This is a genomic window from Acinetobacter sp. YH01009 (assembly GCF_013420765.1).
In the GTDB taxonomy this organism is placed as follows: Bacteria; Pseudomonadota; Gammaproteobacteria; order Pseudomonadales; family Moraxellaceae; genus Acinetobacter; species Acinetobacter amyesii.
The window spans coordinates 114,325-171,995 of the sequence record NZ_VOYE01000005.1 but is presented as its reverse complement, the minus strand read 5'-3'; the positions used below and the strand labels follow the sequence as shown (position 1 = coordinate 171,995).

The following is a 57,671-nucleotide window of genomic DNA, read 5'->3' as shown; positions in this document are numbered from 1 at the left end:
ATAAGTAGTTAGAGAAAATTTCACGTAACGATGTATTCGCTATACCTTTACTAGCAAGTTCACCTTTTAAAAAGGATATAAAGTCTTCATTTTCTATATGTTGCATTGACTTTCCTCCACCACCTGAACATTTATTGTAGCTAGTTTAAAAAAATAAAATATTTAAGTTTTATAATTTGGTATATACCATTCAACTTAAATAAATTTACTAGTTTTGGTTAGTACAGTTAAATCTTGATAAAATTTATTCTTTAAAAATACATAATGGAATACGTAACTTAAAAAAGAAAAGTACTCTAATTGATTTGTTATTTCCGACTCAACAATACTTGCTTCAAAATGTAAACTACCGGAAGCTCTCTTATTTGCATGAAACTTTAACCCTTTAAACTCTGTTCCATAAAAATTAGAGATTTCTAAAAATACAAGCCTTAAAAAATATGGAAATATTTGTGAGACTATACGTTCCGGCTGTTCAATTGCCGATAGTCTTCTTCCATTATGATAAAAATACTTAACACCATCATCCATACTTTTTTCTATTAAAAGACGTATATATGAATGAGATCTTGATACTAAACTGTTAAGTGTAGCCGGTTTTTCATTTGTGTATTCTTCGTACATTTTAAGGTTCTCAAATTGTTAGATCTAAGTTTTCAGAATCATTTTCTTTCGTTTTCAGAGATGCAATCTGTAGCTCTTGGTTAACTAATAAATCTTTATCAAAAACTTCTTTAACACAAGTTTGAACTAATTTATCCGTCAATTTATTACAGATCTCAAATTCTAACCCTTTTGGTTTAACTTGAGGATAACCATCGATTAAAAACGAATTTGAAATATCCTTTTCTACAAGTATCTTTGAGTATAAGTATGTCTCAAAATAGCGCGCAAACATCTCTGTACTAGTACCATAATATGGAGTTGCTCTTCCTTCACTTCTATCCATATTTAAACAGTCTTCTTTATATCTTGAAATTACATCACTAAAGAGAATGCTGTCCAAACCTTCCGGGCTGCTGCTATTCGTTTTATTAAAGAAAGCTTCCATTTGCGTATGAGGGTCCTGTACACCTTCTGGCATATATTTTTCAACCAATGTATAAAACTTATTCTTAGAAAGCTCAGACAAATATTCAGCTAATGAAGAAGACATTTGTGTTAAGTTAACATCTGCTGCAGTAAAGATTTTATTAACTTTTTCTTCAATACCTACGATAGGTAAGTGATACTCTATCGCTCTTTGATCATTCCAACGCTCTTGATGCCGTTCAAATGACTTGAAACTCAATGAGTTTATATCTGTATTAATTTTAGAAACAATTAAGTCAACTTTATCTCTAACCGTTCTAAAAAAAGAAAGATTGTCATCATTTTTATATTCGTTTTGATACTTTTTTAAATACTCTTCAACTTTATCAAATTGACGATGTATCAAATTGGTATAGTGTCCTTCATGCCAATCAAAAAAGTTATCAAGTGTTTTACGATCTGTCGGTTGATAAGCTGATTTGTGCGTAGTCACTTCATCAATACACTTATCTAATATATTGTAATATTGCTTAATTATATCCTCTGCTTTGTCTTTAGTTTTAACACCAAAGTTTTGCATTTTCTCTACTGGTTGATAAGACATAGCTCGATATAATTTTTCAAATGCCTGACCTGATTCAGTCATAGGGTTATAACCTTTATCTAACATCTGAGATAGAAAATGTCTCGCATTTGGTATTTCGAAATTTGGAATATCTTCATAATATTCCTGAAGAATGGATCGGCTTAAATGTGATTGTTGTTTATATACTTCCGCTTTTTCCATTGTTCCTAAATATGCATCCAAAGCATGGGCATATTCATGAGCTAAACTACCAGCTCCATTATCGCGTGTTAGGTTTACTACGTTCTTAGTCAGTTCATAGTGAGCTGCAGAGCCTTTTATTCCTCTAGATGCCAATGCGACCCCTACATTAAGTAAACCCTCATTTGATTTAAAGCCCATTAATACTTTCAAATCATTGAAGGAGTCATACACAGCATTTACAAGCTGTTGAGCAACTGGAGATACTTTATTTCCAACTTCTACTCCACTAATATCAAAAGTATTTTTTAGATTAAATGAATCTACATCTTCACCACTTCTAAGGTTAGGGCCAGTCCGGGAAAAATTTAACAAGCCATATATATCAGATTTGATTTGTTCAGTAATGTAACCCGATTCATGCTGAATAATATTGCTTGTAAAAGATGGTACCTTGGGTTGTCTGTTAACAGCCTTATTGCTTTCAATATTATCGGTAATATTTTCTTTTTCTACTTTGACTGGATCGTTGACATAAATAGGATCTGCTTCAGCTTTAACAATGCCAGTTTCAATAGCATTTTTAAGTACATATGGTTCCAATACTGGAGAATAGAGACCTGTACGCTGCATATTACTAATAGCATCACTTACATCCTTTGAAACTTTTAATTTACTATAAAAATCAAAAATCTTTCCAGTTGAAAGTGTATTGCTAAATTCTTTATCAATAGTTTTTTCTAATATTTTTTCCAATTGAACACTAATACCACCTGTATGTTCTGGACCAATATAGTAATTGTCTAAATTACACAAAATCTCAAAGTAGTTTTTATAATTGTGTTTTGTACCTTTACTATACAAACCGATATAGTCTCTACGTTGACGGTCTGTAAACTCTAAACTGCTGGCAGATAGATGTTGAGTATTCTTAATCGAAGTAAGTAATTCAGCTTGAGTATCAACCATCAAATTCTTAATATTTGAGACAACTTTGACATATGCCTTTAATTCAATTGCTCGTAGGCTGTCCATTAGTAGGGCATTCTTTGAGAATAATGGCTTTGGAGGGCAATAATCATACATTGCCTTTACAAATATTTTGTCATCTAAATCAAGTTTTGTATTTGAATACCAAAGTTGAAATTCTTTATTAGCGATAATTTTAGCTTTTCGATAATCAGTCGCTGTTTGGTCAGCTGATGTACTCGAAATATATTCTAAAGATATATATTCACCATAACGGTCTTTATGAGCACCACCAAACTTCTTACCAACATCACCCAAATAGGACGGTACATTATTATCTGAAGGTTTACTTCCATCATTTTTGTTCGTCAAATCAGGTTCGTAAGCAACTTTAGGAACAAGGTTCTCAATAAAAGTGAAATCCGAGAAAGCTATCTTTTGTATCTGTAATACATCTTCAACAGAATTTAAGGCTTTTAGAGGAAAAACACACAATGTTTTAAAGCCATCATCCAATGAATCTGAATCTTTAAAAAGTTTAAAGGTGGAATAATCTGAATCAGTGGCTGGCTTATGTCCTAAAATTAATTTACTGTTCGACTCACTTATAAATTGTTTTATATCAGATACTTTGCTGTATAACGTGCTAAGAGTATTGGTAATCAGTGTATGGTACTGAAGACTTGCTAATTGCTTGTTTAGGTAGTCATCTTTGTGTCGAATCTTATGGGACGGGAGATTAGAAAGAGCAATGTTTTCAAAATGAGACCCAAGATTCGCTTTAGCTTTTAGATTCGTAATAATTTCATACTTATAATCTTTAGGTTCCGTAAATCCTTGAACGTTAACATAACCAAATTCTGGGTGAGCTACAGAAAGTAGTTCTCCAGCTAAAAATTCTTCATAATTTCTATCTACCAAATATAGTTGGGGAGTAGTATCAGAAATGCCTTTTCGATTAAGAAGTGAGTAATGGTGTTTAGATGGCGTAGATCCAGGGAACCGTTCAAGATAAGCTTGTTGAAGAGTTTCTTGTAAAGCCACAACATGATCTATCAATAGTGCATCTATTTCTTCTAAAGTACTTAGAGCAGTATATTTAACCTCAAAATCTTGGTTAATTTTCTGTTGTTCATTAAAAAATCTAGGCTGCCTTGTAGCTTTTTCTGGATTTCCAATCCTCCCCAATACAATATTATATTTCATTTTTGCAAGCAGAGTATCAGGATTACCTTCAAACCCTTTTGCGAAAAGATCAACTAAATCATTTTTTTGTATTTTTGGATTTAGTAAATCAAATGGATGTATTTCTGTGAAATTATCAATTTCAAAAATCGTAGTTAGGTTTTTAGGGATAATGGCTGTTTGTCCATCAACATGGGCCATTACATAAGAATAAGTTGGATCTATATCAGAAAGAATCTTAGAGACTTCCTTAGTCTTTTTATCAAAAGCTAAATCTTCAAAATTGTCATATATTTCTGAATGTCGATTACTTCTGAAATCAGGTTTAATCCCATGAATTGATGGGCTATCATACATATAATCAAAGAGATTAGAGGGTATAGAGGTGAATATTTGATTAGCTAAAGTCTTATCTTTGGACTTAGCTTTAAAGTAATTTAGATCTGAATCATAATACTTTTCAAATGTAAACTTAGATGGAGGCATAAAGTATGAAGGGCTGTTTTTGCTTCCAAACTTATAAAACACATTAATAGATGTTTTTACGGATTCTCTATCTGAAAACCCTGAAGCTTTATAAATATTTGCGTCTAACGATATGCCGTAACTAATATATGGCATTGATTTATCATTATTATCATAAAGACGTAAATATTGAATATCACCTTTATTTAATGAATACATGTAAATATTATTATTCGGTATAACAATAGGTCCATTTTCGTCTTCATATATTTTTAAAGCATTTTCAAGCTGCTTATCAAAATATTCCAACTCAGTAGAAAACTGGATATTTTCTTCGTGCGGTGATATAGCAAAATACTTAACATTTTTTTGAAATGCAATATTAGGGCGCAATAGATCTTTAATAGATTTAAAGTCCTCAGAAACATCAATATCAAATTTACCAAATAATGAGCGCTTATTAATATCAACTAAATTTAGAAAGTTATAAATTTGAATGTTATTGTAATGAATATTTGCAAGTTCATTTCCATTAATATTAAGCTTATCATTTTCAAACTTAATACTATTAATATGTTTAAAATCTTCTAGATTTAATTCAACTCCAAAATGCTTTAAAGATTCCTCTTTAAGTGTTTTTTCATTCTCTGAAATCAATAATGAGGCAAAGAACTTAGCTTTTTCTAAATCACCATCATCAAGATAGAGGGTTTTTTCTATAGCATGGTTTGCAATGTTTGCATATAACTGTACAGTTGCCTTATAAGGATCTGAACTTAACTTGTAGTGAATATCTGGATCAAAAGAATTTTCATTAATGATGTCCATTGATAAATCATTATCACGTCCATTAACTTTATATTGAACAAAAATTTCATTAGCAGCTAAGTTTTTGTTTACTGCAAAGAGGGTAGTATTCTTCTTATAAAATTGTCTTTCTATAGCAGAATGGATATCGCTTATGTCTTTCTGATCGTTTCTATAATCACTTAACATATCATCCATTACAGATTGTGCGTTTTTACCTTCAGGATCTGCCGTAATGAACGTCCAATCTTGATTTGGATAAGATAAATTTAATGCATCTGAGAAGCTTTGTATTTCAACGAATCTATTAAAATGACGATCAATAGAAAATCCATCTGTATATGATGAAGTTTTTGCAAAAACGTCATCTGGAATATTATTGCTTTCACCTTTTCGCTTATAAGTAGAACTACTTTCATGTTGTGGAATTATTAGACTTTGAAATAAGGCATCATAAACACCATATTTTAATAAATTATAGTTTGATGTTTTTTTTAGTGCTTGATTAAGAAAGTCTTCATCAAAGTTTGATCTTGATAAAAGCGTTGTAAACTCTTCTCTATATATTTTCGCCTTTCTGTCATTATTTAATAATGCAGTGTTAAATAGATCAGTTATTTTTAAATCTGATGGTTCACTAACTACATTATCAATATTTGAGACTGTATCAGAAATATTTAGTTCAACATATGGGTTAATTCTGCTAATTAACATATCAATAGCAGTATTATTATTAACAAATTCCGTAAATACTTTAGATGTGGCTGAAATTAACTGATCATCAAATTGAACTGATAACAGTTTATATAGTTCAGCTTTATGTTGTTTAATTTCAATTTCAGATTCAAACTTTACAAACTGATTTTCTTTATCTTTTTTATAATAGAATGAGTCTTTATTAAATAAAAATGTATTTGTTCCACTGGTAACACCATGAACTAATGCCTCACTCTCCCATAGAATGCGTTTTGCATTGTTATACTCTTCAGATAGTTGAAAATTAAAAGAATCAATTTCTTCTGAAATATTAGAAATAGTATTTGGATCAAAAGTATTGTTATTTGTAGCTAATTTAATTTGATTCTGTAGAGCTTCATATTTTTCATTAAGAAAATTACTGTACTGTAATTCTATTTCTTGAACTCTTTCTTTTGCTTTAGGAATTACATATACATCTAAGATTTGTCTAATTTCCAACATTGAAGGAGCAAAATTTCGAACCTTATCATTCCCTCTGTCATCTAAGATGTTATCTGGTAGTTTAAGGAAATCTTTGAGCTTTTCTCTGCTATCTAAAACTATTTCTTTACTACCAATGGCAATATTTAAAATATCAGATTCTGTTATATTTTCCTTGTCAACTGCATTAAAATCAACATCAAGATCCGCCAGTATGTCAGTTACATTAGATTCATTTAATTCACTTTCTAATTCTTTTTGTTTTATCAAACTGGATTGAACATCATAAAGCTGATTAAATTTAATAATAGCACTAGATGTAATTTGCAAATATGATTCATTTAAATCAGAATCAAATACTTTATTATTAGGTAGCTGCTTAACTATCTGACTAGCAAAATCATGTCTTAGAAGTAAACTTTCATAAAATGTACGATCAGATAGGCGCGAGGATTCTCCATTTAATGAGAACTGCCATGTGCCAGATTCATCTTTATACAGAGTTGGAAAACCTTGTTCCATGATATTTTCATTGAAAGTTGGATATGAAATTTTTGATTGAAAAAATACTTGATCAATAAGTACTAGATCATCAGCAAGATTCTGAACATATGAATCTATGTCTTTAATTGACATTCTAAAAATATCATTACCGCGAATATTCCCAATAATCTGACTAAATGTTGTTTCAAATTCATGTGCAAAATGCACCATATTCAAATTATCAGGTAGATTTAGGGTTTCTATTGGATCATATGCAAATATTTCTGGAAGTTGTCTTAAATCCTCAATAATCAATATTGAGCCATTATTTTCAAAATTTAGAGGTACTGAGAATGGAGATAGTTTAGTTTTTGTTAAACTTTCTGGCATTTCGCCATTACTTAAAGCTGATTCTTCATCTAAATAAACTTTAGAAAATATTCCTTTATACCCATAATCTTGAAAACGGTTGAAAGGGAGCGAAGTAGCTTGAAATTGTGCCAAGAATGACTTGTTGGAATGTACAATACTATCTTGAAGTACATTTGTGATTTCTAAGTCTGATTTTATATTACTAATATATACGTCTGGATATTGTGCAAATCTTTCAGTGGCTAAAGAAAAATAGTCTTTCCATTTTGGAAAGTTTTTCGAAAATGGTAACTGAGTTAAATAAATGTCATTTTTTGAAGTTAGGACATTGTTATCATTAGAAAATAATGGGAATAGCTTCTTTACATCGTTAAGATCAATGCCAGATTTTTCACTATTTTTATAATAGTATGCATATTTATTTTCTTCGTTTTGAACTTCAAAGAAATGTGCATCTATAAGAATTTGTTCAAATGATTTAGATGGATTTGCTTTTTCTAATTCACTTTTGAACTGCTCATGGTTATTTACCAAAAGCATAGCTGTTTTAGATCTATATTGGTTAGCTGGGGATACAACTAAACGAGCACCAAAACCACTTAGATCTGGCCATTTCACATCTTTCACTTATAGTCTCCTACTTGGTCAAATTACATGATCCAAGACTTTAACGACCCTTAATGAGTACTTATTAGGTAATTTTAAACTACTTTAGTAGTCTTTGCTTAATGCTTTAAGATAATTTACTTGATTAGTATATACAAATGAGAATAGCTTTACATAACAATTCATTAAAAGTGTTAATTGAGCATTAACAAGTTACTATCATATCATTAGCCTTACGTAGTTAGTTTGGCTTTTATTTTTATTGTTCGGATGGTTGACTATGGAAGTTACTTCAAAATTTTATAAAACGGCAGAAAAGCAATTTATCATTACAGTTGCTTCATGTTTTTTGACTTCAGCAGAGAAACCTCAATACTTTTGTTTAAAGCCTATGCAATATTTTATTATTCAGAATGGCGTTGTATATTTTTATGATGATCAATACAAGGAGTACTTAGAATATGATTCTGTTGAAAACATTGACTTTGATTATGTAGATATAGCACAACTTAGAGATATGATTAATAATGAAAATCCCGAAAGTATTTGTTCCGAAGATAGAAAAATTATCAATAATTGGTAATGATAAAAATCTCATCATAGATGCAACTCTACGATGAGATTTTTTTTCATTTTGCTTACGCAATTAATTCATTATCATTGTTAGTCTGTTTACTTAGTTCTGGATCTGCTTGAGATTCAATATTAGTCATAAGCTTTGTCCAATATTCATCATATTCAGCTTGTGACATATCGTTAAGCACCTCATTCCATTTTAATAAGTTATCATGCTGTTCGGTACCAGGTTGGAAAAAATGCATGGCATTTTTTACATATTGTTGATGGTCAGCAAAACGTAACTCAGCAATATTTTCTTGAATGTAATCCAAGCCCTTAACTGTAAAGTTACGAATCTCTCTTATAATTTCATCTTTCTCTACCCCATGTGGTTGAGTTATCGCTGAAGAACTATTTTCTGGGCAAGGATATACCAACCAATCGTTTCTTAAATTCATTTCAGCTAATGTTACTTGTAAATATTGCTCACCACTTCGTGCGAACATTTCATGTGCCGTTGTCCAATAAGGTTTTTTCTTATTAGCTAATCCTTCCAGAACCAAAGCATTCTTAAAGAAATTAGTTTTAAGTGTCTGATCAAGCGACCGAACATTTTCTGAAGTCTGTAAATTTAATGCTATGAATTTTTGATGATCTTCTGGAATAGGTTCATTGCTATATTCATTAATAAAATCCAATGCACATAGCGCAAATTGACTTCTAATTAATTGTCTATGTTCACGATAAACAATAGTTCGAAAAACGTTACTATTTGCAGCGCCAAGTACTTGTGCAGCAAAAGTCCGTTCATGATCTATATCTGATCTAGATTGAGAAATATACTTATTTAGTTCAGTGCGCGGAATAGGGTATTCATTTTCACTTAAAAATTTAGCAAGTCCAACACCTACATTATTATATCTTCGATGTTTTAAAGCATCCTTTTGAAATTCTTCTGGATCTTTATGTACATGTGCAAATTTAACTAATGTCCTCAATTCAGTATGTAGCTTTCCACGTTCAGCAATAAAGGTATTAATATTCTCTTTTAAATTTGGAAGTCTGGCAGTAAATAGATCAATAATCTCAGGTTGATCCTTAAGTGTATTATTTAAAACGTTATGGATAGAGTCCTGATAATATTTCACTTGCTGTTCAAGTGTGGTCCTTATCTCAGCAAGCGTGTTATCTTTATTTACAGGTAAGTAGTACATTGCTTCATTAACTTTTACAGCAGCTTTCAATAAATCTTGATCAATATCTTTATACTTTTCTGATTCAACTTTGTTCAACTGGGCAAATCTAGTTAAGAATGGCTGTACATTTTCCATCAATAAGTTAGGTTTATCGCGTGTCATAGCACTGAAAATCAAATGATCATACGCATGAAAGAACTCATGTCCAAAAGAGCCATAACCAGAATTTTTAGTTAAATTAATAACCCGGTTCGATGGTTCATAATGAGCCATTGCTGCAGACTTACCTCTAGAACCAAATGCAACTCCTAACATGCCATTAAAACCTACAAATTTAGGATCAATATCTAAAGCTTTTGCCAGTGCAAAACATCCGTCATATGCATAATTTAAAGCGTTTTGCCTATCCGTTTGATTTAAATATTCTCCAAATTCGACAGCTTTAAAGCCGAAAGTTGCTTGAAGTGTATGAGCACTTATATCTTTACCGTTTCTTGATCCAATATTTTGAGTTACAACTACATCAGAAAGTTTGAATGCCTTTCTTAATGTTCTGGGTTTTGCATAATTTTTAAATATAGTATCCAGATTATTAGATGTTTCATTAATAATTTGGTATGAAGTCATATCTGAAACTGAAACATCATTAGATGAATCCTTCTCTAATGATTTAACCTTTTCTTGTTTTGCTGTTAAAAGGTCCATAACTTTTTCAGATAATGCAGGATCGTACTTACTGAAAAGACAGTCATTATTAATGGTTTGATAACCTCTAAATTCAACTTCTTTATTGATTTTAGACTGAAATGGCTTTGCATCAATTGCACTTCTCATTTTTTTATAAAGCGCAAATGTACCTTTAACTGGTGGTAGTTCACTTCTCAATTGTCTCAGAGCCGTGGACATAGTATTTTTTGTTTCTTCAGAATCTGTATTTTTTATTTCCCTTTGAAGTATAAAGTCAGCCATTGCATACTCAGCATAGCTTTCAATTAAATTGAATAGTGTTTTATCAAGTGATTTATACGCATTTAAGAGATCTTGATCTTCTTGTATCCGAATATACAATTCAGCAGCTTTTGGGATGAAATCTCTTATATTTTTGGCCTCTAAAAGTGAGTCACGAATACTTATAACAGCATCATAGTATCCAGCCCCAACTTTTTTAAATTGATCTTCAGTAGCATTTTCTAAAGGATAACGAGGTTGTTCATTTGTTGTTTTACGAACTGCATCTGTTAATAGGTAAATGTATATATCACGGCCAGATTCTTTAGCTTGTAAAAGTGATTCTTTTTTCCAGATTTTTTCTCTAGTTATAAGGTTTTGTACTTGTAACAAAGACATATCTTGGATTTGACTCAATGAGAGTCTAGGTCCATACAGATCCTTTTTTGCACCAGGCATTTTCATACCTGTATCTTCAATTAGATCAGTTTCAATTTGGGTTGTTGAGCGAGGTGTTGATGACTTGTCTTGAACAACCACCTCATTTTCGAATAAATTTTGCTGTTCTATATTTGCATTTTGCTGTTCATCATTTGAGATCTCAATTTTTGCTTCGTCATTGGATTTCGAGGATTCTTTCGTTTTATCTTTGTCAGCTATATGCTCTGGTAGATATATCAAATCTCGATTATTGAATAATGAAGCTTTCTTAAAATTTTTAGCAAAATCAATTAATGAATAGTTTTTAGTAGATGGATGTAGGGGAGTCTGGATAATTTTATATCCATTTACTAAGTATTTATCATGATCTGTATTATTTACTAAGACCATTTTTAAAGGTGAGTGTGTATCCGCAATCCTAATTGCTAAATCAAAACGGTCTTTAGATTCTAATAACTTTTCACCAAACGAAACATCAATTTTATTTACAAGTGAAGATAAATTGGCAGAAATAATTTCATTAAGACCATCAAGTTCAATTTTGTCAAAATTTTCTGATAATGGAGCTGATAGTGGTTGAAGAATATTTGTATCAAGATCCAAATCACTTAAAGTCTTTTCAACAATTAGAGTTTTAATAGCATTTAAATGAAATTCTTTAAATAAATGCCCACGCTCATTGTACGAAGCTAACTGTTCGATATTATCAAACACTCTAAGTTTTGCATTTTGTAGAACGGGTAGCGATTTATCAAGAACTGAAATTGCTAATTCATGGTCATCATTTGCAAGAATAATTTTTTTGTTAGATAAACCATCCAAATTATCTTCTTGTGAATGAATATAGTCAGTAAACGCATTCATTAAATCTACATACGTTGATATTTCTCTCTTATCAATAAATGACAGTAAGTTATTTTTTGCATTCGGATTAAAAAATCTTCCTTCTTCATCTTGCAATGAAACCTTTTTATAATCAGCGAGTTCCTTATTAAATAGAACATTGTTTTTATTATCTATATCTTGGATTGTATTGAATATTTGATATTTTTTATCTAAAGCATCAATAATAAACTGAATTTGATCTGTAGTTGATAGGCCAGAATCTTCGTTAAACGATAGCGTTTTATAAATCTTTTTATCTTCAGCTGCCAACTCATTTAAACTCGACTTGATAATTAAATGATCGTTGACTGGTATCCTTTCACCACTGACATATAGGTTTACAGATCCATGTTTATGATCCGTAGCTGGTGATAAGGTGATATATAAATCTAATTCTGGGAATTCAAACTCTTTAATTTTATCAGGATGGTGAACAATATTTAGTAATTTTGCAGGGGAATATGATTGTGATTTACTTACTAAATCTTGCCAAAATTTAGCACCTCTCGAATCAAATGACTGTAAAAGAGATGCATTTAAGATTTCTTGATTAAACGAACTAATAGGTTTAATTGAATCAGGGGTAGTCTGTAATTGTGTAATACATGACTCAGTTTTGAAGAGTGACCCGAAATCATTCTTCAGCTCAAAAGCTACTTGCTCCAGAGGAAGAAACCTGGATGTATTTTCATAAACATTTTTTACAGCTAAATCTACTTTTAGTCCTTTTTCATATTTTGGTACTGCTTCTTTAACCAAAATTCTACTTAATATTGCCGTTTTAAGTTGTTCTAAATTTAACTTATCCTGACTTATTGGGTTTGAGCTTAGAATATGATCATAACTTGACAACCCATTAGTCATAATAGTTTTTTGTTTTTGGATTGCATTGACTTTCTGACCAAGATCCATCGGTAATAGTCTGATAAAGTTTTGATCTGATGATACCGTACTACTATATACAGCTAATGATCGGAAGTTTCTTTCTTCTTCTTGATGTAGGGAACTACCTTCTGCTAGATATATTTTTACCGCTTCATCAGTTAATGCAAGTACATTTTCTATGTTTGAATTTCTTGTAGCGGTAACCTCATTGTAAGTAGGTGTTAAATAACCAAGAGCAGTGAGAATATGCTTATGTTCACTATTTATAATTGATTTTACTTCTTCAGTTTGAGATTCAACTCCAACTGCATTATGGTAAAAATCTTGTAAATAACGTTTATATGCCATACTCACAGCAGCTTTTTTATTAACTGCATATAACTGTTCTTGAACATTGTCATTTATGTTGCTACTTGAGATTACTTTAGGAATATAATTTTGTGTTTTATTAATTACATATACTTCATCATTATTTAAAACATCTTTCAATCCTAACACTTCATTAGTTGCAACAAATGCAATAGCATTTGCCAATGAATTACTTGAATTGGTTCTCATACGTAATTCATCATTTATAGCAGTATTAAGGTGTGTTCTTAATTTTTGCACTTGAGCAGCAATTGGAGAGTTTTCTTCCTTACCTAAATTCCTAGTTAAATCCATAAGAACATGAGCAACATCAATACGTTTATTGAATCCTTTGTAGCCTCCATCTTGCTCTAATAAATTTTTAAATCTGTTCAGATTATCTACTGATAAATACTGTTGAGCTATAAGGTCATTATCACTATTACTTAACGAAATAAACTGGCTATTTATACGATGTAACTGTAACAAAATACGAGGTAAAGACTCTTGAAATGTATAATAGTTTTTACCTACATTTTCTGCATTTGATAGGATTAGTTCTTCAATAGAATTTTCTAACACTGAAATTGAATTTGAAAAAAGTACTTCATCAAATTCAGGTTGAACTGGTTGATCCTCAGGATAGAACCCTAAAATTGAATATTCTAAATCTTTAGAAGCCTGGATATCTGCCTCTTCATCATAATAATGCAACACGTCAAATTCATTGACTGCTTCATTCCATAGATAGTTCGGTTCTTCAGAAATATCCGGTGCGAATTGATAAATTTCAATATTATTTGAAGTTGTAGTTGCCTGAAATTCGTTATATTCATCTAATAATTTTTGAAGTTCATCTGATAAATCTTGATCAGAAATAACACTATGCAAGAAGCTGTTAAGTTCACCACCTTGGAGTTCTTTATCTATAATTGCATCAAAAAAGGTATCATATACATTATTAAGTCTTGTAGAAGCAATAGATAGTTGGCTTAATGAAAGTTCCAGTTCATAGGCATCATCTTCATATTTTTGCAAGTCCAAAACATATGCATTGTCATTTTCTACTTTAATAGCTACCGCCTTTTCAAGGCGTTCATTAATTTGATGTGATGTTTTAGATTCTTTTAAAGACTGGCGTTCTTCCTTTAGTTTAGCTAGCTTATGTTGATAATCGTTTTTAATACGTCTCATTAAAACTAATTTTATTATTGAATCTTTTAATATAGATTCAGGTACTTTTGTCTTAATTTTAGAATTATTTATAAAGTGATCAATTTTAGGTTTTAGACCAATTACTGGTACTTTAGGCTCAGGTGGAAGACTATGTTTTAGCTCATCAAAGTTAATATTTGAGAGACTATTTCCAATGTCACTTAAACTTTCACTTATTAGTTCTCTGTCAAAGCTATTATCGTTTACTGAGTATGGATCAAACATACGTAGATAGTTGATATTCGTCTGAACACTTTTAACAAGTGCATCTATTTTTTCTTGAATATCATGCTCAACTACTTCTAATGTTTGGTTGTTATACTCCCATACTTTCCATTCATTATTTACGTTTTGCAGCGCATTTGTTTCAATACCAAATGGTGCAATGACTGAAGAAACACTATTTTCTTCAATTGAATACATGCAATCATTAATTCTAGAAATGAAGGCTTGAAACTTCACCAAACCTTGTTGTTGAACTGAATAATCTGTAGACCTCAAATCTACAACTACTCCATCAATTTCTGAATTAATAGTTTTATTTAATTCACGAATATCAAAATATTGTTGAGGTAAGCTATTGTATGCGCTCCAACCTTCATGATTAGAGATATTGTAATTGGTTAATTCAGGTATTTGCGTTATATCGCGAAGCGCTAAAACTTCACCATTTGAGTTAACTGATACAACCAATTGATTCTTTAACGTTACTGGCTCTATATCTTCTTCTTTAAAACCAGACCCAATCGCTGACTCTTTATCTACAAAATACCTAACCAACGCCGTGTTAGCTTTATATCCATATTGATCTAAATCGTTTAAGGGCAGGGGGTCTATCGCATGAAGCATTAATGGAATTTTATTCCAGCCTAGATCAGCTTTAGTAAAACCATCCAAAGCTTCTAATATAGACAGATTAGGTGAGTAATTTCTATCAAGTTTTGTTTTATATAATTGGATATTTTTTTGATTATTTAATTCGAAAATTGATTGCCATTGATTCTTTTCAGCTGATGACATTGGATTATTCAAATATATATCTGACAAATCCATTGCAACCAAATCATTGTTTTTATCATATGGGAAAAAAGCTTTAATATCTGTCAATGATAAATTTTCATTCGATGGCTTATACATGAATGAAAGCTCATCTGAATATTCATTATTCACAAAAATGAATTTATTAGACTCTTTAAGTGATCTTAAAAAAGTGTTTAAAGGTTTATTGAGTGAGGTTTCTAGTAGTTTAGGGTCCGTAATCTTAATTAAGGCAACTTGGCTTCTAATATCCGTTTTAGGGGTTACTACAAGTTGTGCACCAAATCTACTTAAATCTAACCATTTTTTTTGAACAGACATAAGCACTCCATATTTAAATGTTTTTGAATCTTCTAATAGGTTTTCAAAGCACCAAACCGGTTACTTTTACTGGTATATACTAATAATTATAAGCGCTTTTACATAAAAAACTATGTTCATATTTCTTAAAATAGAAAAATTTGAAATAAAAAGGGAGGAACCTGTTGTTCCTCCCTTTAACCATAATGTTTTTATACGACATTTTTTCAATATCAGACTGATATTGAAAAAACGTGTAAATTTATTGCTGTGCCAATGACTGTGAAAGAGCAATCCTACGGATATTACCAGCCGATTTTGATCTATCATTGACAGTCATAGAGCCATCAGTCAGCTTAGCTTCACTTGATACCAAAGCAGCTAAAATAGCTTCTTTTCGCTCATTAGATTTATACTGTTGATATTGAAGATGTAAACGCTCAGTCATTTGTACTAAACCATCAACCATCAAACCACGCTCATCTTTAATAGCTTGAGATTTCGCAAAATCTTTGTATTCAGATCCTGAACCCAAATAACGAGATACACTTTTCTCAAGATGTTGCATTGGTGCAAGTTTTGTTGATGAATCATGACTATTGCTTCCACCTCCCTCAACTGGAGTATATTGAGCTTGAATAGCCTTTAACGAAGTAATAGCTGGAGATGTTAAAGCATCCTTAGCTAATTTAGACATAACATAATCTTGACCAGCAGATGTTTTTGCAACTTTAGCGTCAATTGGTGCATCTGGTAATCCTACCATGTTGTTGATTAATGCATTTTGTGCACGAGCAACTGCAGTATTGGGTGAACTAGTTGTAAATAAAGTAGCTGCTTGAAGACTTAATCCGGCATTTGGTCCAGAATTACATAAACCAGATGCCTCTTGTGAAGACGTACAAAATTCATCATGGGCTTGTAGCATAGCCTTTTGTGCATGATGCGGATTCATATATACGCCAGGTGCTGCAATCACTTCACTGCCAACTTTTGCAAGAATTGAAGAATCTGCTGCTTTGCTGTCTTCTTGCGCCTGTTCACGGTCACTCAATACTTCACAAGCTTTAAAAGCCTGACCATGTGCTCCAAACTGTATTTGAGCTTTTTTCATTTGCTCACTTTGTTTAATAGCTTGATAAGCCGTTACAAGAGTTTGTGCATTTTTATGGGCATTATCAACAATACCTTGAGCAGAAACAGCTTCTTGCTTTGTAAGGATCTTAATTGCAGTCGTTACATCTTCTTGTTGCTTTTTAATACCATATGTAAGATTGGCATCTAACGCTTTCAAAGCTGTAGTTTCAACCAAATCTGCTTGTTGTAATAACATTTTTAATGTGTTTACAGCTACAGGGTTACCTACTGAAGCACAATAGTATGCAGATGCTGATCCACTTATAACCGCAAGTGTCAGACCAAGGACGCTAATAGTTGACCGACTTGTCTTCTTATTCTGACGTCTTATAACATTTCGTGTATTCGAAGTACGCATAATCAGTCCGTCCTTAGTTAAATTGAGGCATTGTTTGAGCTAATTTAACTTTCATTGATTGACCATATTTAGCCTTAACCTCATCTTTAATCGGTTGTGATTTAGCTAAAAGAAGTGCAGAAAGTAAACCCTCTTCACGAAGGCTTTGTTTATAAGACTGAAGATCCAAATAAACAGATACGCCATTAATAATATTCGACTCTTTTAATAAACCGCGAGGATCTTGCATAGCCATGGCCATTTGCCATTTTTTAGCTTCAGATCCACCATAATAACGACCTACTGTTTCATCAATTAAATCATTAGCTGAAACCATTTTCCCATTGATGTCTTTAAAGCTTTTAGTATTTTGTGCATCAATTACTGCCAAACTATAAGCTGGCATTGCAAGTAAAGCGGATTTTTGATTAATCGCTTGAAGATAATCTGCACCAGCTGGTGTACGTGCTGCTCCGGCAGATAACGCTTTATCTGGAGTCCCTAGAATATTTTCACGAACATAATGACGTGCAAGAGCCTCTTTAGATCCTGGAGTAACAGATGTAAACAATAAAGAGGCATTTGTATCGCCACCAGGTAGTTTTGATAACGTACATTGACCAGATTGTGCTTCCGCTACGGTACAAAACTCAGTTTTATGTACGTTCAATCGTTGATTAATAATTTCTTGTTGACTGCCTACTAATTTACCACCAACTTGAGTTGTTCTTGTTGCCATATCTGCAGCTTGACTTAGAATTTGTCCATTTGCACTAGACATATTCGTATTTTCTGCAAGTACTTCACAAGATTTAAAACCTTGGCCAGTTGTACCACTATAAGCAAAGTGAGCTTTCTTCATTGCATCAGATTGAATTAAAGCTTGTAGACCAGTTGCAATTGATTGGGAGTTTTTAGTGTTTGCATCAGTTATTTGGTTAGAAGCTTGCGCTTTTTGCTTAATAGCAACTTTCAACGCTGATACCATACTTTCAGTTGAATCATCAAGATTACGTCTTAAAGATTGTGACGTACTATTAATATCTTTTGCCTGATCAGCAGCATGTTTAGGAATTTGTGATGACATTTCAGCCATGATAGTTCCAAGCCCAACAGTAGCCCACTCAGCAAATACTGGAGAACTACCAATTAAAGCAACAGCAAAAACAACTGGAACATAATTTGTTTTTTTAGCAGGGCGTCTTAAAGTATTAGATCGTTTATTCATAGTATTTACTCAAAAAATTTGGCCGTAGCATTTGAGTTAGGTGTAATACGTTGCATTACACTATTCGCTACTGAATAGTTAGCTAATGAAGAAAGTGTACTACCCGTCATGTACTTATCTTGGAAATTAGTACATGCACTGGATGCACATCCCATAAGGCCGACAGGAACAACATTATTAGACGCAATTGAAGAATAATTTAAAGCAACCGTTGCTTGTTGTTCAGATAAACGCGATCTCGAAAATACAAATGAAGAATCAATATCACCATATTGCAAACCATTTGGAATTAAATTACAAATCCCCATTTTTGCTTCTTCAACACCACAAGAAATCGCAAAGTGCATTGCATATGGAGTAAACTCTTCATCAGTAGACGTAGAGAACATTTTCCCCGATACATCTTCCATATATTTTTTAATGTTGTAATCTTTCAAATTTCGATTGAGATCTGTCTGTTCACGTTCTTCAAGTGCAGAACAAAAAGCTGAATCGGGTAATGCAGCATTAGTCCCTGACTCTAAAATAGCTTTTTTCATCTGAATATTCTTATCTACACTTTGAATACCAGCGACAATCATTTGTGAATCACGCGTTTGATTATCAACAATTTGATTAGCGGTAACAGCTGTTTGCTGGGTGGTTACACGCATTGCCGACTGAAACATAACCTTTTGAGCTTGAATAGCAATTTCAGATAGTAAACTTCCGAGACTAAAGGCATTGGTAAAGAGTGGTACTGCTAAAAGAGATACCGTAAAAGTTCCAACTGCAATAATTTTTACAGGTGAAAATGAATTCACATGTATGGATCTTTTCCGTAGATTGCGTCTTTTATTCATACCACTATCCCTAATTAAGAAAAGAAGTCTTTAATGGTCTGAGTTACAGAACTTGATCCACTATCTGAAGTTGCTGCACTCGGACTATTTTGTACCTGTGATGATCCAGAACTTGTGCCACGACTTGAGGCATTAGGGTTAATACCTGGAGTACCGTATAAGTTATAATCTGATCCACCTTCAAATGCACCACTAGGTAATACTAAGCCTTCATCAATTTTTCCTAGTTCTTTATTCAAGACAGTACCAAGAGCCCCAGAAATGTCAGTATATTGGCCAGCTTTATTAATTTCACCAATAACGTCATTTAATGGTCCTACTAACTCAGTAGAAGCGGATTTCATTGCATCACAAGCCTTTTTAGTCGCGTAATCAACAACCATTTGCTGTGCAGCGTTAATAATCATATCTAAAGACGGAATTGTTACTGATAAATCGATAATTTTACCAATATCAGCAAAACATCCACCTTGGCTAGAAGGGCTAAACATTTTGTTAATATCGATTGGACGTCCCCAAACTGTCATTTGAAGATTTAAATTGTCTTGAACGACTTTACCAATACCATCAGTTGCACAAGATTCAATATTTGATTGAATATTCTGAGCTGCAGCTGTTTCGGCATTTTTTACTGCAACAAAATTATTTTCCGCTGCAGTTGAATCATATGAGGTACCTTGGCCATTTGATGCAAAGTAGCCACTATTGGAATTAGATAGGGAAGTACTTCCATTCAAACTATTTTGGACATTAGTATTGGTACCCATGTCCAAATTATTTAAGTTTTGATTTTGTGGAGTTACCGAAGCGATAGAACTTTGTTGTACTGCAAAAGCACCAGTACAACCTATGATAGTGGCCATTAAAACGCTAACAGCATTTTTAGATTTTGAAGTAGGCTTAACATGCTGGAGATTTTGGTTAGTTCTTAAAACCTTCACTCGTGCTTGCTGTAACCTTTTTGCTTTCTTTTGATTTTGGCGCATACCTAGAGCCCTTTTAAAGTTATAACTAATGTTTTTTAGAAGCAAGTTCGCAAAGCACTACAACATCTTTAACTACAGCTTCACTTCTTAAATATACGGTCACTATAAGGTGTTTTAGCTCGTAAATCCTTTTAGCGAAATTGTATATAGAATCATAATACCATTCTTCGCCATATTGTAGTATATACTTCTTATTCGTTAAACATAGTTTTAGAAAATCTTTTAAAATAGGCCTCTTTAAAAGTATAGCTGTTGAAACATATATAAATTGCGTACTTACAAGGCACATTAAAGTATTAATTAATTCAACTTCTTCTTTTAAGCACTTCTGCAAATCCAATGGTTTTAGAGTTTTAGAAAAACCCTCATCAGTGACAATATCTTTTAAAATACCAGAATCAGAATACTTGCTTTTTAAATAAGTAGTTAGATCATGTACATTTTTGAGATATGCATTAGTTTGATCTTTAGAAATAGCTTTAAAATGACTTTCAACCCTTTTAGGATCATTTAATGTGAGATCCAGCATTGTTGACTCATTATTCTTTTGATTTAAAAGAACAAAGGCTGTGAAAATTGTAGCTGTCTTATTATCTGCATTAAACTTATTACTACAGGAATTTAGAAATAGAAGACTATGTTGTTCAGTTAGATACAACCCATATTCTTTAGGATTGCCGGACTCAAAAAAATGTAATGCTTTTTTATCGAAATGAAATGTATTTTCAAGAGTTTGGCAAAAATAATTAACAGAATGTAGAAACACTTCAGGAACAAATGTTGAAGAGTTCTGTACCAAAGTAATGTCTAGATTTTCAACTACAGCTTCCACAGTTAGTCCTCTTTAATTGGAAGGGCGTAATACCCCATTTGACTTAACACTCTTAAAGGTATATCAAAGTTTAAACTTTGAGTTAAACCACTTTTAGGATTAAAGGTTTTAGCTGATAAAATATATAAAGTATTATTATTAATAAATAATTGAATCTTATTAGTAATTTTTTGATCTATTAAAACAACTCCACAAGAAATATCTAGTTTAAGATCATACTTTTGACCTTCAACATCCACATCCACAGATTCCCAATCTAAAATCATAAATTGTTGTGAATTTTCGAACTCGATTGACCCTTGTTCTAGGTCAGGAATAATTAAACCATCATTTAAAAGCTTTAAATAGAAAGCGTGTAAAGGTTCAGCATCTTGGAAACCATGCGGATTAAATGGAGTTCGTGCTGGCTCACTCATAACAACCTGGTTCATCTGTATCTCCTTTAAAAGGTATATGTATTCTATCTTAAAATACCCAAATAATATTTATTTAAATGCTAAAAACCATTACTTAAACTATGCGTTTGTGTGTGATCTTTATTTTTCTCACTTATATCTTTGTTTAAAGCTTCCTTATAATGCTTATCAAAAGAATTCTGCCCAGATTCCTGAGATACTTTAAGCTCAGATTTAACAACTTTTAAATAGTCTTGATATCTTGGTGATTGAACTACGTAAATCTCAGTTGCTGCAGTCGTGAATAAATTCTTATCGTTAGTAGCTAAAGGGAATAAAGCGGTAAAAGTAGCATCATTTTTGAAATTATCTACCGTTATTTGTTGCGCTTGTAGTTTACTTTGATAGTCAAGAAGAGTTTTTTTAACACCCATATTAGAATTGACAATAAAGTTCAATTGCGTTTCATTTGATGCTTCCAAAGTAAATGGTTTATCAATGCCTGATAATTTATTGCAATAATCCATGTTGTATCTATATGCTTCAAATGAATCAGCAAATTGGTTGAATGATTTTTTTAAATTTAAGTTATTCTCTAAGTCATGTTGAAATTCAATAAAACATTGAATTACATATTCATCGTCTTGTTTTTCCACATAAAGTTCACCAATATTTGAGCATTGATGTCTTTCACATAATTCTGTCAACTTGGAGATGCTCTTTATTTCATTTTTTTTATCTAGGATGTTTCTTAGATGCAGTTGTGTGGCCTCGTATTCTTGCATCATTAAATTGTGATGTTCTACAAACAACTCATAATCAGATTTAAAATATTGACTGGTACCTTCAATTATACGATCTGCTTTGTCATGTTTTGAATTCGTCTCAACTCGATCCAGTATGAACGCCACTGTATGTCTGCCTAAGCCTCCTAAGTGATTATCAAAATTCTGCATTGCTTCAACATCACCAGACACATTTTTATATAAGTCCATGTATATCACCCTAATGATTGATCATTTGAACGATCATTTTTACGATCGAGCTCACTGTCTAACTCTGATGTAAAGTTATTTAAAACTTCAGAAACAAATTTTTTCTCATTTTGAACTGACTCAATGTAGTTGGATGTACTGTAGTTAAAAGCTGGCTGCAATGCCTCAAGACGCGCACCCGTTAATTGAAATTCGGCATCAACATGGTTGTTAATTTCTTTTAATAAGTTGATATCACTTCCATTGAGTTTATGGAGTGGGGCATCATCACGGATCGCCTCTAAATAGTGATCTGTAATAACTTCTTGTTTAGTTTGTTGAATGGCCAATTCAACATTACCTGTTTCTGCAATGATGTCGTTAAATCGATCAAGCATGTCACTAATATCATCATTATTTTTAACGTTTAAAATTTCAGGTGAATCTGCATTAAAGTTGATAAATTTTGCATCACCATATGCAGTAGGCAAGACCATGTAATCGGACGTTTTTTCGTATATGTCTTTATATATTGGGTTTTGGAGATTGCTTGATGCTTGTAATATTAAATCTTGCTGTAAAGTATCAAGACGTTGGTTGAGATGCGTCATACTTTGAGCAATCATGTCATTATTTGAATTTATCGGATCAGCAAGAGTAACCGCTGCATCAATAACGATGTTTTTAAGCTTTTGATTCTGAATTTCTTGTGCCTTTTGTTGGATAGCATTTAAATGGCCAAGTTTAATTTCATGATCTTTTTTTAATTTTTCAATAAATTGATTTCTTTCAATCACGTTTTTAGTATCCTGTTCGTTGAAGATTCGATTCTTTGCGTCTTGAGTTAAGTTATCCAGATTAGATAGAAGATGAATTACTTCTAGTTCATTTTCATTGTTTACTGAATTAACCAATGCTGTATATAAATCAGAAGCCAATAACTCTTGCTGATTCAAATTTGAATGTTGAAACTGAGCAATATCTTTGTAATTTACAATGTCTACGCCATTTTCTTTGATGTATGTAGTGCTAATAGGGCTTAACTGATTTGACGGCGCCTTCACTGCATAATACTCAGTCTCTGTACCTTCAGATTTAACAAATAATCCGATATATTCAGTGCCATCTTTTGTAACTAACTTTGATCCTACTGAGTTTACTTTTTCAGAAACTTTCATTTCCCCTAAAGTTGCCATTAAAGCCATTTCGCGGTTTTCATGAATAGCTACAGTAATTGCTTCATGAACTTCAGGATCTAGGTAGGATAATTGACTATGATTTTCAATATTTGGACTGTTGAAAGTCTGCCATTCACGAATATCTTTGCGTGAAATAGTCTGAGTACCAGTATTAACAATATCTTCCAGTGTAATCTGATGTTCTGAGCCAGTAACTGGTACTACTGTATATTCTGGGTTTATAGATTTGGAACCCTCAGAGTCAGATGTTAAAACAACATATTGACCTGTTTCAGTTTTAACTAAGGCCCCAACCACACTTAACTTGCCCTGTAAGTTCATGCGAGAAATTTCCAATTCTCTTTCAGCAGAACGCGCATATGTATCAGTTTGAGAGGGTGGGTTATTAATCGTGTCTTGTTTTAATTTTTCTAAGTACTCAATGGCAAACTGTTGTTTAATATTAAGGTCTTCAATTGGATCTAATGATTCCAACTCAAATAATGGAATTGTTTCACTATTATTCACAAGATCTTCAGCATACAAAACATCTTTTTCTGTAATTTGATCCAGATCCTTGACCCATTCCAATGGAACAACTATTGCTTGTTTATCTAATTTATCAGCAGCAATATCAAGAACAGCTTTTAATTCATGAGTTTTTTCATCTTTAAAAACCATTCCAACATATTTCTCAATCTCTTCATAAGAAACATTGTCATGTCGTCTTTGAAAGAATGCCTCCATTTCAGGTTCTCGTTTCATATATATTTTATGCTTGTTTTGTGTTTCAACATCGGAGTTTTCTGTCATCTGAGAATCATTTGAATTAAACCGGTTAAAAATATTTGAGAATTTCGATTTTAAAGAAGTCATCTGATCTGAAATGATTTGGCCAGTTTGATATGCTTTAATCGCAAATTGTTCTTTATACGATAACTTAGTATCTTCACTTACTTGTTCTGGATCTACGCCGTAGGAAGCTTCAGCACCCAAAAACATTCGTGCTTGTTCTACATATTGAGAACAAAGTGGCTCAAAATATTGACCTTTAAACTCAACTACAAGATCATTTTTAATACCTTCACTTAATTCTGAGACAGACAAATATTTAACTTTATCTTCAATAGATTCTAGATAAAATGGAGTTATGGGGGTGGGTGAAGTTGCACCTTCTATTTTGGGCGGTAGATCTGTTTCTTTAATTAACTTTAAATACGGCGTTGTAACATCAGATTGATCATCTACAGATTGTGCACTTACAACATCAACGACAATGTATTGATCTCCATCGATTTCATATACCTTTGCAATATTTTTATCAAAATCTTCTAATACAACACCCTCACGATCTTTATTCAGTTTATTTGTGTATGGATCATTTAATAGGGGAAGAAGCGTATCTTTTGCAATTGGCTCTATCGTCTCAGTATTTTGTTTTGGCTCAACCAGGCCATCGTTTACCTGAGCGTTCTCTTGTAAAGCTGGTCCTTGCGAGTTCTTAACATTTAAGGATGATGAAATAGGTGTCTGCCAAACATTCTTCAAATTGTTGAGATTGTCTTGATATTCTTGCTCGTTATTTTTGTTAAATAGTGCACGTAAAGCAGCAATAATTAACTTTATTGTTTTTTTAATCGTTTCGATCATAGTAGCTATCATTTTAGCTGACATTGCTGCAATTTCATCAGCTACTGTGCGTGGATAGCCTTGAGCATTGTCGCGAGCTAAAGGCGGTCTATCTAAGAGTTCATCTTGCTTAATTTCTTTAAAATTCTTAGCAGCAATAGTATTTGATGCAATCTGAGATTTATCTTCAGGACCTCCATTTATATTCAACGTACTCTTAGGGATAGATTGAGTCTTTTCATCTTTATTTTCGCTGATTGAAGAATCAACATTTTTTAAATAGTCATCTCCTAAATGCTCTTTCAGAAGCAGGGCAGCTTCAAATTGGTCATTATGTTCACGGCTCTCTAAAAGCAATAAAATTTCTTTTGTGAAGTACTTTGGATTAAATTCTAAATAAGGGATGTCTATATTTTGTTGAATAGCAGATGTATGGTCATCATTAACACGCCATTGATCCATGCTGATTGTTTTTGCCTTTAGACCTACATCTTCAGCATCAAGACCACGAGCATCACAAAAGTTCTTTAACTGCCGTATAAAAGATAGAACATCTGATTGTTCTGCTAATTGGTTGGAAAAGTATGTATTTGGTGCTGCTGTGATTTCGTTGTAAAGCTTTTGTTTTGCTTCTCGAATAACTTTATTTTGATTTGTTAAGAGTTCAATATCATATTGTCTATTACTTAGAAAATTTAGTGAATTTTCATGACTGGCACCTTTAAGGCTTAAAGCATAATAAGGCTGGACAACGAAAGATTTCGACTCAATATCATAAAGCGTTTTTTCAGAAACCTGGACAGCTTCAAATGGATTTGGCTCAATTGATAATTTAAAGTCAGGTAAATTGTCTGAAAGATAAAGTTTAGTTTCAGCAGTTGTATAAAGGCGATCTTCAATTGGGAGTGAACTATTATTATCAGCAATGTTATTTAGACCTTCTTCTAAGGCCTGATCACTTTGTATTTTATTGAGTTTACCAATGAATTTAAGATCAGATTCTTTAGATAAATCCAAACCAAGCTTACTAAAAAACTCTAATTGACTTGCCTGATCTTTTTGTTCAAGAGCATTAAAAACCATCCCAATAAGTTTAGGATCTTGTTTGTGTAAATCCGCAAGGGTTATGGCAGAAAGATCAAAATTGTTTTGGGGTAAAACAGTAGATTCATCTCGCTCAATTCGTAAGTGTTCTGGCTCAATGAAATTAGATTGGCCTGGCTCATCCAGATAAACAGGATCTTCACTAAAGTTGTTTATACCACCGTATAAATCAATAGGTTCAATATGATCAATAGGAGCTGATTGATACTGGTCAAAATTTGATTGAGAATCAAAATTCACATTGGACTCAAAACCATCAAACTGCACTTGATCTAGATAGCTATCATCCCAATTGTTTTCGAGATTCTGATCAAAAGACAGCTCTTGGTCCACTTGAAAGGATTCTGTTAATTGCTCTTCTGCTGAAGTATCTGGTTTTGGTCTATTGTCCATATTATGATCCTTATAACAGGTGGCAATTACTAAGTTTAAGATTCCTTTTTAGGTTCAGAAGAACTGTCCCAAATAAAAGCCTCATTAAAATCAGAAGTAAAACCAGATGTGATATCTAATTCAGAATCTAAATCTACTGAATCTGTAATTTTAGATGAATCATCTAAATCATTAGAAATACACATAAACTACCTGTTTTTTGTTCTAAGAACGTCAATGTGATCGTCCGATTACATAATACATGGTATATACGAAGTAAACCATACGAAATTGTTAATCGCTTTTGTATCCGTATATACCGTTTTTGAAGTGAAGCTTAAAATATTAAGGCATGTTCATCTTGATTTTTAATAGGCTTTTTAATACCTATTTCTAATGACACGGCGCTATTCTTAATCTCCTTATCAAGAGATGGTTTACCGACTTCAGTCATAAAATAATCTACACCTTTTGGCTCTTTAGACTTCAAGTTTAAAAATGCAGTTTCAATTTTAGTCGTAGTATCCAACTCTTTAATAAAGTCTGAAACCTGATCCAACTTCAGAGGGAATCTAAATTCATTTCGCGCTGGTTCTGTAAAATTAATATTCAAGGATGATGGATTATTTGGATTTCTAGGATCAGAAAAAAGATTGGTATTACCCATAAGTTTGCTCAGTTGTTTAGATACCGACTGAACTGTTACGCCGTACCCATCATGGCCATTGAAGTAGAAGGTAATTTTTGCTTTTTTATACGGGAACTCAATTTTAGTGCCAGCATAATTTGATCTAGAAAACTCAGTCGAATCACTGAGGTTATTTAAGAAATTAGAAATGTCATTAACTTGTTTGAAAGTTACTTGATTCTCTAGTGAATCCTCAAAAATATTGGTTGGAGTATTTGAAGGCAATAATAATGCACGATTACGCATACCGTCAGCATCAGTGAAGATTACTGTTGAATAGCGTATATCTAACGAACTTACAATTTTATGAGCTTTGAACATGTTACCTGTTAATGTAATAGCTTGACGCGTTACATCTCCAGACGGCGCATTTTCAAAATTCTTTCTTGTATGTTTGGCAAAGCTCACATCATCACTTAACAGGTGAGGTAAAATTTGCCTGTTTGCAAGCTGCTGTTGAACTCGCGAAGCATTTGAGTAAAAGTCCTTGTTATGAGATTTCAAGAAGTCTTTACCCACATCACTTACCGGGACTATAAAATTAATATCTGGATCAGAGTTATCCATTGAATATTTAATTAATGGCACTTTAAAAGACTTTTTATCTCCAGGATATACAAGGTCCATTTTAATTGCATTTGGCGTGATCGCCGTGAGGCGTAGGGGAGGAAGATCTAATCTTAGTAGTGCACCAATTCTGTGTTCTGGTGCGACATCATCTTCAAAAAGAGTAGGCTTTGGAATTTGGAATAGAATTCCATGTGCTGTATGGCCATTACTTTCATTCTGAGCCATAGAACGCGAAAAATGTTTTAAATCTAAAACCATTCGATACATACGTTCAAAATTGGACGTTAAGATTTCATCATTCGCTAAATAAACAGCTTCAGCTACTTTCTGAAAACCTGTAGAAGTATGATCATCAGGTGCACGGAATTGAATATCAGCAAAGTTGGTAATTGAATCTCTATCAATACCAAAGTGTTTAAATATCATTTCTTCATGCGGTTTAAGGAGATCAGATCGTAATTCTCCCTTTTTATTGAAAAGCTTTTGACGAGCAAATCCTTCGTACTTTTGGAACATTAAAGCTTCAAAGTTATACGTATAGTGAATTAATCCATGTACTGTTTCATTAATATTTTGATTAATGCGTTGAAATTGCCGTTTTAAGTAATCGTCACTTTCTTTAAACATAAGACGAAGGTTTTCAGAACGTAAAGGTTCAACGTGCTCTATATATCTTAGACCTTCAAAGCGTACTGGCAAATCAAAGGTATTAATCTTAGCTGCATCCGATTCGCTAGTTAAAGTAAAGAAATTATCCTTAATTTGAAAATCACGAATAGTTTTTGCTTTCCAGTCTAAGAAGTTAGTTTTTAATGGGTTGCGACCCAATAAATCCAACTCACGGATCTTGTCGTTATAGTCAACAACTAGGTCTTGATATACCTGTTCTTGTTGATTGATCGGCATTAAAATTAACTTTGATAGCAATTGGTTTACATGATAATTCTGAGCTGTACGATGTGAGTAGCTTTTCTCATCATCTTCAATATTGATATCCAGTGTATTGGCCAAGTTCACATTGTTTTTTAGATAGTCCAATGCAACTCTATTACCGATGAAATTGAGCATATCAGGATAGTCATTTTCATTAAATTTAGTTTCAGCATTCGCAGAGACGTTTGCAGACAATGTTGAAAGCTTACGCATCATCATCAAGTGCATACGTGTTTCAGCTGGAATACCAGAATCGATTGTAGTCATGATTGGGTGAGATACTTCACCACGGCGTCCAACACGTCCAATCATTTGAATTGTATCTGTAGAGTTTTCTGGCTTTTGTAAGAAAAATAACTCACGCTGTCTCAAATGATCCGATGGAATTGTTGGATCTGGATTCTTCGCTGCATGTAAAGAAATACCCGTACAGCCTGAACGAGTTACGATAGTTGCATCTAATTCACCAGACTGAAATTTTGACTGAACTAAAATTTTACCTTGAGTATTATTATTTACCTGTTTGTTAACTTGCCATTTCCCATTTGACATCTCAGTTAAGAAAACACTACGACCAGAAATCTCATCAATCTTAAATCCAGCTTTTGTTACCTTGTTTCTAATCACATCTAAAGGCATTAACGGCAAGTCTGGGAATTGATCAATCTTATCGCGAATACGATCTAATACAGCTTTATATGGACTAGGAATTTCATTACCGGCTTCATCAATGTGTATTTCATTACTTAATTTTTTAATGAAAGAGTTGCCATAGTTATCTTGCGCCTTAACAATATCAATGCGATCTAACATAACACCAAGCAAATCACGGAATTGAGGCAACTGGTCTAAAACTGATATTTGATCTTGCAAATAAGCACTACGTTGATCTTCTAGTTTATTAAGCTCTTTCTGAAGCTTTTTAGCTGCCTTCTCATCTCCAGAATCACGCTCTTCTTTCACCATTAAAGCCTGTAATTCATTTTCTAAAAATTCAATTTCGGCTGAAACAGATTTGAAGGTATTGAATTGCTTTTCCTTTTCAGGAGAGTCGGCAAGTACGTCTTGCGCCGTATTAGCCTTCATGAGTGATTCTAAACGTTCTTGCATCAGAATATTGAATAGGCTTTCACCGGTATTCTCCAGGCCAATCACTGGTTTTCGTCCTTCATTAAGCGCGTTAATCACGGCATCACAAGTTGAATCCGTTTTTAAGGCTAAGAGGAACTGTTTTTGAATCTGATACATTCGAGATCCAAAGTTCATAATACTAAGACTTAATCTATTTTCTGGATCATCTGAATCTTGACTAAATTGAAGCTGGGCATTTGCATCAAAATCGCTTGCAATGTTTTCTAATGCATCGTGTCTAATATCTTTAGAGAATTTGACCATATCAGCCAAAATGTCTGAAAGAACATCTGAAAAATTGTGATACTTTTTAATTTCGACTTCATTTGGTACATAGGTCTTAATATCAATGTGTGAGAGATCTTGCTCTCTTCGGATCATTGCAGAACTATCTACCAACCCTTCTGAAATAAATTCAAGAATTGGACCGTCAGCGTTTTCAATCACTTTTTGAAGATCTGTACGAGTTACTGACTCTGGAAAGAGTTTATGGAAGAACTCTAAGTTTTCAGGTCGCTTAATCCCTGTAGCTGATTGGAAGTTAATTAGATTGGTTTGTTCAATCACATCCAGAAAGAACTGACTTGTAGCTGACTTTAAAGAAGCTGCTCGATGAGCTTCATCAAAAACTAGAATTGTATTTTGATTAATAAAATTCGTTAATAAAGCGCGTTTTCGGTTAGGCCTGTTGAATTGGCTATAAGTACCTAGTACCAAATCATGTTGAGCTGGTATAGCGGTAAGATCGCGTGGTATATCCTGTCCACGGAACAAAACTTCCTCAGTACCGAATCTATTTATGATTGCATCAGAGTTAAAGATAAATGGATTTTGGAAGAATTTATCACTGTCAGTTGCAACAATATCGCGCCAAATGTCATTCAATAACTGAGTGGTATCGGTAAGGAATACCGGTGCAACACCTCTAATGGCACTATAACGTAGGGAAGCAGCTGCCACACGCCCTTTACCCAAACCAGTTTGATCACCAATTAGAACAGGCATATTTTGATCAAAACGTAAAATAACGTGCGCCACAGCATCTACCTGTTCACAGGCATAAGCTGATTTAAGAGCATCGAAGTTTTCATACTGCAGTTTATGAGCAACATAAGCATCAACAATGGTTGGGTAATCACCGTTTTCTACTTGCGCCGTATAGTTAACTGAAGATTGCTCTGAAATATTATCAATATAATTTAAAAGAAGTGAATTGGCCTGGTTAATAGCCCTTACTTGGTTTTTAGGAACCAAGGCGATCGGCTCTGAAGCTTTGGACATTGGTATATACTTAACCTGATATATATTTTCATCCTTTGGCTCATTTGAATTGTCAGCATTAGGTACTTGAACAATAGGTTGCAACTCATTAGTGTTTTGAGCATTTGCTATGTTGCCTAAATCTATGCTTTCTTCATCATTTAGGTTTAGAGGAATAACAGGCTCTACGGGTAACTCTGGATCTTCAGATTGATTTAAGTCCTTATGATCATCAGCACTACTTTCTGTATCTAAATTCTCTTCATTCTCTTCATTATTTCCTGGGTCTGCAGTTGGTTGACCATCGTCATTTACAATAGCATCAGGATCTAAGTCTGAATCATTAGGATTGTCGAAGGTAGGAGTAACTTCAGTCGTTTGTGGTACGTCATCCACTGCAGAAGAAGTACTAGTCTCATTGACCTCTACAGTACCAAAATCAAATTCTACTTTTTTATTAGCCTTTTTCTTTTTTCCAAAGGAAGGTTTTTTAGCTTCCTGTTCTTTAAGTTCCTCTTGTTTCTTTTCGACATCAGCATCAAACATAGAAACTGCAGATGTTTGATTTACAGTTGATGCTATGTTCTGCAATTGTGATACAGGTTGATCATCACCTAAGCCAGACAGTAAATCATCATTATCATCTGAGGGTGTATTGGGTTCAGGTACAGTAGGGGACGGTTCTAATTTAGATTCTTGAATTGGTGAATTTATTGGTGAATTAAAATACAAATCTTTTGTTGGATTTAATCGGTTATAAATTACATTATTCGACCAGTCCCATAATTCATCATAATCAGAAATAAGCTTAAGCTTTTCTGGAACTATTGAACTTTGATATGTATCAAGTAGCTCCTGTTCATTTTTTCTATCTCCAACAACAATCATGCGTACATTTTGATTAGCGCCGTTACGTGCATATGCACTTCCATGAATTTCAACAGCACCTTCAACTTGATAATGCTTATGCAAGTAATTAAATAGATTTTTTGATTTCTTTTCCAAAGTACCATCAGATATTTGCTTGTCTGCACCTATAATAAATACTGATCTTCCCAAGTCATTTCGGGCATTCAAGGATTTAATGATGATTGCATGATCAAGTTTATCTGTACTAAACCATACGTTCTCAGATGCTTGAATCAATTTTGGTTCAGGATCAACACCATTCCTTTGTTGAACACGTATCTGAGCAACACGCATTAAGCTATCCATAGCACCAAATGGTGGATTGGCAATAACATAATCAACTTTTTGTTTAAAAGCTTGTTCAAAATCTAACTGTGTAGCATCAGCTGTTATAACTGTGCATTCAAAATTTTGTGTAAGCGATTTTGTGCGATCAGCGCGTTTAGGATCTAGCTCGACTGCAAATATGGAAGCGTTTTGTTCTCGACTCAATAATCCGATTAAAGATCCATTGCCAACGGTCGGTTCAAGTACGCTATAGTTTTGCTTAGTGCGATTATCGCCTTCAATCAGTAAACGTTGTGCTACTAAAGACATTGGAATTGGGGTGGAATACTGTTGCAGCATCCTGATTGTGTTATTTCGCATTGTCTTAGTAGGCATACGATTATAGAGCGCCAAAGCAGTATTAAAGGAGCTGGAATCAAATTCCATTTCGCCTAGTCTTTCCACCAATACTGTTTCTAAGGCTTCTTCAGCCATATGTATCTGTTTATCTGAAACTTTAGATATATCTACATCAGCATTTTTTGCTTGAGTAATTAAAGCCAAAAACTTTAAGAAATCATTATGTGTGTGACTTTTATTTTCAATCTCTAATTGATAAACATATCCACGAAGACATTCTTTTAAATCTTTATACTTGGCTGCACGTAAATATAAACTTGATGGTTGGTCATTGGGACCTTCAGGAATTTGAGTACCCTGAGAGTTTAAATAAAAACGATTATATGATGAAGCAAAAATACGATTGCCATCAGAGTTATAACCCAAAGGGGTAGAGCTATTAAGTGCAACATCCAAACGTTGTGGTACTAATAATTTAGCTTGCTGATTAAATAGATCGTGTAGCTCTTGGCGAGTTGCATAAATATTACGTATGAATTCAACTGGAATCCCTAATTGCTCATGAAACAATCTTGGCTTCAAGGTTTCATTCATAGTGTACTGATATAGATGGCCATCAAAATGAGGGTAATCTTCAAACTGCAGGGGAGAAAAACCCAAATTTGATAAATTATCTTTTGATAATTTTTTTTGAATATCTAATAACAATAATTGACTATCATTTTGCCCAACACGGCGTACATCCAGATATACACCAGCTTGTGATAAATCTAACCATTTAATTTTTTCATTTAAATCATTCGTAGCCATGATTCTTTTAACCTAAATATCAAATATTTATAAAATGTCAGAGTGTTAAACCGTCATAACTAGACGTGTTTTCTTTCGTCTTTTCCTTTTCCTTCGTTGGCTCAAGGTTTTCCTGACGTAAAGTTCTCATCAATTGTTCAGGATCAGGCAAAAGATCATGCTTAAAATTATGTGATAAAGGGCTATCGATTGATGCCTTATGTTCTTGAATATACTCAACCGTAATATCAGAGAACTCAAGACTATTCATTCTTGTTTGAGTTAATTCAACTGGTTCAATAAAAGATACAAAGCAGTTATTTGAGTTACGTTGGTGTGGTTGAATAACAATAAATGCTTCAGCAAACTTCTGTTTCGCGTGAGTCAGTTTATTCATAGTCTGACGATCAACAAGACTTAAAAATTGTGGGTTTAAATCATGGGGTTTAGGTTCACCATTGGAATCCAAATAATTATTTACTAAAGGAGGGGCATTTAATCCACGCACTCCTAGTCCATTACGTAGGTCAATTTCAGGATCTACCTTCCTAAAGCCAGCATGTGGAGTTTTATTATTAAAAAATTTCTTCAAAAAAGTATCTTTGTAGAGTGCTCCAAGTTGTAATTGCTGACCATGGTAAATTTCCGGTAAAAGTTTCTGACTCACTAATCCAGCATATAGTTTTTTCAAATTTCTATTTTTGTTAGCATCGACATCTTCATTAAAAAATATTTTAACTTTTCGATCACCAAGCAATGCAAAAAGTGCAATTCTGGCCTGGTCCATTACATATACATTTTGAGCTTGTTTTTGATGTTGCTCTTTTTCAACTTCTGTCGAAGGTACAAAGTTAGGATTGTAGGTAGATGTATGGAAATCATCACCATTTAAAATATCTTTTATGCTGTCAATTGGTGCCTTTGCAATCCTGTATTCTTTTTGGCTTTTTGAAACACCACCTGTATTTAACATCGGATCAGGTGTGGCAAACTGTTTAACGCTCTCGCGGTTCGCCGTGTCAAAAGTAGGAATAAGTGGAATTGTCGTTAATACAGAACCGTTTTCATATCTAACAACGAGTTTAGAAAAAGGAATCCTTTCTGGTTGATCTTCAGTTGAATTACTTAGAGATTTGATAAGCGTTTGAAGGTTGTTTTTAATGATAGCGTTGTGTAGAGCTGGTGAGTTAAGTTTTACATTAGGTACTTGTAAGTGAGCTGCGTCTTCAATAATTTGTGCTTTAACATAAAAATCACCTGATCTCTGTTGATGTACATTGATAGAAGCTACAGATTTTATTAATTGTGAATTTGGACTATTGCTCATAACGTTACACCATTGAGCAACATATGATTTGTATTCACCTAGTTTTTCATTCTGAACTTCATCGCATTTATCAAAACAAATAATTCGTCCACGGTTTAAACCACGATTATGAGTATCAAGTGAAGTCCGTTGATTACGGCCAGTATCAAATTTAGTGTGAACATCTTCGATCGATACCGCATCAGAATGGTTTTTATTGAGTTTGTTAATAATATTTGTAAATTCTTCTGAAGAACTCATACGAACTCGAATATGCTCATTGGTAGCCATGTCAAAGCCATAAGCATAAAGTTCATCTTGTTCATCATGTTTGTAAAACTTATCTACACTCATGATGATACGTTTGATTGTATTATCACGTTTAGCCATTACTGGAATTCCTAGATCTTTATATTTTTAAATAGCTGGTCTTTGACTCATGCTCCTTATAAAATACTATAAAAATAGTCCGGTATATACTAAACATGCCAAATAAAAAAAATTAATCTTAAAAAATCTTATGAGTAAATTTTGAAAAGAAAATTTTGTATATTTGCTACGCATATTAAGGGAAGTATATTAGAGCCGTTTTTTATTGTTTGTATTCAATAGCTTGCAAGACACTTAATGAAAGTTACATGCCATACCAGTGAATTTTAAATTTATTAGAGCGAATTTTAAATTCAAAAGGGAGGGGAAAACAGTGAAAAATAGCCAATTTTAATGATTTTTATCCACAAACATCATAAATTTTATACACAGTATAAATACTTGTTTTAATGATGCTTTTTTATAAATTACACAAAATATTGTACATATTTTAAATTTAAGCTATTAAGCACTAACTCACAAGAAATATCAACCTAATGTATTGTATATATTGAATAATATTTTTAAAATAAAAATTAATAGCGCATTTTAAATTCTTTATAGCGCATTTTAAATTTGCAAAACTGTGGATAACTTTGCAAGTAAATAGAAAAATTACTAGCAATCTATACCAACAAAACCGTTATATTATTGATTTTATTCATTATAACGCTAATATAGCGAATTTTAGATGACAATAAATAGTTTTGATTTAAAGTTCGCAGTTATTAAATAATTATCTTATAAAACAATAATTTACAGGCTTTTTTTATTGCGAAAAATCTTCGCTTAATAATCAATAAAACTATTATTAATCAATATCTTACTGTTTTATCGATGAATTTTAGATGACATTTAAGTTATTGTTGAATGTAAACTTCGCCAATACCAATGCTTAATTATTTATAATCAATATCTTATAGGTTTATCAATGATTTTTAGATGACAACGCTAAAATTAATTGGGTGCAAAATTCGCTAATAAATACATTTAAACATTAATATTCAACATTTTACGTATTTATGAATGAATTTTAGATGACTATAGATAAAGGCAATATATTTATATAATACAATAGTTTATATATTTAGTGATGAATTTTAGATGACGGTGTTTGCATGGTGTGTAAAAGTTTTGGTTTAAACTTCGCTGGTAGATACTTTTAAAGCTTTATAAACAATAGGTTACGAATTTATGAATGAATTTTAAATGACTATTAAATAATTATAAATATTCATATATAACAACACTTTATTGAATTAGTGATGAAATTTAGATGACAAATTTTAGAGCATATATAAATTGGTTATATATGGTAAAAACGCCGTGCTGATACTTATCGATGTCTTATCTGCCCACAGGAGATTATAACCTCACTATAAAACATACTATTTCTGAAATGATATGTTGATAATTGATCAAATAATGTGAGTTATCAAATCCTAAATTTAAGTGCTTTTAAGTGCTTGAGATAGAAAAAATAATATGTAAATATTATGAAATGGTAGTTTAAAAATATTACTATAATTTATGAGTTAAATTTAACGTAATTATATGTTTTATATAAGAACGTAACTCACAAAATGATAAGAAATTTTATTAAAATAAATAGGTTCTGCAGCTTATTAATGCTATAATTACGGTTCAGAATACCTAAGGGAATTCATAATATGCAATTTCAGTCATTCAGTCTTAAACATAAAAAAATGCTCGTTAATTCGAATGTGTTTAATACAAATTCGACCGATATTCTGGTAAAAGGAACTTTGACGGCTGAATTGTTTTTATTAATCGATAACTTAGCAGCTTTTAGTAATTCACAAGAGCGTGAATACTTGTTTTCTATTGATAAAATTAATTCTATTTGTGGATTATCTTTTACGGATAAAAATTTTAAAAGATTCATGCGTGAGGCTTGTGATCTTACAGTTACGATCGATACGGAGTTCAAAAAAGGGATTGCTCCAATGATTGATGAGATAAAGATGCTCAACAATGGTTCGATTTCTTTTAAAATTAATGAAAGTTTTGATTTCTTGCGAAGAAATGGTGCCTTTAAAAACCTACACTCTGAATTGCCTTTTAAGTACAACACAATACCATCTCAACATCCTGAGATAGGTCAACAAATAATGTTAATCGCTTAAAAGCTTCCGAATCGGAAGCTTTTTTATTTCATGTAAATTGGTGTAGTATATACATCGCTATATAGCAAAAAGACTACAACGTTTGTTGGGTTGCCAAAATATATACATTTTAGTTGTTTTTTTTAAATCAATCTCAAAGGGCAATGTGAATTGCCTGTACTGGAGCAATTATGCAAGATTCACAACAAGTCTGCATAAATTCTAAGATATCAATGGATGATATTTTAGGTCTAAAAACGTCTATTAAAGACTCATTAATCACAGCCGAAACAAATACCTTAGAGCTGCTGGGCTATGGTAATAAAATTAGTAATTATTTTATTGAGTCCTTCCTGGATAGACCAGTCATAGATCAAGTAATTTTTTATTTGATGCTTATATACGCAAAAAATCGCTTAGACATTCAAATTAAACAAGTCTTAGATGAAAAGCCGGAGTTGTCATTTCCTGAAGTGCTAAAGACAGCTAACAATTTTGTCATGAGTTTTGACTATGTAAGCCAAATTATTCAATATAGAAATAGTGCAAAGCGTGTCAGTGACAGTCGCATTAAAAAATTAGCATGGGAATTATTTGAAAATCTCCAGTCAGTAATGTTGCCAACTAGTTCACTAAATGAAATTAGCAAAACTTTATTTGGTAACGATCTAGAGGATGGCATTACACACAAAAGGTTGTTTTCAAGTATTTCTTATTTTGAACACGATGATAATTCGTTTATTTTTTATCAGCTAGAAGAAAAAGTTGCTGAAAGCCTGACAGAAATTGATTATATAAAAAATGGTAAGTACACAGCCATTGATACATTGATGGTTTTAAATATTAAAGAAAGATTAGATCTTTATATGTATAACCTAATGAAGATTAACGAGTTTAGAAGAGAGATTGTTTTATCATATGCAGATTTTAAGTCTCTAACCGAATTTTCTACTGAATTTAAATATAGACCAAGTGATTTTTATCATAAACGCCTGTTACCAGCATTGACAAGATTGAATGACGACTCAAGTGTTGAGCTTTATATTAAATCACAATATGAGCCTTGCAATAAACGAAGAAAAAACAGAGACCATTTTTGTAACTATCGTTTTAAAATAAGCTTAAAGCACGAATATAGTGAAGGTCTGAATTTATTAAAAAGCATTACTGATAAAATCGAAGATGAAAATGGTAAAAAGTTAAATATACCTGATCAATTGTTTATTGCAGCACTACGCATCAATGATGGTAAGGCAGATAAAGTAGTAGCAATTGTTAAAGATAGAATAGCAGCTTATGTTGCTAAACACGGGCCATCATATCTTGCTAAAAATTTAAATTTGATAGCGAGTTATATTGTGCAAGGCTTAGAAGATCTATATAAAAACAACCATTTTTTTGAGCGTTACCTACGTGATCTTAAACATAGAAATGGATTAATGTATCTTAAAGGTCGAAATACTAAAAAGTTAGTTATTGAAAACGGTTCAAATACAACATTCTCCAGTGAATTCCTAAATATTCGAGATAAGGTCGATATATTTACTTCTGAGATATTAATTTCAACTGAATTAACTTCTAAAACTACAGATGCCACGGTTATTATTGATTATAACTTTATTAGGCATTCAATTTTTAGAACACATCCACATCTTAAGCATCAAAGAAATGCTGACGAGCAAAAATATCTTGATTTAGTTCAAGAAAGTGTAAAACTCTGTCAAGTATTTTTTGGCATGGGCAATGAAAACGAAAAATCTTTAACTCAGACATATCTGACAGATCTATTGTTTGAAGATTTCTTTGAAGATGATTTTCACTTGAATTCAATGGTCTTGAAGAAACTGTTAAAAAAAGATATGGATTACTGGAAGTCTAATAGCAAAGAATTTTATAAGCTTTGGAAAATGGCAAATGAATTTAGCTTGCAACAGGGAGATAAAAATGTTGAATAAAAAGTTATTATCTTGTGGTGTTCTATCGTTCATATTTATCAGTGCCACTGTACATGCAGATCTTACGGATTGGTATAAAAAAACACCTTCAGCAACCGAACAACCTGTCCCAGACAAACCAATTGCTAAACCTGTTGAGAATCAAGCACCTCAAAATACTCAGTATTCACAACAGGGGGTTCAAAATAAACCATCATCTAATGTTCAAAATCGAGTTAATCAATCTAATTCTGCATATAACAACCAGAATCAAAATTCGAATTCTAGTTTAGAAGCTAGAATGAATGGATTGAATGCAACAATAGAAAATTTATCCAAATTTAATAATGGCAGCAAAGATAATCTAACAAATAATTATCTAAATATTGTTCAACTCATTGTTATTAGTGAAGCAACTAAAAGCCTGGATGGTAAGGATAATAGGGGATTAATCAACAATATGTTAGCTGGTGTAGTGAGTTGTCAAAACAAGTACAAAGTAAATGTCATACAACAGGTTAATAATCAACTTCCGAGGGATGTGGCTACAACGGTTCAGAAATACTTAGGGCAGAACAGCCAGTCTCTTTCAGGAAATTCAGAATGTCTAATCTAAGCAATTAAATTAATATTTTAAAGCCACCTTTAAAGGTGGCTTTTTTCTTTCTAAAAACAAAATATATGATTTATTAAAACACTTTGTATATACTGTTAAAAGTTTAACAGCCTTATTTAAATAGGTTTAACAGATGATTAGTGAATTGACTATTAAAAAGCTTTATTCGTTGCTTGATGATGAAGAGAAGGATATTTTAAAACTATCAATAATTGAAACCTATGGCGAAGATGTAGGCAAGAAAGTAGATAAGAATCCAGCTATTCAGGATTCTATAAATCAGTTAATTTACCACTATGTAAAATCTAAACATAGTGATCAAGTTGATAAGATTTTATTTGATGTCAATGAATCGGTAGATGATCAGCACCAGGCAGAAAAGATGGTTGATTCAGTCCAGGAAGAAGCACCAACAATCAAAAGCTTTACCGTAAATTCGAATTGTAAGTCGGAAATATCCGCTGAGCAATTGAACATATCTACGGAAGTACCGGTTGTTGCTGAAGCCAAAGCTGCACCCAACACAAATACAAATACAAATACAAATTCTGACGAAGAATCTAGTAGTAAAAATAATAATTCGATATTTAATTTCAATTTAATTTTAGATGGACGTTCGAAATCAAGCATTTATATTGATAAGTTATTAGGAGGATTGGATGAAGAAAGTCGTGAGATTGTGGTCAAATGTTTGCTTTACATCTCTATTTTTATTGCAATTATATCTTTAATTTTAATCATTCTTAACACCAGCAATATAAATCAGATTCAAAGCTTGTACGAGGAAGGGCATCGTAATTTTTTATTCCAATATACAGATGTATGCAATATAGATGTTAACTTAGCAAAGAATAATCCATGTGTAATTTCAGAAATCAACAAGCGGATCAGTGAGCTTAGCATTAGCAGATTTTGGAACACATTAGGCCTTGGGATATTCTCAATTTTATCTTTATTTTTCTTTTATCAGATATCTACATATAGACAAACTAAAGACAAAGCTTATAACTAACTTAAAACTGTTTATTCTATTTTTAAAAAGTGGTCTCATGACCGCTTTTTTGTTTTAATGGGTATTAAGGTATTGTATTGATTTGCTTTAAAAGTATAATGTTAATACTATTTAAGAAGAGACTTATAGTGCTTTTTAGAATACCTAAAACAGGTGAGATTGATTCAAGTGAACAATCGAAGACAGACCTTGTGCTTAAATCAACATATAACTTAATGGGGGTTTTAAACTTAATATTAATTATTTTTATTTCCCCTTTAATCATTGAGATAATTTTTAAATTAAACATTTATGAGATAACACATACCTATAAAGCCAGCTTTTTAATAGCTACATTAGTGTCATTTTTTGCTCTCGCAAGTTCTACTTATTACATCTTTCACGAAAAGCATATACCAACAAAAAAAATCATTTATCTTCACATAATAATGTCTATTATCAATACCTTGTGGTTAATTACTAATTTTATATTTTTTTATTTTTAGAGATTCTGTTTTATGGTGGAACAACAACAATAGCCTAAGCATAATTTATTTTTTCTTGGGTTCTTTTGTACTCATGGAGTAAAAATTTAAAACCACCTTAACTATTGCTTAAAAGTTTAAAAAATAATTGTTAAACCTATAATTAGTGATAATATATAATTAATTTAATGTTTTATAAAAGTATGTCATGACTAATACAAGTAATATTTATTTCTATGGTAATGATAAGGTACTAAAACTTGGTAAAAATCCAGCTTTAGTTACTATTTTCGATGTGTTCCCAGCAACACGATTGTCATTAAAAAAAATATTGAACCATAAGCATCAATGGGTTTCAAATAGCGGTTACTACATTCCAACCGAGATAAAAGGTGAATGGGTAAAAACTGTTACATTATGCATCCTTACATTAGGTGTATTAAGTTCGTATAGGAATGCTATTGCTGAGCAAAAAGGGATTTCTTTAAATGATGCAGAGTTGAATAAAGAGATTGATAGCTTATTGCCAGATTCATTATTCAATAATGCTTCAAGTATTCAAGATCTCAAGGCTGAATTGGTTAAGTTGCTACCACACCTATTAGAAGATTATTTATTACGTAATTTTGGAGAATACGAAAGCGTTATTACTAATGGGGTGGCTAAGCTCTTTATCGATAATGTTGATTCTTTGGACCAGCAGTTGGAAGTTGATCTAGATCCTGATAATCAATTATCTATGCTTAAATTTACAAAAAACAGCGAAGAATTAAAGAATACCAGTAATTATATTCTTGTGAATATTTCAGATATTGGTGAACAGATTAAAATCAATTTTACGAATAGCAAAGAACATGCTGATCATTTAAGTAGAATTATTTATACGTTGGTGAATGATTCTGGGTTTGATATAGAAAAGACTTATATTACCTTAAACGGTGATGAAGAAACCAAACAAGAAGTCTATAACTTCAAAACTTCAGCAAGCTTTGTAGATTTTTATAACTCGTTGCTATTAGAGGTATATTTCTATTTGGATCATGCCACCTTACTTGAGCATATAGAAGAATATCACTTGATTGATCAAACTTTAAAAACTGTTCAAGTGAATTTAGAAAATAAGCTTTCATATGTAATTGGCACATATAAAGAAAGTGGTGATTTAACTCAGTATTTTGCAAGTCGCGCAAAACTTCTGGATTTGGTTCATGAGTCGGCTAAAGTGTGCAAAATTGAATTAGATCCACATGCTTCAATCACTACTGTATCTGATATTTTGGTAGATCATAAAAAGGTATCCTTTAATACTACTGATACTTTTAAGCAAATTCAGTTTATTTAGGGGAAGAGCATGAAGTTCCTTATTAAATCTACACCGGATCAAGTTCTGGTTGATCTGAAAATGGATATACCAAGTATTATAAAGAACAATATTGTTCTGATGAAATATGATGATTACTTTCTGTATTTTAGTGATCAATATTTCCATTTATGTAATTTTAAAACGATTAAATTTTCAGATGGTGTAGTTGAAGGTACAAAAGCCGATCTTAATTTGTTCATATGGTTAGCAATGGCACACCAGGGCTACATAGAGCGAAAGTTGCTTCTAAGTAAAGAATATATTGAAGATTTAGAGCAATCTATTTCATCCATATTTGATCGGGATCTGGAAGCAATTGAGTGGTATATGGCCATACATCGATCCATTGACCTTTATATAAAGTCTAATGTAAATGATGTGGTTGAATTTCTGCCAGCAAATATCGTCCCATTAAATGAAATTACTGATTTCCTTAAACAATTGGATGAAGATAAATCAACTTCTATTGAAAAGTGTGATATGCCATCAGTTGTTTACAGCTGATAGTAATTTTTTCTACACAAAAAAAAGATCCTTTGAGGATCTTTTTTTTCATTGTTTATTATAAATTTGAAAGTAATTCGGGGTTTTCGCTAATAAATTGCTGAACAAAATCATTATCAATTTCTATATTTGGCGGTAAGTTTTCATGTTTACGTACTATTTCTTTAATGATATTTAAAGACTGGTTGTTAAATATTGCTGGTGGTGGAGTCATTTTATATGAGGAATCCATTAGATCAGACTCTTCATATTCGAATGAGCTTGTGTTTAGGTCAATATTGTTTATTTCAGCTGGTTGATTGTTTAGAAGCCCACGATCTTCAGCCAGTCGTGTAATGAAGTCATCAGAAATAAAATTTCTAAGTTCATGCAACATGCTGTCTACTAGTTTAAGCTTAATAAGACTTTTGGCAATCTTTCTGCAAGATAAGAATCCTTTTTTCATGTTTAACTCAATCAATTCGGCTGGAATTATTGGTTCGCATTTACCATTGCTGTTAACAATAACGTTTACATCGTCATTACTTAAATATCCAACAATATTCTTGAAGTAATTTCCATAAATGAATTTCTCAATTTTTTCTAATAATTCAACTTGCTCAGGATCACTTAAGCAAAATGAGATCGGTTTAAGTTTTCTGTTAAATGTTTTACTTAAACTTCCATTAATATTCTTTCTTTTAAGATCATCAGTTTTATTGCTCATTTTAAACACCTTTCAATATGTTTTAATACCTTTAAGACTATTATAAATGGTTTTAGCTAAAACACAAAAACGACACATTTAATTTTTAAAAAAAAACTTTTAGATTTTTTTTCGTATATACTAAGATGGTATCTATCTTAAAAGGTATAACAAGTGATAAATACTAGTGGTGGTGATGTGGATAAACCTATGAAAGAGAGTGATGAAACGAATATCATTGCTCAGCTTGAAGAGTGCTTAAACTCTGGTAAGTATGAAAACCGTATAGTCTTAATGGGTGAAGATGGTGTTCAATTAATTGGCAAGCCAGCTGCAATGCATATTTTGTCAATACAGGAAGTGAACGGGCTTATGATTGATCCCCATCCTATTATGGGTAAACAATTACGAGTTTGGACCGGTTTAAGTAAAACCAAAATGGCTATGCTTACAGGTATGCGTCAAAACATCCAATGGTCTAAATTTGAAAATAAACAAAAGCTGATAAGTAAGGAAGCTTGGACGCTGTTGCAGTTGCGATTAGGGATTCATCCTAAATATGAGTTGGTTCTTAAAAGCGATCAAAACGATGAGTGAATAGTATGAAAGTAAAATTAACATTAAATAGCGATGTGACTAAAGCTACATCTTTAAAGTTTGCTAAATCTAAAGAAATTGTTCCTGATACGGCGCGATATATGTATGTATTCTTTGGTGAGCAAATTTCTTTAAGCGATTTACTTGTTAATCTTACTAATTTTTTTCCATCTCTTAAGCTTACTAAAGATGAAAAGGAACTTACTGTTCAAATTCCAGGATCTAATCCTCAATTTGTTGAGTTTGTAGTAAATCTAAAATTATTGTCTATAAAGATTGGGAGACTCATGTTTGAGTTTGAGCGTGAACTCGTCACAAATCCAGAGGCGATCAACTCATTTATTAAGAGACATAATTTAAGTGGTTTTAATTTAATTGAGTTTAAAGATTTTCTTAGTCAACAAAAGTATATCGAAGCATTAGATTTATTATGTAAGCAATACGAAAACTTAAAAAAAATTTTTTATGTTTTACATTATGAACGCTACAGCCTTTTAGAATCACAAGGTTATATTTAGAGAACAAGCTTATGGATATGATAGATCCAACTAATGCCAATGCTGGTCTTTTTCTTGTAATTATTGCAACCGCCATAGCTACTATTTTAACTGGCTTTATTGTTGTGGCATTAATAGCTCGTTTTGGTTTTAAGATTAAGGTTTCTTTTTCAGGTTTTATAGCTGCAGCTACTTTATCTATTTTGTTCTTCATTGTTGCTGGTGCATTAGGACCAAGTGAAACCACAACCAAATTACCTATCATTCAACTTTATTCGGTTTTATTGTTTATTGGTACGATCGTATTTAATGTATTTTTACTTAAATTTTTCAAGCTAAAAAGCATTAACGAACAAGTATTAGCTGAATACAATAAGAGCACTTCAGAGTGCAGGGAACATTACAAAACAATTTTAAAAGAGCTTCAAGATATTGAGAAGTTAAAGATAGAAGAAAAGCTATCTTCACCGAGTAAATTTAAACAATTCTTTAAAATTAGTAATAAAGGATAACGTGATGTTAAATCTTAAAACGGTATGTACCTTGGCCCTAACAGGAACACTTTTGACTGGTTGTATGTCTACAACTGTAAACGGCGTGGGATCAACGCGCTCTCAAATCATGCTGTTTTCTGAAAAAGACTACTTACAACAAAGTATGCAGTCTTATAACAATATTATTACTGCAGCAAAACAACGAGGATTGATTGTTAACAATGCTCAGGTAAACCGTGTTTCGAAACGATTAATTGCACAGGTATCTCATTATCGTGCTGATGCTGTACAGTGGAATTGGGAAGTAAATACAATTAAAGATAACAGTATCAATGCCTTTTGTTTATCTGGCGGTAAGATTGGTGTGCTTACCGGTTCTATTACTAAAATTAATGCTACAGATGATGAATTGGCAGCACTGATCGGGCATGAGATCGCACATGCATTACGTGATCACGGTCGAGAAAAGGTGAGTAAAAAACTTTTAACTGGTTTGGGGGTTCTTGCTGCAAGTTCAGCTGGATTAGGTGATATTGCTGTTTCTGGCACTAGTCTTGTTGGTGATTATGGAATTAACTTACCTGGTTCTCGCAAATTAGAAACTGAGGCCGATTTATTAGGTTTAGAAATTATGGTACGAGCAGGGTATAACCCTCAAGGCGCTGTAAGTTTTTGGAATAAGGTTGTAGCTCAGGAAAAAGCAGGGACTAAAGTGGACTTTCTTTCAACTCACCCAGCATCTGAGAAGCGTATTGTTGCAATTCAAGAACACATCAACCTAATGAAAAATAGGAAATTATAATTCTGCCGTGAGGTCGTGATGAAAATTAATGCAAAAATACGAATAACAAAAAAGTTATTTGACCATGGGTATGTGGTTGTACCAGTAGGTGAAGCGGATTTTAAATCTGCTTTACTTCTTTTAAATATTCAAAAAAAAGATGATATTTTTTTAATTTCAAAGAATATTATCGATGGCGAGATTGGTGGGGAGTTTGATTTAGTTGATAAGAATGGAAAGGCGCAATTATTCCTTAAAGATCTAAATTATATATCATTATTTCAAAATACGCCTCAGTTGGATGAGACACCTTTTAGATTAAAAGAAAATAAAAACAGGTATCTAGCTAAAACCGGTAGCGTTGCTATTGGTGATTTAGGTTTATATAAGAAAAAAAATATTAAAATTTTGAGTGTGGGTAAGCCTTTTATCCTAACGCAAAAGCTATCTGATATACCTGAATGGTTGTTTGAAAAACTCAATAACACTGAAGTAAGTTGGGTATACTTTGAGTTCATTGAAACATTAAAAGAAACCAGTTTAGATCTAAAAAACCAAATAATCAGCTGCATTCAATATTTTAAGCAACACGGCGAAAAAACAAGAAGAAAGGCCCTTATACAAGCTGAATCTCCTGGTAATGTTAACTTGCAGCGTTATTGTGATTTAAGACGAATAGATCCAGATCTCAAAGTAGTTTTTGTGATAAGTGAAAATTATATTTGGCTATTGGAGCAAAATAGAAATGACCCACTACCAAATGTAAAACTTAACAACATAAACTTTGGTGGATGGATACTTTCAAAAACGTCAAATGAACATCTGATTGTAAAATTGAAATCTTGTGATGGACTTTTGAAAAAGTCTCCAGAGATTTATAGCTCCTAATAAGATTAGTGATCGTGGCCAGCTTCAGCTTCAACGTTTACATAATTTTCTGAATTGAACTGAGCGCGATCCTTATAAAAATTATAATCGTCATTTATGTAGACTAATTCTTTAGGGTACGGAATACCCATACGATCCAGCTTTTCTGCGTAGTAGTGTGGGATCGGCTTTGTTGGATTGAAATATGGTTCAGGATAGTATTTAGTTACAATGCCAGTAGAATATTCAGTTATTGTTTTATCAATATCAGCTTCAATATTATTTAATTTATTTTCATAAAAAACATCAACTCGCTCTTTATCAGACATATCAGCCGAGCAAGCGACCAAAATAAAAGGTATTAAGAGTGCTATAAATGTGCTTTGTTTCATTTTTAATAAACTCTATCCTGGTGTATATTAAAGGTATCGTTAAAATACTAAAGATTATACATGACTTTTAAAGACATCGTTACATTAGCTTTTAACCATTCTAATGTAGAAGCAAAAGCTTTAATAAAAATGTTGAAAGTTGAGAAGAAAAAAGTTCAGCTTTTTACTTCACAAATAAAGAAAATTACCTTCAATGAAGTTTTTATTGCATGTTCACAATTGATTCTAATTGCTCTTGGTTTGGTGATTGGGCTATCTGGAGTGTATTTATCTGGTGATACATTAATGTCAATGAGTATGATTGATGGCTTTAGGATCATTGCTGTTGTTGGCATCCTGATCGTTAGTGCAGCAGCTGTTATTCTAAGTTCCATTAGTTTTAAACTTGTTGCATACAAAATCAGACTTCAGTTACATGATCATCTGTTGGTTAGAGCCTATACAAAAAAAGTAAAGGAGCATTATATTGGGCTGAATAACACAATACTGAGTCATGTAGAGCAAGTAAGTGGGGCTACACCAGGCCTTAATAGCGATTTGATGTATAAAGAGGCAGAAAAATATGAAGAACAAATCAATGAGTTAACTAGTGGTATGCTTAAAGGTTTAGTGGATGTGAATTCTAAAAAGTATTTAAGGTTTTATATATATGATAGGTCACATATAACCAACCCATACACTCAGGTTTTATATATTTATTCGAGCACTTTAACAATTTATTCACACTTTCTTCATAATTCAAAAAATATGAAAGTTAAAGACCTTTTAGATATTTCAATTAAAAGTATTTGCATAAATAAATAGTTTTATTATAATGGGTTTAAAGACAACACAGAAATGTTTCTTTCGACATTAAAAGAATGGGAGGCTTATAGCTTCCCATTTTTCTATTTAAAATCCTTAAAATTCTATCTTGTTTCACTTAAAATATTTTGTGATTTTTGTTCAAAACTATTTAGATCACTAATAAGGTCTGTGTTCTGGTCCATTGTATCTATAAATGTTGCTTTGCCAAATTTAACAAACTCAAGTGCATCTTTAATAGGCTGGTCCTTAGTTGGGACTTGATATTTAGGTAGTTTGTTAAATTCCACTTCTATTTTATTGTTAGCTACCAGTAATTGTGTATCTAAGTTTTCAAATGCTTCAGAGGTACTTTTGAACTCTATTGTATCTCTGTTGTATATAGGTTTTAAGCTGTAGTTATAAAAAACAATAAAACATAGAGCTAGTATTAGTAAGAACACAATCTTATATTTAGTTAAAATCATTCTTAAACCCTTTTAGATTAATATTGATTATTTTAATTATAGTTTATATGCTACTAACAAATATTTTTTTTGAATTTTTATGTCTGATAAGAATGTTGTTGAGATAGTAAACTATTTTTGTGTAGATAAGACCCCTTATAAGTATGCATACAAAGACGTGCTCGTGTGCATTTCTACACTTTTCTACAAAGGTAATGTGAAATCAACAGTTTACTACGTTGTAGGTTCTTCAGATAACTTTAAGGACGATGCGTGTCAGTTGGTTGTAGAGGCTTTCAATTGGGTTTATTCCTCACTTAAATCTACAAAATTTGAACTTAAACAAAGTTTTATATTTGATACAACATTAGATGTTCAAAACTTTTTGAAAGCTGCTATTAAGAAATACTCTCAAGAAAATAACATAAAGGCTTCTTATTCACTAAGTTATGTTTTAAGAGATGTTGTTTTTAAGGACCAATTCACCGATGTTCGTAGAATTTTCTGTTTCGATACAATGCTTCCCTTGGCAATAGGCTTTAACGTATTGGGTTTTTACAACATATCTCTAAAAGATGAGGCTATTATTAGATTGTCTGAAATTAAATTTCTTTACTAAAGTTTCTTAAACTTTTAATTTCTACTTCTTTAATACTATTTTTTAATTATAATAAGAACTATTAAGTATTTTAAATTAGGTTTATTTGTTGTGAATAAAAAGAGCCTTTCAGTTGCAATCTTGACACTTTTATTAGCAGGGTGTGATAAAGCTAAAGACAACATAACTCCACCTGAAGATCAAATTGATCCGATTGAAAAAAAAGTTGAAGATCAGGTTCGTCAATATGATGAGCGTGTGACCACATACAAACCCAATAATTATAAACTTCCAGTCACCAAGCCATCGGCTATAGACCAAAAGGTATCATGTAAGTTTGGTATAGGTGGGACAATACCAAAACTTACTGGTACAAGTTTTTTTAACCAAGTACTTTATCGAATTGAAGCTGAACAAATTATGGATAAGGTGCAAGGTGATGTTATGTATGCACCTTATTCAATTGCAACGTCAGTTGAGGGTGATGTTCTGTATGAGTCAGAAATTGATAGTTTTGATAGACAGCTGAATACACTAAGAAGTTATCAAATTAAATCTATTGATCAAAATATCATTTCTACTGGTGGATTTTATACGAACTCAAATAATGCTGTACGTATGCAGCCCATAAGAAGCTATCCCGTTGCATACGTTAAGCGTATGGATAACGATATTGTCTCTACCTCAATGTTTAATGATGATTGTGATAAGGAAGTAGGGGTAAGAAATTATAAATGGCGCGAAATTGATATTTCTGGAAAACCAATATCAAGTATTACTTCTACTGTTTCAGAACAGATTGTCCGGGTTAATCAATTTGGCATGTTCACAAGTGCCTCAAATTTCTTCAGCTATTTTAGTAATGAATTTGGTAACTACATAAATTCCAATTATAAATTTAAAAACGAATTACAAAATGCTGGACGATTTCCAAAAGGTTCTAAGATCTATGTGCCTAGTGAAATCAAAACCACTGATGAAACTTTGGTGATAATGCAAAATCCTGAATTTGAAATTTCAAATTTTAATAAAGAACGCGTTTTGGATGCTTATAACAAAGAGGCGAAATCGCGCAATTTAGGGAAAATTACTTTTAAAGTATATGAATTAAAAAATCAGGCAATATTTTATACACCATGGAATGAAACTCAGCACCGTGAGGCTATTGAATTTGATCCTGTTGTTGTGATTAAAGGTAAGGCATATTCAGCTGTGTGGCATGTACCAAACACATTAACCTTTAATGATTCAACCAGTGCCGGATCTCTAACTTATTACAATTCAACCGCACATAATGCCTTTGTGAATGCTGTAAAAGGTATATACCAAGGACAGCAAAGCATGATTGGTACTGCCCATGAAGATGATACTCAATACTCTATGAAAACAGCAATTGACTATCAAAAATCGCAAGCTGAGAACTAATTAATGGAATTAAATACTCAAAATACCTTACCTCCTGAAGCAGCTACTGAATTTACTTCAGCTGAGCGAATCCATACATTTCTGGTTATTCCTAAAGACGCCTGGGGGAATCTTCATAAATTAATTAAAGAGAAAAAAACAGAAGCATTGAATGATGTGTCACTCTTTGAATTATTGCGACCTATGCCAGATATTTACCTAACCGATGTAGAGAACGATGAATATAAAAATAAACCGGATCGTGATGTAGGGGATGTGGCGGTTGTTGTTGTTGATGGCATTCTGCATGATACAAAACGGAATATATGGATATCAAAAAATTGGGGATGTGAACTACCTAGTAGCATTGAATATTTTCAACCAGGCCATGAGCCTTCTTTAGATAAAATTTTCCCAGATTCTTCGGAACAATTTATATCTAAAACCAAGTTTGAGCTGGATAGTTCTTATAAGCGCTTAGGTTGTAATAATAGTGATATTGGCTTTATTCATATTATCTCAAATGCTGTTCCTACCACATTCTTTGAATTCCTCAGTGATACATTGACTTCTAAATTCGAATTTGTGGCCATTGATACAGTTGAATTGAGGGTAGGGCAATCTAATTTCTATAACATTGTATCTAGAGGTACTGTATCAGATTGGGGGATTAATTTTCGAAGAAAACCCTTCACGTTAGAAAACTACTCTTTATCCTCTATCTCTATAAAAATATTACTTTTAGCTTTGGTTATTTACCTTTTATACAGCTACACATTTGGAGCATAAGTTTTTATGAACTCACATGTACATCCCGGTCAACATTCACAAAATGGTTTTTCAAATAATGATATTTTTCGCCATCTACTGCAGCTAACAAAATTAGATAGCGATCTCCCAACTCTAATAACTTTGTTTAAAGAGCAGGGAATTGATATTTGTGAAACGCGCATTCGCATCTGGTCAACATCACTTCAACGTCATGGAAAACCTATTCCATTTATTATATTTAAAGCATTTATGAATTTATTGGTGGCAATCGATGTTGAAGCAAAACAAAAGGAAATAAATTTATTTGATCTTTCTGGGATTTTGGAAGATATACGGGAATAAAAATTTATAAGCGATAGGTTTTTTATGATGGAAGAAGTTGATCAATCAGAACATAAAGAAGGCCCTATTGGTGATGTTGGGGAGAAATTCTCAGGTGCACGTAAAGATAATCCCTCGCCAGACTTTATAGAGAATATACAAGGAATAAAGTCAAATAGTTCTGTTGTAAAGAAAGACATATGGCCAAAACCTAATTTTAGAGAAGATGTGAAGTTAGGGAAAAAGACAGCTAAACACGCTTTATTATTTACACTTGTTTATGGAAATCTAGCCAACAAACCTTTGGGTGGTGGATGGTTTAAGCTAAATCAAGAACAATGGGATGAAGCATATATTGCCACTATGCAATATTTTAAAGACCAGTATGAAAATGGATTTTATGAAAAATTAGATTATTTGTCAGATGACTTTAATTCATATATGGAGTTGAAGTTTAAGAATAGAAATAATGACATTATTGAAAAGTATGCTTCGGGAAAACACACGAAAAGAAGAGTAAAACACCCATTAAATTTTGATTTAGAAACGAGTATTAGATTAAGAAACCTAGTTCATTTGGGCTGGCCAAATGAAAATATACTTGATACGGATAATTATGGTGCCACAAAATTAATTGATACTAAAACAAGAGAGGAAAAGTGGTTCGCAGTTAAGGCTATCTCTGCAAAACGAGTCCAAACATTAGATGGGTGGACAGAATATGATACGTATTCTGATGCGCTGGCAGCTGTTAAAGAAAGGTTTAAATTAATTACAGATGAGCGTGAAGTTAAGCCGGAGAAAAAAGAAAGATCCAAGCCCCCTAGACGACCACGATTCGATAGAGATCATATTAGGGAGGGCGAAGACTATAGGGCTGGTAAAGATATAAGTGCTGAAGAGTTAATGTCTATTTTTAAGTTTAGAGGTGTTGAATTTGGTAATTGGGTAAACCAAAAAGAACGGCAATGGTTTCTAAACTCCACACATGATTCGCTAATGGACCTTGTTGATCTTATGGGCTTGCCAGCAACATTTGCCTCCTTAGGGGGGAAACTAGGAATTGCATTTGGAAGCAGGGGTACTGGTGTAGATGGGGCAGCTGCACATTTTGAGCCGGGCAATATGCTTATCCATTTAACTAAAACCCAGGGTGTGGGGGTGTTGGCGCACGAGTTTGGCCACGGACTAGATAACATCTTGGCAACAAGAAATGGTTTAGATTCTGACTTTTTTTCAGGTCATTTTTTAAAAACGAGTAAATATAATTACTATGTTCAAAATCACACTGACCAGCATTTAATCGACTTAAAAGATGGCCAACCAACTAAACACTTTTTAAAACTTTTAAATTATTTAACAAACAGATCCACAAGTTATTTAAGTAATGATGAAAGCCCAATGTTTAATGGCACATCCTTTATGAATAATGCACTTACTTTGGATGAGGCAAGATCTCAATACTGGTCGGAACCAACCGAGATATTTGCACGGTTATTTGAGTGCTGGGTAACTGACCAATTGGCTGAAAATGATCGAATTAATGAATTTCTGGTTTATGGCACAGAAGAATCAGCGCAAAGTTGGAATATGAAGATAAGCGCATACCCCACTGGTCGAGAGAGAGCGATATTGGTTGATTTGATGGATGAATGGATACGAGAACTCGTAGAATTTTGGCTAAAAAAAAGATGATGCTTTAAAACATCATCTAAAAGGGGGTGCAATAAAATTAGAGAATTACTTTGTTTTTATTAGCTCTGCCTTGGTTAACAGGTGGTAGTAGTTTGAAAGAAATTTGTACTCAGCGTTGGTTAAAGTATTGTCTTTTAATGCATGGTTAACTGTTAAGCGATACTCATCAGCATATGGCTTTTGTTTGGTATTTTCAAGGTTATGTAGGATCTCGCCATATTGTGAAGCTGGTGCTTCTTGAGCATCAATATACGATGTGTAGATATCACTTGCAGCAAAAGTAACAATAGGGCTGGCCATTAAACCACATAGTACATACCCAAGTAACTTATTCTGCTTAGGATCGAACATTTTTTGAGTGTTGACGTTCATTATATACTCCAAAGTTAAAACCAGTATGGTTAGATTTCTATATTAAGTAAAAGCAATTTTAAAAGAATATTAATATATATCCAAACGATTTGTTAAACCAGCGAATAAAACGTTTTAGATATTAATTTTTCAAAAAAACACTAAACTCTTTTAAAATACTTTTTATGAATGTGGAAACAAGCAAATGCTAACAATGCAGTCAAGATTGACGAAACCGTAAACATGCCAGCGATCTTTAAGAAAAAGAGTGTTGGCCCCTCTAGGTCGTTATTATCAACAAGCATACGTGAGAACATAGCGATTACAAGGGCGATGAAAGCTATAACAAGCTGTATTTCTATAAGAATGATAAATATCGGCATATGCACTCAATTAAAAAAGTAAAGTAAATAGTATTTCTGTGGGAATTTATTCCTCTGGAATATCTCTGGATTCATCTTTTTTTGCTCCTTCATAACCACTATTCCACATATGAAATTCATAAGTCCCTTCGGGGTGTGGGTTAGATTCAGTTTCTGCAAAGTTATAAGCAATGTAGCCAGCGAACCATAAATCACTATCATCTAATGTCATTGTGTTTTGTTTCACCATAATAATTATCCTTTATGATAAAACCTATATGAATAGAAAAATACAACCGGTATTAACCAGATTGGCAAATAGAATGCACTCTTTAAATACGTAGTCAAAATAGACCTCCATAAACTTCTATCAAGCAACAATTGCATTTTAATATTATTGCATTGCAATTTTAACCTATTGCAATGCAATATTAACTTTTTGCAATTATAATAATTTTAATTTAAGTTTTAACAATCACAGGCTGGGGAATCAATTGAAGAAAACAAATGGGATTACTGTATCTGAAGCTAAAAACACATTCGATAATGGAAATGTTAGAAGTATTCGCGCAGACAGTTTTATGGGCACCTGGAATTTAATAGTTTGTACTGGTGTTGCAGAAAAGGTGGTCATTACTTTTCGTGGCCAACCAAAGGCTTATAAATCCATGAATGCTTTACTTGCTGACTATCAGTTAATTACATCCAAACAAGCAACATCATTTTTGATTAAGTGAGATATTTAATGAAAGAAGTAACGGATAAGCAGTTCAGAATTGCAATTATTGGGTTTTCCATCTTACTTTTGCTGTTTGTAGGCTCAAAACTGTATGAGAAATATGGACAAAATAACGCTACTAGCGCAATGGATCTGAGTAAAAGTGACACTCCAGTAGATGAGATAGGAATCAAACTGAAGCAGCAAGTTATGTCTATAGCAGCTTTAACTGCAGAACTACAAGCTCAAAATATAGTTAAAGGTTTATTAAGAGAAGATGTGGAGTTGCTGGATAAGAGCATTAGTACCGTACCGATTTCGGTCCTTAAAACAGGTGTAAAACGATGTGAAAAAAATATGGATTTGTATATACGGTCGGCCCACCAAGACCCGATAAGTAGTACAAATTTTAAGGATAAATATCTAGATTGTTATAAGGCATATATTGATTCTCAACCAGTCAGCACAAAGATGTCCAATCTAATTACCAGTGGATCTATTGATCTTTCTATGGAAGCTAAACAGCCAGAGGTTAGGAAAATGATAAGTGATGCTAATAGAGACGGGGTTATAACCTATGCGGAATCCAAAGCGATATCTGCCAAGGTGCTAGAACTTAAAATTAAGAATATAGATAAACAATTAGAGCAGAAGAAATATACGATTTAATTGTGCTCTAAACCAAAAAAATGAAAGTGGGTTAGAATGCAATATAAGTTAAATTTTATTCAAAACCAATAGTGTTGTTTCGAGATTTGCAAACGTAACACCTAGCTTATCAGCTAATCTTTGCATATTTTTATCATCAAGAATTCGTAATGCTCTGTGTAATGCAGCATAGTTGCTTAATGTAGAAAACTCTTCAATTTTGTCATCAATATAAGCTGCATCTAAGCCAGCATCTTTAAAGCATTCAATAACTTTAGAACCCACATACGATAAATCTAATTTTTGTTCCTCAAGCGAACTCATGCTTATTTTTCCTTTCCTTATCTGGTTAAATTTAAAAAAGATATGGATAAAGTTTAAAACATATTCCATAAAAGCATGTACGTTATTGTACGGTGCATATTATTGTACATCAAACATAAGCTAGTACGATGCAAATATGAGTATGCAGTGGTTAAGATTCTATTTATGAGTCATTTGACGCAATTGAATGTATGCCCTTTTTAATACTACTAATGTGCTAACATAATTATAATTCTCAACGGAGTAGGAAAGCGCCCCACTACTGAAAAAATCTCAAAAAAATGCGCCAGATGACACATGAGTTGTCACTAGCGACAGATGTAATGTCATTAAATATGGATGTCAATTCAATATGTTAAATTGATTATTAGATTTACGGTGTATTACACCGTAAACCATCAAATAATTATGCTTTTTACTTCACAGGATTTTTTATAATATTGTTCAGTTGGATCTTCCATAAGAACATATTGATCAATAACACAAGTATTAATGCTGATGTCAACATAGCAAGTCCAAGAAAAAACCAACTCAAATATATGAATGAAAAATATTCAAAACCAAAATACAGCAAAGATTCAATAACTAACATTACAATTAATGCAATAACTGTTTTTTTAATTTTTTTAATCTGGATGCCATTTTCGAAAATAAATTTAGTTCTGGCTGTATTATCATCAAGTGAACGTTCAGTTGAACGTTGCTGAAGTGATGTATTGTATTTGATTTTATGTTGATAATATATTCTGCCCAAAATGCTCAAACCAGTGATAAAAACAACAAAATATATAGCAATATCGATAAAGGTTTTAAAAGTGATTAAGCTTTCATCAAATAAGATCGATGGGTATTTGTAGCTTATAACCGTATAGAGTGCTATGTTTCCCAGCCCTATAAGAAAAAGAATGGTCATCTTAGTGTTAAGGGTTCTGTACCGTTCAAGCTCATTACCTATGTCTGTAGCGCGTTTAATCATTTAATTTGCCTTATAGAAGTATTGATCAACAAAATACTCAAAATTATTTGGACTATCCATCCACTCTCTAAATAAAATATGAAAAATCAATAGATTGTAGTCAATATAACTTTCAAAATTATTGATAATTCCCAATGAAATTAGGTTTTTCTCAAATTCAATCACTTGAAAATCCTGAATTTGGATATTCAACATTGAGATGGTTTTATTATTAATTTGGTAACTCAACGTGGTAGTTGATTCTATTTTTTGAGAAAAAAATACATCTGAGCTCACAAACAAATTTAGATTCCTTTGCCAGGATCTCTTACTAATATTATAGCCGTTCAAATCACCAAACTTCTTAATTTCGTCTGGAGTGAACTTTTTACCTGAATTTTGAATAGCGAATAACAAAACAAAAAAATATCTAAATGATATATCTGATTTATTTTTTAACAGCTTGGGATTGTCAAAAAAATCTACCTTAGTTTTTTCCCTACATATGCTGACATACAGTTCACCATACTTACTTAGCCTGAAGTATTTAGAAGAACGTTTAGTTGATGTGCCTAGGTCTTCAATAATCCCCAATTCCACCCAAGACTTCAAAAGACGTTGAATAGATCTCTGCAGCCACCGATGATTGCTAGTGGAGTCCTCTGCTA

At 32.4% G+C, this 57,671-nt stretch carries 43 protein-coding genes (1 of these 43 running past the window's edge); 20 read left to right on the top strand and 23 right to left on the bottom strand.

Annotation, left to right across the window (positions count from 1 at the left end; genetic code table 11):
• The 3 genes from FTT76_RS07470 to FTT76_RS07460 form a co-directional block, all read right to left on the bottom strand.
• A protein-coding gene (locus tag FTT76_RS07470; RefSeq protein WP_180190335.1) for a hypothetical protein crosses the window boundary here: on the bottom strand, nt 1–106 show its beginning. The gene continues 467 nt to the left of window position 1, outside the view; 106 of the gene's 573 nt are visible here — the first part of the coding sequence; its start codon is at nt 104–106; its stop codon lies off the left edge, out of view.
• 89 nt (nt 107–195) lie between these two features.
• Entirely contained in the window at nt 196–624 is a 429-nt protein-coding gene (locus FTT76_RS07465) for a hypothetical protein (RefSeq protein ID WP_180190334.1), read from the bottom strand.
• Nucleotides 625–634: 10 nt separating this feature from the next.
• Nucleotides 635–7,885, bottom strand: coding sequence for an LPD1 domain-containing protein (locus FTT76_RS07460; protein ID WP_180190333.1), 7,251 nt, complete (start codon nt 7,883–7,885; stop codon nt 635–637).
• A 259-nt stretch (nt 7,886–8,144) separates the two neighbouring features.
• Between FTT76_RS07460 and FTT76_RS07455 the strand changes: the two genes are divergently transcribed.
• Nucleotides 8,145–8,447 carry a hypothetical protein gene (locus FTT76_RS07455; RefSeq protein ID WP_180190332.1) on the top strand — a complete coding sequence of 101 codons (303 nt, stop codon included), beginning with the start codon at nt 8,145–8,147 and terminating at the stop codon, nt 8,445–8,447.
• 55 nt (nt 8,448–8,502) lie between these two features.
• On the opposite strand, the gene FTT76_RS07450 is transcribed toward FTT76_RS07455, so the two are convergent.
• The 12 genes from FTT76_RS07450 to FTT76_RS07395 form a co-directional block, all read right to left on the bottom strand.
• On the bottom strand, nt 8,503–15,699 hold the full coding sequence (locus FTT76_RS07450; RefSeq protein WP_180190331.1) for an LPD1 domain-containing protein: 7,197 nt from the start codon (nt 15,697–15,699) through the stop codon (nt 8,503–8,505).
• A 241-nt stretch (nt 15,700–15,940) separates the two neighbouring features.
• Nucleotides 15,941–17,011, bottom strand: a complete 1,071-nt coding sequence (locus tag FTT76_RS07445) for a hypothetical protein (RefSeq protein ID WP_257235054.1) — start codon at nt 17,009–17,011, stop codon at nt 15,941–15,943.
• A 175-nt stretch (nt 17,012–17,186) separates the two neighbouring features.
• Nucleotides 17,187–18,380, bottom strand: a complete 1,194-nt coding sequence (locus tag FTT76_RS07440) for a hypothetical protein (protein WP_180190329.1) — start codon at nt 18,378–18,380, stop codon at nt 17,187–17,189.
• Between the two features lie 5 nt (nt 18,381–18,385).
• Nucleotides 18,386–19,222, bottom strand: coding sequence for a hypothetical protein (locus FTT76_RS07435; protein WP_180190328.1), 837 nt, complete (start codon nt 19,220–19,222; stop codon nt 18,386–18,388).
• A 14-nt stretch (nt 19,223–19,236) separates the two neighbouring features.
• A complete protein-coding gene (locus FTT76_RS07430; RefSeq protein ID WP_180190327.1) occupies nt 19,237–20,208 on the bottom strand; it encodes a hypothetical protein in 972 nt (323 codons plus the stop codon).
• A 25-nt stretch (nt 20,209–20,233) separates the two neighbouring features.
• A complete protein-coding gene (locus FTT76_RS07425) occupies nt 20,234–21,040 on the bottom strand; it encodes a hypothetical protein (protein ID WP_180190326.1) in 807 nt (268 codons plus the stop codon).
• A 2-nt stretch (nt 21,041–21,042) separates the two neighbouring features.
• Nucleotides 21,043–21,471, bottom strand: coding sequence for a hypothetical protein (locus FTT76_RS07420; protein ID WP_180190325.1), 429 nt, complete (start codon nt 21,469–21,471; stop codon nt 21,043–21,045).
• A 65-nt stretch (nt 21,472–21,536) separates the two neighbouring features.
• A complete protein-coding gene (locus tag FTT76_RS07415; protein ID WP_180190324.1) occupies nt 21,537–22,430 on the bottom strand; it encodes a hypothetical protein in 894 nt (297 codons plus the stop codon).
• 5 nt (nt 22,431–22,435) lie between these two features.
• On the bottom strand, nt 22,436–26,713 hold the full coding sequence (locus FTT76_RS07410; protein WP_180190323.1) for a hypothetical protein: 4,278 nt from the start codon (nt 26,711–26,713) through the stop codon (nt 22,436–22,438).
• Nucleotides 26,714–26,748: 35 nt separating this feature from the next.
• Nucleotides 26,749–26,898, bottom strand: coding sequence for a hypothetical protein (locus FTT76_RS07405; protein WP_180190322.1), 150 nt, complete (start codon nt 26,896–26,898; stop codon nt 26,749–26,751).
• 131 nt (nt 26,899–27,029) lie between these two features.
• Nucleotides 27,030–33,620 carry a strawberry notch C-terminal domain-containing protein gene (locus FTT76_RS07400; protein ID WP_180190321.1) on the bottom strand — a complete coding sequence of 2,197 codons (6,591 nt, stop codon included), beginning with the start codon at nt 33,618–33,620 and terminating at the stop codon, nt 27,030–27,032.
• Nucleotides 33,621–33,657: 37 nt separating this feature from the next.
• Nucleotides 33,658–35,295 carry a hypothetical protein gene (locus FTT76_RS07395; RefSeq protein WP_180190320.1) on the bottom strand — a complete coding sequence of 546 codons (1,638 nt, stop codon included), beginning with the start codon at nt 35,293–35,295 and terminating at the stop codon, nt 33,658–33,660.
• A gap of 1,649 nt (nt 35,296–36,944) precedes the next feature.
• On the opposite strand from FTT76_RS07395, the gene FTT76_RS07390 reads away from it, so the two are divergent.
• The 6 genes from FTT76_RS07390 to FTT76_RS07365 all read left to right on the top strand — a co-directional run bounded on the left by FTT76_RS07390 (nt 36,945) and on the right by FTT76_RS07365 (nt 43,293).
• Complete coding sequence (locus FTT76_RS07390; protein ID WP_180190319.1) at nt 36,945–37,421, top strand: hypothetical protein; 477 nt, start codon at nt 36,945–36,947, stop codon at nt 37,419–37,421.
• 170 nt (nt 37,422–37,591) lie between these two features.
• Nucleotides 37,592–39,355, top strand: coding sequence for a hypothetical protein (locus FTT76_RS07385; protein WP_180190318.1), 1,764 nt, complete (start codon nt 37,592–37,594; stop codon nt 39,353–39,355).
• The gene (locus tag FTT76_RS07380) at nt 39,345–39,950 is read left to right on the top strand and encodes a transporter (RefSeq protein ID WP_180190317.1); all 606 of its coding nucleotides are present in this window, start codon (nt 39,345–39,347) and stop codon (nt 39,948–39,950) included. The genes FTT76_RS07385 and FTT76_RS07380 overlap by 11 nt, the downstream gene beginning before the upstream one ends.
• 133 nt (nt 39,951–40,083) lie before the next feature.
• A complete protein-coding gene (locus tag FTT76_RS07375; protein ID WP_180190316.1) occupies nt 40,084–40,962 on the top strand; it encodes a hypothetical protein in 879 nt (292 codons plus the stop codon).
• Between the two features lie 672 nt (nt 40,963–41,634).
• Nucleotides 41,635–42,768: a hypothetical protein gene (locus tag FTT76_RS07370; protein WP_180190315.1), complete on the top strand. Its 1,134-nt coding sequence runs from the start codon at nt 41,635–41,637 to the stop codon at nt 42,766–42,768.
• Between the two features lie 9 nt (nt 42,769–42,777).
• Nucleotides 42,778–43,293, top strand: coding sequence for a hypothetical protein (locus FTT76_RS07365; RefSeq protein ID WP_180190314.1), 516 nt, complete (start codon nt 42,778–42,780; stop codon nt 43,291–43,293).
• Between the two features lie 58 nt (nt 43,294–43,351).
• Here the strand turns inward: FTT76_RS07365 and FTT76_RS07360 are convergent, their stop codons facing one another.
• Entirely contained in the window at nt 43,352–43,999 is a 648-nt protein-coding gene (locus FTT76_RS07360) for a hypothetical protein (protein WP_180190313.1), read from the bottom strand.
• 189 nt (nt 44,000–44,188) lie between these two features.
• Between FTT76_RS07360 and FTT76_RS07355 the strand changes: the two genes are divergently transcribed.
• The 5 genes from FTT76_RS07355 to FTT76_RS07335 are packed head-to-tail and all read left to right on the top strand — an operon-like array spanning nt 44,189 to nt 47,235.
• Nucleotides 44,189–44,575, top strand: coding sequence for a hypothetical protein (locus FTT76_RS07355; protein WP_180190312.1), 387 nt, complete (start codon nt 44,189–44,191; stop codon nt 44,573–44,575).
• A 5-nt stretch (nt 44,576–44,580) separates the two neighbouring features.
• A complete protein-coding gene (locus FTT76_RS07350) occupies nt 44,581–45,093 on the top strand; it encodes a hypothetical protein (RefSeq protein WP_180190311.1) in 513 nt (170 codons plus the stop codon).
• Between the two features lie 11 nt (nt 45,094–45,104).
• Entirely contained in the window at nt 45,105–45,584 is a 480-nt protein-coding gene (locus tag FTT76_RS07345) for a hypothetical protein (protein WP_180190310.1), read from the top strand.
• 4 nt (nt 45,585–45,588) lie between these two features.
• Entirely contained in the window at nt 45,589–46,368 is a 780-nt protein-coding gene (locus FTT76_RS07340; protein WP_180190309.1) for a M48 family metallopeptidase, read from the top strand.
• 18 nt (nt 46,369–46,386) lie between these two features.
• A complete protein-coding gene (locus FTT76_RS07335) occupies nt 46,387–47,235 on the top strand; it encodes a hypothetical protein (RefSeq protein ID WP_180190308.1) in 849 nt (282 codons plus the stop codon).
• A 5-nt stretch (nt 47,236–47,240) separates the two neighbouring features.
• Here FTT76_RS07335 and FTT76_RS07330 read toward each other — a convergent pair whose 3' ends face one another.
• Nucleotides 47,241–47,606 carry a hypothetical protein gene (locus tag FTT76_RS07330; RefSeq protein ID WP_180190307.1) on the bottom strand — a complete coding sequence of 122 codons (366 nt, stop codon included), beginning with the start codon at nt 47,604–47,606 and terminating at the stop codon, nt 47,241–47,243.
• Between the two features lie 60 nt (nt 47,607–47,666).
• On the opposite strand from FTT76_RS07330, the gene FTT76_RS07325 reads away from it, so the two are divergent.
• The gene (locus tag FTT76_RS07325) at nt 47,667–48,410 is read left to right on the top strand and encodes a hypothetical protein (RefSeq protein ID WP_180190306.1); all 744 of its coding nucleotides are present in this window, start codon (nt 47,667–47,669) and stop codon (nt 48,408–48,410) included.
• A gap of 104 nt (nt 48,411–48,514) precedes the next feature.
• Here the strand turns inward: FTT76_RS07325 and FTT76_RS07320 are convergent, their stop codons facing one another.
• Nucleotides 48,515–48,877 (bottom strand): hypothetical protein, encoded by a 363-nt coding sequence (locus tag FTT76_RS07320; RefSeq protein WP_180190305.1) that lies wholly within the window; start codon nt 48,875–48,877, stop codon nt 48,515–48,517.
• A 79-nt stretch (nt 48,878–48,956) separates the two neighbouring features.
• Between FTT76_RS07320 and FTT76_RS07315 the strand changes: the two genes are divergently transcribed.
• The 5 genes from FTT76_RS07315 to FTT76_RS07295 all read left to right on the top strand — a co-directional run bounded on the left by FTT76_RS07315 (nt 48,957) and on the right by FTT76_RS07295 (nt 53,645).
• Complete coding sequence (locus tag FTT76_RS07315; RefSeq protein ID WP_180190304.1) at nt 48,957–49,475, top strand: hypothetical protein; 519 nt, start codon at nt 48,957–48,959, stop codon at nt 49,473–49,475.
• A gap of 90 nt (nt 49,476–49,565) precedes the next feature.
• Nucleotides 49,566–50,879 (top strand): hypothetical protein, encoded by a 1,314-nt coding sequence (locus tag FTT76_RS07310; protein ID WP_180190303.1) that lies wholly within the window; start codon nt 49,566–49,568, stop codon nt 50,877–50,879.
• Nucleotides 50,880–50,882: 3 nt separating this feature from the next.
• Nucleotides 50,883–51,647 (top strand): hypothetical protein, encoded by a 765-nt coding sequence (locus tag FTT76_RS07305; protein WP_180190302.1) that lies wholly within the window; start codon nt 50,883–50,885, stop codon nt 51,645–51,647.
• A gap of 6 nt (nt 51,648–51,653) precedes the next feature.
• Complete coding sequence (locus tag FTT76_RS07300) at nt 51,654–51,971, top strand: hypothetical protein (RefSeq protein WP_180190301.1); 318 nt, start codon at nt 51,654–51,656, stop codon at nt 51,969–51,971.
• Between the two features lie 24 nt (nt 51,972–51,995).
• Nucleotides 51,996–53,645, top strand: a complete 1,650-nt coding sequence (locus FTT76_RS07295; RefSeq protein WP_180190300.1) for an LPD1 domain-containing protein — start codon at nt 51,996–51,998, stop codon at nt 53,643–53,645.
• 45 nt (nt 53,646–53,690) lie between these two features.
• Here the strand turns inward: FTT76_RS07295 and FTT76_RS07290 are convergent, their stop codons facing one another.
• Together FTT76_RS07290 and FTT76_RS07285 are read right to left on the bottom strand one after the other, a co-directional pair.
• Complete coding sequence (locus FTT76_RS07290) at nt 53,691–54,017, bottom strand: hypothetical protein (protein ID WP_180190299.1); 327 nt, start codon at nt 54,015–54,017, stop codon at nt 53,691–53,693.
• Nucleotides 54,018–54,425: 408 nt separating this feature from the next.
• Nucleotides 54,426–54,608 (bottom strand): hypothetical protein, encoded by a 183-nt coding sequence (locus FTT76_RS07285; RefSeq protein WP_180190298.1) that lies wholly within the window; start codon nt 54,606–54,608, stop codon nt 54,426–54,428.
• A gap of 244 nt (nt 54,609–54,852) precedes the next feature.
• On the opposite strand from FTT76_RS07285, the gene FTT76_RS07280 reads away from it, so the two are divergent.
• Both FTT76_RS07280 and FTT76_RS07275 read left to right on the top strand, forming a co-directional pair.
• Nucleotides 54,853–55,095 carry a hypothetical protein gene (locus tag FTT76_RS07280; RefSeq protein WP_180190297.1) on the top strand — a complete coding sequence of 81 codons (243 nt, stop codon included), beginning with the start codon at nt 54,853–54,855 and terminating at the stop codon, nt 55,093–55,095.
• 8 nt (nt 55,096–55,103) lie between these two features.
• Nucleotides 55,104–55,745, top strand: a complete 642-nt coding sequence (locus FTT76_RS07275) for a hypothetical protein (RefSeq protein WP_180190296.1) — start codon at nt 55,104–55,106, stop codon at nt 55,743–55,745.
• A 48-nt stretch (nt 55,746–55,793) separates the two neighbouring features.
• Here the strand turns inward: FTT76_RS07275 and FTT76_RS07270 are convergent, their stop codons facing one another.
• The 3 genes from FTT76_RS07270 to FTT76_RS07260 all read right to left on the bottom strand — a co-directional run bounded on the left by FTT76_RS07270 (nt 55,794) and on the right by FTT76_RS07260 (nt 57,603).
• Nucleotides 55,794–56,048 carry a hypothetical protein gene (locus FTT76_RS07270; protein ID WP_180190295.1) on the bottom strand — a complete coding sequence of 85 codons (255 nt, stop codon included), beginning with the start codon at nt 56,046–56,048 and terminating at the stop codon, nt 55,794–55,796.
• A 415-nt stretch (nt 56,049–56,463) separates the two neighbouring features.
• Complete coding sequence (locus tag FTT76_RS07265; protein WP_180190294.1) at nt 56,464–57,024, bottom strand: hypothetical protein; 561 nt, start codon at nt 57,022–57,024, stop codon at nt 56,464–56,466.
• On the bottom strand, nt 57,025–57,603 hold the full coding sequence (locus tag FTT76_RS07260; RefSeq protein ID WP_180190293.1) for a hypothetical protein: 579 nt from the start codon (nt 57,601–57,603) through the stop codon (nt 57,025–57,027).
• Nucleotides 57,604–57,671: the final 68 nt, after the last annotated feature.

Bases quoted from the DNA above. Each gene is read 5' to 3' on its own strand.
- FTT76_RS07305 (WP_180190302.1), top strand. From the start codon at position 50,883: ATGGAATTAAATACTCAAAATACCTTACCTCCTGAAGCAGCTACTGAA.
- FTT76_RS07410 (WP_180190323.1), bottom strand. From the start codon at position 26,713: ATGGACAATAGACCAAAACCAGATACTTCAGCAGAAGAGCAATTAACA.
- FTT76_RS07335 (WP_180190308.1), top strand. From the start codon at position 46,387: ATGAAAATTAATGCAAAAATACGAATAACAAAAAAGTTATTTGACCAT.
- FTT76_RS07455 (WP_180190332.1), top strand. From the start codon at position 8,145: ATGGAAGTTACTTCAAAATTTTATAAAACGGCAGAAAAGCAATTTATC.
- FTT76_RS07390 (WP_180190319.1), top strand. From the start codon at position 36,945: ATGCAATTTCAGTCATTCAGTCTTAAACATAAAAAAATGCTCGTTAAT.
- FTT76_RS07435 (WP_180190328.1), bottom strand. From the start codon at position 19,222: ATGAATAAAAGACGCAATCTACGGAAAAGATCCATACATGTGAATTCA.
- FTT76_RS07290 (WP_180190299.1), bottom strand. From the start codon at position 54,017: ATGAACGTCAACACTCAAAAAATGTTCGATCCTAAGCAGAATAAGTTA.
- FTT76_RS07405 (WP_180190322.1), bottom strand. From the start codon at position 26,898: ATGTGTATTTCTAATGATTTAGATGATTCATCTAAAATTACAGATTCA.
- FTT76_RS07375 (WP_180190316.1), top strand. From the start codon at position 40,084: ATGATTAGTGAATTGACTATTAAAAAGCTTTATTCGTTGCTTGATGAT.
- FTT76_RS07395 (WP_180190320.1), bottom strand. From the start codon at position 35,295: ATGGCTAAACGTGATAATACAATCAAACGTATCATCATGAGTGTAGAT.
- FTT76_RS07360 (WP_180190313.1), bottom strand. From the start codon at position 43,999: ATGAGCAATAAAACTGATGATCTTAAAAGAAAGAATATTAATGGAAGT.
- FTT76_RS07300 (WP_180190301.1), top strand. From the start codon at position 51,654: ATGAACTCACATGTACATCCCGGTCAACATTCACAAAATGGTTTTTCA.
- FTT76_RS07295 (WP_180190300.1), top strand. From the start codon at position 51,996: ATGATGGAAGAAGTTGATCAATCAGAACATAAAGAAGGCCCTATTGGT.
- FTT76_RS07415 (WP_180190324.1), bottom strand. From the start codon at position 22,430: ATGGACTTATATAAAAATGTGTCTGGTGATGTTGAAGCAATGCAGAAT.
- FTT76_RS07285 (WP_180190298.1), bottom strand. From the start codon at position 54,608: ATGGTGAAACAAAACACAATGACATTAGATGATAGTGATTTATGGTTC.
- FTT76_RS07430 (WP_180190327.1), bottom strand. From the start codon at position 20,208: ATGCGCCAAAATCAAAAGAAAGCAAAAAGGTTACAGCAAGCACGAGTG.
- FTT76_RS07370 (WP_180190315.1), top strand. From the start codon at position 41,635: ATGACTAATACAAGTAATATTTATTTCTATGGTAATGATAAGGTACTA.
- FTT76_RS07320 (WP_180190305.1), bottom strand. From the start codon at position 48,877: ATGATTTTAACTAAATATAAGATTGTGTTCTTACTAATACTAGCTCTA.
- FTT76_RS07365 (WP_180190314.1), top strand. From the start codon at position 42,778: ATGAAGTTCCTTATTAAATCTACACCGGATCAAGTTCTGGTTGATCTG.
- FTT76_RS07385 (WP_180190318.1), top strand. From the start codon at position 37,592: ATGCAAGATTCACAACAAGTCTGCATAAATTCTAAGATATCAATGGAT.
- FTT76_RS07325 (WP_180190306.1), top strand. From the start codon at position 47,667: ATGACTTTTAAAGACATCGTTACATTAGCTTTTAACCATTCTAATGTA.
- FTT76_RS07355 (WP_180190312.1), top strand. From the start codon at position 44,189: ATGAAAGAGAGTGATGAAACGAATATCATTGCTCAGCTTGAAGAGTGC.
- FTT76_RS07465 (WP_180190334.1), bottom strand. From the start codon at position 624: ATGTACGAAGAATACACAAATGAAAAACCGGCTACACTTAACAGTTTA.
- FTT76_RS07380 (WP_180190317.1), top strand. From the start codon at position 39,345: ATGTTGAATAAAAAGTTATTATCTTGTGGTGTTCTATCGTTCATATTT.
- FTT76_RS07340 (WP_180190309.1), top strand. From the start codon at position 45,589: ATGTTAAATCTTAAAACGGTATGTACCTTGGCCCTAACAGGAACACTT.
- FTT76_RS07445 (WP_257235054.1), bottom strand. From the start codon at position 17,011: ATGTTATTACAACAAGCAGATTTGGTTGAAACTACAGCTTTGAAAGCG.
- FTT76_RS07450 (WP_180190331.1), bottom strand. From the start codon at position 15,699: ATGTCTGTTCAAAAAAAATGGTTAGATTTAAGTAGATTTGGTGCACAA.
- FTT76_RS07315 (WP_180190304.1), top strand. From the start codon at position 48,957: ATGTCTGATAAGAATGTTGTTGAGATAGTAAACTATTTTTGTGTAGAT.
- FTT76_RS07440 (WP_180190329.1), bottom strand. From the start codon at position 18,380: ATGAATAAACGATCTAATACTTTAAGACGCCCTGCTAAAAAAACAAAT.
- FTT76_RS07270 (WP_180190295.1), bottom strand. From the start codon at position 56,048: ATGAGTTCGCTTGAGGAACAAAAATTAGATTTATCGTATGTGGGTTCT.
- FTT76_RS07330 (WP_180190307.1), bottom strand. From the start codon at position 47,606: ATGAAACAAAGCACATTTATAGCACTCTTAATACCTTTTATTTTGGTC.
- FTT76_RS07345 (WP_180190310.1), top strand. From the start codon at position 45,105: ATGGATATGATAGATCCAACTAATGCCAATGCTGGTCTTTTTCTTGTA.
- FTT76_RS07350 (WP_180190311.1), top strand. From the start codon at position 44,581: ATGAAAGTAAAATTAACATTAAATAGCGATGTGACTAAAGCTACATCT.
- FTT76_RS07265 (WP_180190294.1), bottom strand. From the start codon at position 57,024: ATGATTAAACGCGCTACAGACATAGGTAATGAGCTTGAACGGTACAGA.
- FTT76_RS07400 (WP_180190321.1), bottom strand. From the start codon at position 33,620: ATGGCTACGAATGATTTAAATGAAAAAATTAAATGGTTAGATTTATCA.
- FTT76_RS07275 (WP_180190296.1), top strand. From the start codon at position 55,104: ATGAAAGAAGTAACGGATAAGCAGTTCAGAATTGCAATTATTGGGTTT.
- FTT76_RS07420 (WP_180190325.1), bottom strand. From the start codon at position 21,471: ATGAACCAGGTTGTTATGAGTGAGCCAGCACGAACTCCATTTAATCCG.